The organism is Streptomyces sp. AV19, from assembly GCF_015999245.1.
Taxonomy (GTDB): domain Bacteria; phylum Actinomycetota; class Actinomycetes; order Streptomycetales; family Streptomycetaceae; genus Streptomyces.
In genome coordinates, this window is record NZ_JAEAMR010000010.1 from 24889 (window position 1) to 68082 (window position 43194).

The 43194-nt window shown below is 73.4% G+C and carries 37 protein-coding genes; 28 read left to right on the plus strand and 9 right to left on the minus strand.

The window, feature by feature from the left end:
* The first annotated feature begins 202 nt into the window (after nt 1-202).
* The 4 genes from I5Q34_RS18460 to I5Q34_RS18475 all read left to right on the plus strand — a co-directional run bounded on the left by I5Q34_RS18460 (nt 203) and on the right by I5Q34_RS18475 (nt 3211).
* Nucleotides 203-568 (plus strand): Rv2175c family DNA-binding protein, encoded by a 366-nt coding sequence (locus I5Q34_RS18460; RefSeq protein WP_199893431.1) that lies wholly within the window; start codon nt 203-205, stop codon nt 566-568.
* 78 nt (nt 569-646) lie between these two features.
* Nucleotides 647-1312 carry a thiamine phosphate synthase gene (gene thiE / locus I5Q34_RS18465; protein ID WP_199893432.1) on the plus strand — a complete coding sequence of 222 codons (666 nt, stop codon included), beginning with the start codon at nt 647-649 and terminating at the stop codon, nt 1310-1312.
* Nucleotides 1313-1413: 101 nt separating this feature from the next.
* Complete coding sequence (metF, locus tag I5Q34_RS18470) at nt 1414-2331, plus strand: methylenetetrahydrofolate reductase [NAD(P)H] (protein ID WP_199893433.1); 918 nt, start codon at nt 1414-1416, stop codon at nt 2329-2331.
* 40 nt (nt 2332-2371) lie between these two features.
* On the plus strand, nt 2372-3211 hold the full coding sequence (locus I5Q34_RS18475; protein ID WP_199893434.1) for a hypothetical protein: 840 nt from the start codon (nt 2372-2374) through the stop codon (nt 3209-3211).
* A 42-nt stretch (nt 3212-3253) separates the two neighbouring features.
* Here the strand turns inward: I5Q34_RS18475 and I5Q34_RS18480 are convergent, their stop codons facing one another.
* The 3 genes from I5Q34_RS18480 to I5Q34_RS18490 all read right to left on the minus strand — a co-directional run bounded on the left by I5Q34_RS18480 (nt 3254) and on the right by I5Q34_RS18490 (nt 6295).
* The gene (locus tag I5Q34_RS18480; protein WP_199893435.1) at nt 3254-4744 is read right to left on the minus strand and encodes an NAD(P)/FAD-dependent oxidoreductase; all 1491 of its coding nucleotides are present in this window, start codon (nt 4742-4744) and stop codon (nt 3254-3256) included.
* 11 nt (nt 4745-4755) lie between these two features.
* The gene (locus I5Q34_RS18485) at nt 4756-5346 is read right to left on the minus strand and encodes a DUF4126 domain-containing protein (protein WP_199893436.1); all 591 of its coding nucleotides are present in this window, start codon (nt 5344-5346) and stop codon (nt 4756-4758) included.
* A gap of 334 nt (nt 5347-5680) precedes the next feature.
* The gene (locus tag I5Q34_RS18490) at nt 5681-6295 is read right to left on the minus strand and encodes a TetR/AcrR family transcriptional regulator (RefSeq protein ID WP_199893437.1); all 615 of its coding nucleotides are present in this window, start codon (nt 6293-6295) and stop codon (nt 5681-5683) included.
* Nucleotides 6296-6540: 245 nt separating this feature from the next.
* On the opposite strand from I5Q34_RS18490, the gene I5Q34_RS18495 reads away from it, so the two are divergent.
* Together I5Q34_RS18495 and I5Q34_RS18500 are read left to right on the plus strand one after the other, a co-directional pair.
* Nucleotides 6541-7302 carry a methyltransferase gene (locus tag I5Q34_RS18495; protein ID WP_199893438.1) on the plus strand — a complete coding sequence of 254 codons (762 nt, stop codon included), beginning with the start codon at nt 6541-6543 and terminating at the stop codon, nt 7300-7302.
* Between the two features lie 234 nt (nt 7303-7536).
* Nucleotides 7537-7932: a DUF3040 domain-containing protein gene (locus I5Q34_RS18500; protein ID WP_199893439.1), complete on the plus strand. Its 396-nt coding sequence runs from the start codon at nt 7537-7539 to the stop codon at nt 7930-7932.
* Between the two features lie 154 nt (nt 7933-8086).
* Here the strand turns inward: I5Q34_RS18500 and I5Q34_RS18505 are convergent, their stop codons facing one another.
* From I5Q34_RS18505 to I5Q34_RS18520, 4 genes are all read right to left on the minus strand, one after another.
* The gene (locus I5Q34_RS18505) at nt 8087-10369 is read right to left on the minus strand and encodes a DUF3488 and transglutaminase-like domain-containing protein (protein ID WP_199893440.1); all 2283 of its coding nucleotides are present in this window, start codon (nt 10367-10369) and stop codon (nt 8087-8089) included.
* The gene (locus tag I5Q34_RS18510) at nt 10366-11721 is read right to left on the minus strand and encodes a DUF58 domain-containing protein (protein WP_199893441.1); all 1356 of its coding nucleotides are present in this window, start codon (nt 11719-11721) and stop codon (nt 10366-10368) included. The genes I5Q34_RS18505 and I5Q34_RS18510 overlap by 4 nt, the downstream gene beginning before the upstream one ends.
* Nucleotides 11718-12698, minus strand: coding sequence for a MoxR family ATPase (locus I5Q34_RS18515; protein ID WP_199893442.1), 981 nt, complete (start codon nt 12696-12698; stop codon nt 11718-11720). Before I5Q34_RS18515 ends, I5Q34_RS18510 begins: the two co-directional genes overlap by 4 nt.
* Nucleotides 12699-12816: 118 nt before the next feature.
* Complete coding sequence (locus I5Q34_RS18520) at nt 12817-13371, minus strand: carbonic anhydrase (RefSeq protein WP_199893443.1); 555 nt, start codon at nt 13369-13371, stop codon at nt 12817-12819.
* A 398-nt stretch (nt 13372-13769) separates the two neighbouring features.
* Between I5Q34_RS18520 and rsmH the strand changes: the two genes are divergently transcribed.
* The 16 genes from rsmH to I5Q34_RS18600 all read left to right on the plus strand — a co-directional run bounded on the left by rsmH (nt 13770) and on the right by I5Q34_RS18600 (nt 31908).
* Nucleotides 13770-14738, plus strand: coding sequence for a 16S rRNA (cytosine(1402)-N(4))-methyltransferase RsmH (rsmH, locus tag I5Q34_RS18525; RefSeq protein ID WP_199893444.1), 969 nt, complete (start codon nt 13770-13772; stop codon nt 14736-14738).
* Nucleotides 14735-15442: a septum formation initiator family protein gene (locus I5Q34_RS18530; protein ID WP_374193040.1), complete on the plus strand. Its 708-nt coding sequence runs from the start codon at nt 14735-14737 to the stop codon at nt 15440-15442. The genes rsmH and I5Q34_RS18530 overlap by 4 nt, the downstream gene beginning before the upstream one ends.
* A gap of 4 nt (nt 15443-15446) precedes the next feature.
* Nucleotides 15447-17357 (plus strand): penicillin-binding protein 2, encoded by a 1911-nt coding sequence (locus I5Q34_RS18535; protein WP_199893445.1) that lies wholly within the window; start codon nt 15447-15449, stop codon nt 17355-17357.
* A gap of 36 nt (nt 17358-17393) precedes the next feature.
* On the plus strand, nt 17394-19088 hold the full coding sequence (locus I5Q34_RS18540; RefSeq protein WP_199893446.1) for a UDP-N-acetylmuramoyl-L-alanyl-D-glutamate--2,6-diaminopimelate ligase: 1695 nt from the start codon (nt 17394-17396) through the stop codon (nt 19086-19088).
* An 80-nt stretch (nt 19089-19168) separates the two neighbouring features.
* Entirely contained in the window at nt 19169-20590 is a 1422-nt protein-coding gene (gene murF / locus I5Q34_RS18545) for a UDP-N-acetylmuramoyl-tripeptide--D-alanyl-D-alanine ligase (RefSeq protein ID WP_199893447.1), read from the plus strand.
* A complete protein-coding gene (gene mraY, locus I5Q34_RS18550) occupies nt 20590-21654 on the plus strand; it encodes a phospho-N-acetylmuramoyl-pentapeptide-transferase (RefSeq protein WP_199893448.1) in 1065 nt (354 codons plus the stop codon). The genes murF and mraY overlap by 1 nt, the downstream gene beginning before the upstream one ends.
* Nucleotides 21636-23075 carry a UDP-N-acetylmuramoyl-L-alanine--D-glutamate ligase gene (gene murD, locus I5Q34_RS18555; RefSeq protein WP_199893449.1) on the plus strand — a complete coding sequence of 480 codons (1440 nt, stop codon included), beginning with the start codon at nt 21636-21638 and terminating at the stop codon, nt 23073-23075. The genes mraY and murD overlap by 19 nt, the downstream gene beginning before the upstream one ends.
* 52 nt (nt 23076-23127) lie before the next feature.
* Entirely contained in the window at nt 23128-24525 is a 1398-nt protein-coding gene (gene ftsW, locus I5Q34_RS18560) for a putative lipid II flippase FtsW (protein ID WP_234429137.1), read from the plus strand.
* Nucleotides 24526-24531: 6 nt separating this feature from the next.
* On the plus strand, nt 24532-25626 hold the full coding sequence (gene murG, locus I5Q34_RS18565) for an undecaprenyldiphospho-muramoylpentapeptide beta-N-acetylglucosaminyltransferase (protein WP_199893450.1): 1095 nt from the start codon (nt 24532-24534) through the stop codon (nt 25624-25626).
* A 29-nt stretch (nt 25627-25655) separates the two neighbouring features.
* Complete coding sequence (locus I5Q34_RS18570; protein WP_199893451.1) at nt 25656-26537, plus strand: cell division protein FtsQ/DivIB; 882 nt, start codon at nt 25656-25658, stop codon at nt 26535-26537.
* Nucleotides 26538-26777: 240 nt separating this feature from the next.
* The gene (gene ftsZ / locus I5Q34_RS18575) at nt 26778-28013 is read left to right on the plus strand and encodes a cell division protein FtsZ (protein ID WP_199893452.1); all 1236 of its coding nucleotides are present in this window, start codon (nt 26778-26780) and stop codon (nt 28011-28013) included.
* A gap of 62 nt (nt 28014-28075) precedes the next feature.
* Complete coding sequence (gene pgeF, locus I5Q34_RS18580) at nt 28076-28837, plus strand: peptidoglycan editing factor PgeF (RefSeq protein WP_199893453.1); 762 nt, start codon at nt 28076-28078, stop codon at nt 28835-28837.
* Nucleotides 28834-29553, plus strand: coding sequence for a YggS family pyridoxal phosphate-dependent enzyme (locus tag I5Q34_RS18585; RefSeq protein ID WP_199893454.1), 720 nt, complete (start codon nt 28834-28836; stop codon nt 29551-29553). Before pgeF ends, I5Q34_RS18585 begins: the two co-directional genes overlap by 4 nt.
* Nucleotides 29554-29672: 119 nt before the next feature.
* The gene (locus tag I5Q34_RS18590) at nt 29673-30275 is read left to right on the plus strand and encodes a cell division protein SepF (RefSeq protein WP_199893455.1); all 603 of its coding nucleotides are present in this window, start codon (nt 29673-29675) and stop codon (nt 30273-30275) included.
* 75 nt (nt 30276-30350) lie between these two features.
* Nucleotides 30351-30635, plus strand: coding sequence for a YggT family protein (locus I5Q34_RS18595; RefSeq protein WP_199893456.1), 285 nt, complete (start codon nt 30351-30353; stop codon nt 30633-30635).
* A 61-nt stretch (nt 30636-30696) separates the two neighbouring features.
* Nucleotides 30697-31908, plus strand: a complete 1212-nt coding sequence (locus I5Q34_RS18600) for a DivIVA domain-containing protein (protein ID WP_199893457.1) — start codon at nt 30697-30699, stop codon at nt 31906-31908.
* 773 nt (nt 31909-32681) lie between these two features.
* On the opposite strand, the gene ileS is transcribed toward I5Q34_RS18600, so the two are convergent.
* Complete coding sequence (ileS, locus tag I5Q34_RS18605) at nt 32682-35810, minus strand: isoleucine--tRNA ligase (protein WP_199893458.1); 3129 nt, start codon at nt 35808-35810, stop codon at nt 32682-32684.
* Nucleotides 35811-36323: 513 nt separating this feature from the next.
* On the opposite strand from ileS, the gene I5Q34_RS36090 reads away from it, so the two are divergent.
* The 5 genes from I5Q34_RS36090 to I5Q34_RS18630 all read left to right on the plus strand — a co-directional run bounded on the left by I5Q34_RS36090 (nt 36324) and on the right by I5Q34_RS18630 (nt 41279).
* Nucleotides 36324-37469, plus strand: a complete 1146-nt coding sequence (locus I5Q34_RS36090) for a TraR/DksA family transcriptional regulator (protein WP_374193041.1) — start codon at nt 36324-36326, stop codon at nt 37467-37469.
* 106 nt (nt 37470-37575) lie between these two features.
* Nucleotides 37576-38154: a signal peptidase II gene (lspA, locus tag I5Q34_RS18615; protein ID WP_199893459.1), complete on the plus strand. Its 579-nt coding sequence runs from the start codon at nt 37576-37578 to the stop codon at nt 38152-38154.
* 54 nt (nt 38155-38208) lie between these two features.
* Nucleotides 38209-39150, plus strand: coding sequence for an RluA family pseudouridine synthase (locus tag I5Q34_RS18620; RefSeq protein ID WP_199893460.1), 942 nt, complete (start codon nt 38209-38211; stop codon nt 39148-39150).
* Nucleotides 39147-39626 carry a GNAT family N-acetyltransferase gene (locus tag I5Q34_RS18625; RefSeq protein ID WP_199893461.1) on the plus strand — a complete coding sequence of 160 codons (480 nt, stop codon included), beginning with the start codon at nt 39147-39149 and terminating at the stop codon, nt 39624-39626. The genes I5Q34_RS18620 and I5Q34_RS18625 overlap by 4 nt, the downstream gene beginning before the upstream one ends.
* A 60-nt stretch (nt 39627-39686) precedes the next feature.
* Entirely contained in the window at nt 39687-41279 is a 1593-nt protein-coding gene (locus I5Q34_RS18630; RefSeq protein WP_199893462.1) for a Na+/H+ antiporter, read from the plus strand.
* 26 nt (nt 41280-41305) lie between these two features.
* On the opposite strand, the gene I5Q34_RS18635 is transcribed toward I5Q34_RS18630, so the two are convergent.
* A complete protein-coding gene (locus I5Q34_RS18635) occupies nt 41306-42412 on the minus strand; it encodes a mechanosensitive ion channel family protein (RefSeq protein ID WP_199893463.1) in 1107 nt (368 codons plus the stop codon).
* Between the two features lie 103 nt (nt 42413-42515).
* On the opposite strand from I5Q34_RS18635, the gene I5Q34_RS18640 reads away from it, so the two are divergent.
* The gene (locus I5Q34_RS18640) at nt 42516-43112 is read left to right on the plus strand and encodes a dienelactone hydrolase family protein (protein ID WP_277965342.1); all 597 of its coding nucleotides are present in this window, start codon (nt 42516-42518) and stop codon (nt 43110-43112) included.
* Nucleotides 43113-43194 lie beyond the last annotated feature (82 nt).

Below are 43194 nucleotides of genomic sequence, written 5' to 3' on the forward strand. Positions count from 1 at the left end.
CCGCCCCCCATGGGGCACCCGCTCCTGGAGGGAACCCCGCCCCCCATGGGGCACCCGCTCCTGGAGGGAACCCCGCCCCCCATGGGGCACCGCCCCCGGAGGGCACCCCGCCCCCCATAGGGCACCCGCCCCCGGAGGGACCCGCGGCTCGCCCGGGTCAACCCGGCTACCGGCTGTCAGCGGCGGATGGCAGGCTTGTCCCGTGACCGAGATTGACGCAAAGATCGATGCTCTCGTCCCCGCCTGGCTCACGCTCCCCGACATCGCCGAAAAGCTCGGCGTCGAGGTGACGCGCGTGCGGCAGCTGGTCAAGGAGGGCCAGCTGATCGCCGTGCGCCGTGGTGAGAACCGCGTGCTCCAGGTGCCCGCCGAATTCATCGGCGAGGACAGGATCGTCAAGGGCCTGTCCGGGACCCTGACGCTCCTGAAGGACGACGGCTTCAGCGACGAGGAAATGCTGGAGTGGCTCTTCACTCCGGACCCGACCCTGCCGGGCACCCCCGTGCGGGCCCTGCGCGAGAATCGCGGGACGGAGGTGAAGCGCCGGGCCCAGGCGCTCGCCGTCTGACCCTCCCCCGGTAGGGGGCCCGGTGTACGGGCGGTCACCTCCGCCCGTACACCGCACCACCGACCTGGGGGACACCACATGCCCACCGCACGCGAGCGCCTCGCCGACGCCCGGCTCTATCTGTGCACCGACGCGCGCAGGCGCCAGGGCGACCTGCCCGAGTTCCTGGACGCGGTCCTCGCCGCCGGCGTGGACGTCGTCCAGCTCCGCGACAAGGGCGTGGAGGCCGGCGAGGAGCTCGGGCACCTCGCCGTCATGGCCGAGGCGGCCCGCCGGCACGGCCGGCTCCTCGCGGTCAACGACCGCGCCGACATCGCGCACGCCATCGGCTCGGACGTGCTGCACCTGGGCCAGGGCGACCTGCCCGTGCCCGCGGCCCGGGCGATCCTGGGCGACGACGTGCTCGTCGGCCGTTCCACGCACGCCGAGGCCGAGGTGGACGCCGCCCTCGCCGAGCCCGGCGTGGACTACTTCTGCACGGGCCCCTGCTGGCCCACGCCCACCAAGCCCGGCCGCCCCGCCCCCGGCCTGTCCCTGGTGCGGCACGCGGCCGTACTGCCGCAGACGAAGCCCTGGTTCGCGATCGGCGGCATCGACGAGACCAACCTCGACGAGGTGCTGGACGCCGGCGCCCGCCGGGTGGTCGTCGTCCGGGCGATCACGGAGGCGGCCGACCCGGGCGCGGCGGCGGCCCGGCTCGCGGAGCGGATCCGGGCGCGCACCGCGCCCGTGGATCTCCACTGAGTGGATCTTCTCTGGCAGTCACCGGCCAGCCAGCGTAAGGAAACGGACAGAACCCGGCCGCGCCCGTCATGATCGTCGCGTGCCGGGTTAACTTGGCCGGTATGGCCCTTGGCACTGCCTCCACCAGGACGGATCACGCCCGTACCGTGCGTGACCTGCTCGCCTCCGGCGAGCGTTCGTATTCCTTCGAGTTCGCGGCTCCGAAGACCGAAAAGGGGGAACGGACGCTGTGGAACGCCATCCGGCGCATCGAAGCCGTCGCCCCCACCTTCGTCTCCGTCACCTATGGCGCCGGCGGTTCGTCCCGTGAGGGGACGGTCCGCGCGACCGAGCGCATCGCCACCGACACCACCCTCACCCCCGTCGCCCACCTCACGGCCGTCAACCACTCCCTGGCCGAACTCCGCAACGTCATCGGGCAGTACGCGGACGTCGGCATCCGCAACATGCTCGCCCTGCGCGGCGACCCGCCCGGCGACCCCATGGGCGAGTGGGTGCGCCACCCGGACGGCATGGACCACGCGGTCGAACTGGTCCGGCTCATCAAGGAGTCGGGCGACTTCTGCGTCGGCGTCGCCGCGTTCCCGGAGATGCACCCGCGCTCCACCGACTGGGACACCGACGTGAAGCACTTCGTGGACAAGTGCAAGGCGGGCGCCGACTTCGCGATCACCCAGATGTTCTTCCACGCCGATGACTACCTGCGGCTGCGCGACCGGGTCGCGGCGGCCGGCTGCGACACCCCGATCATCCCCGAGATCATGCCCGTCACCAACGTCCGCCAGATCGAACGCTTCGCACAGCTCAGCAACGCGGACTTCCCCACGGAGCTCGAGGAGCGGATCCGGGCGGTGGCCGACGACCCGGCGGCTGTACGCTCGATCGGGATCGAGTACGCGACGGAGCTGTGTGCGCGGTTGATGGCCGAGGAGATTCCCGGGTTGCACTTCATTACCCTGAACCACTCCACGGCGACCTTGGAAATCTACGAGAACCTGGGGCTGCACCAGCGGCCCTGACGGCCGGCCGGGCACGGCGGCCGGACGAGAGGGGCGACTCATGGGCTGGACGGTCCTCTATCTGGCGTTCGGCGTCGTCGGGCTCTGGCTGCTGGGCGAGGTGCTCTTCCAGTACAAGGCCAGGCTGCGCTGGCGGCTGCTGGCCTTCACCGGCTTCCTCGGCGTGGTGGCGGGCGTCCTCGTCCCGTCCGTCGTGGTCATCGCGGTGGGCGCGATCGCCTTCGCGGTCGGGCAGGTGTACGTGACGGTGTCCTTCCGGCGGGGCTTCTCCGCCGGCTGGGCGCTCCGCCGCCGGGGCCGGGAGAGCCGCGGGGAGACTCCCGTCCGCTCCGGCCGCCGGCGCGGCAAGCCTGCCCGGGCCGCCGAGAAGGCACCGGACGAGGCCCCGGCCGCGAAGGCGGAGCCGCCCGCGCCGCGGCCGCCGTCCGTGCCGGACCCCGACGCGGCGACGGCCATGATGCCGGCCGTCCCCCGGCAGCCCGGCCACGACGAGGTCCTGGCGGCCGAGGAGACCACCGTCTTCGGCGGCACGTACGACGCCTACGGCACCCCGGCGGGCGCCCCGGTGCAGGGCGCGACCGCCGCCTCCCCCTACGGGGGTCAGTTCGACTACGGACAGCAGGACCAGTACGCGGCGTACTCCGACCCGTACATCGGGAACCTCCCGCCCGCCGGCGCGCCCCAGGGGTACGGGCAGCAGCAGTCGTACGGCGCGGACGCGTGGGCGACGGGCGCGGGGCAGTACGACACGGACACCCCGCCCGGCGGCGTCTGGGTGCCGCAGCAGCGCGACACCGACTTCCCGCCGCAGCAGCAGGGCCGGCAGCAGCCCCCGTACCCGCCGCAGCAGGGGTACGAGGAACAGCAGTACCGTTACTGACGGTTGCGGCGTTACGGCGTTGCGGCTACCGGAGGCGCGGGCTCACTGCGAGCCGCGGAAGTCCGCGCCCTCCACGACGAGCCCGGCGACCAGCGCCCCGGACATCCCGGCGTGGGCGAGCCCGCCGCCCGGGTGCGCGAAGCCGCCCACCCGGTAGAAGCCGGACATTCCGGTGGAGTTGGCGGGGCGCAGGTACGCGCCGTCCGCACCCGCCAGGACCGGGGCGGGCACGCCGCCGCCCTCGGCGCCGGTGGACTCCTCGGTGTCCGCGGGCGTGAGCACCTCGCGCCACAGCAGCCGCTCGCGCAGGCCCGGCACGGCCGCCTCGGCGGCGCGCACCATCCGGTCCGCGAACTCCTCCGCCCCGGCACGCCAGTTGACCGCACCCTGCGGGGCGGCCGTCGCGGTCAGGGTGACCGCCTCGTGCTCCTCGTCGGGCCGGACGGCCGGGTCGTCGGGGCGCAGCACGGTCACCGTCGGCACGTACGCCGCGCCGCCCTGCGGCGCGAAGATCCCCGCCAACTCCGCGGCGCGGTCCGGGGCGTGGACCACCGTGCGGTGCGCCGTGCCCTCGGGGCGCGCGCCGCGCAGCGCGAGGAGGACGGTACAGCGGCCGGGCGGGACGGGGGCGGGCTCCGCCGTCGCCGGGGCGAGCGCGGCCAGCCGGCCGGGGGAGACCCCGGCGACCACCATGCCGGCCTCGACGGTCTCCCCGTCGGCCAGCCGCAGCCCGGCGGCCCGGCCGTCCTTCTCCAGGACCTCCGTGACCTCCGCGCCGAAGCGGAACTCCACGCGGCGGGCCGTGCAGCGCCGGTGCAGCGCGTCGGCTAGGGCCCGCATGCCGCCGGCCACGTACCAGCTGCCGAAGGTCTGCTCCATGTACGGCAGGACCGTCGCGCTCGCCGGGGCGGTGCGCGGGTCGAGGCCGTGGGCCAGGACGTGGCTCTCCAGCAGGGCGGCCAGCCGCGGGTCCGTCAGCTCCCGCTCGGCCACCGACGCCAGGGTGGGCGGCGCCGGGCGGCGGAAGAGCCCGCGCCGACGGACGGCCGGGTACGGGTCGTGGCCCAGCGCGTCCCGCGCCGGCCCGGTGGCCAGCGGCTCCTCCAGGAGCGGACGGCGGGTGGCGTCCCAGACCTCGCGGCCCCGGTTGACCATGTCGCTCCAGCGCTCGCCCGCGCCCGGGCCGATCGCGGCGTCGAGGGCCTGGACGACGCCGGCCCGCGAGGCGTTGGGCAGCGCGACGGCGGTGCCGTCGGCGAAGACATGGGCGCTCGCCGGGTCCACCTGGGACATGGCGACGCTCTGCTCCAGGGACTCCTTGCCGGTCTTGACGAACAGGTCGCGGTAGACGGCGGGGAGGTGCAGGAGCTGGGGGCCCGTGTCGAAGACGAAGCCGTCGCGGGCGACGCGGCCGAGTGCCCCGCCGTGGGTCGTCCCGCGTTCGTACACCGTCACCTTGTGGCCCGCGATCGCGAGCCGGGCGGAGGCCGCCATGGCGGCCATGCCGGCGCCGATCACCGCAATTCTTGCCATGTGACAGGACTCTATCGGGCCGCCGCCAGGCGCCGTTCGCGCCTCCGGCGGAGGAACGCGCGCACCTTGCGCCACAGGAGGACCACGGTCGCGACGCCCAGGACGAGCAGTCCGCCCGCGACGCACGCCGCCAGTACCGGGTGGAACAGCGCGAACACGACCAACGCCGCGACGCCCAGGTCCTCCAGGACGCTCAGCACGATGTTGCTGAGCGGCTCCGGCGAGCTGTTGACCGCCATCCGCGTGCTCATCTTTACCAGGTGCATCACCAGCGCCGTCGTTCCGCCGAGGGCCCCGCACGCGACCTCCGACAGGTCGCCGCCGCTCTGGCCGGCCAGCATCGAGCCGATCATCGCGCCGCAGGCCGGGCGGACCAGGGTGTGCACGGCGTCCCAGACGGTGTCCACGTAGGGGATCTTGTCGGCGACGGCCTCGCAGAGGAACAGCACGGCCGCCGCGATCAGCACCTCGGGCCGCTGGAGCGGCCCGGGCACCTCGCCGCCCACCCCCGCGCGGCCGCACAGGCCGAGGAGCAGGACCACGGCATAGGCGTTGATCCCGCTCGCCCAGCCGCTCGTGAACACCATGGGAAGTATGGACACGCGGAAGATCGTAACGAGGGCGCGCAGCCGCCCGGGAGCGCGCACGTACTCAGACGGGATGAGTAGCGCGGCGGATGGGGCGCGGGCCCCGTGGACGGAAGAGTGGGCCGTGGAGGGAGCGGCCCGGAACCGCCGGCACGGGGCGGCGGAGCCCGGCCGCTCCCCGGGGGTCCTAGGGCGTGTCCGATGGGTCAGTGCGGGCCCCGCGGCGTCTGGTGCGGTACATCGCAAGGCGGAGCATCGCCCGCGTACTGGGCGTACTCGGGTGATGCGACAACGCGGCGAGGTGCCGTGTCAGGCGTCGCGGGGCCTGTGCTGACCCATCGGACACGCCCTAGCGGGCGCCGCCGCCCACCCGGCCCTGCAGCATCCGGGACAGCGCCGCGTGCACGTCGTCGACCGACCGCTCCGGCTGGAACGACTGCCAGTCCAGCGCGGCCACCAGCACCATGCCGAAGAGCGCCGACGCCGTCAGCGGAACGTCGACCTCCGCGCCGAGTTCGTCCTCCGCCACGGCCTGCCGCAGCACGGCCTCGATCACCGCGATGGCCTTCCGCCGGACCTGCATCAGGGTCGGCTGCCAGGCCCGGTTGGTGCGCCACAGCTCGGCCGCGAACAGCTGGGTCAGGGCCGGGTTGCGGGCGATGAACTCCAGCCCCGCGCGGACCATCGCGTCCAGCGCGTCCACCCGGCCGCCGCCGCGCGCGGCCGTCTCGTCCGCCGCCCGTTGCAGGGCGGCGGTCAGCAGCTCGATACCGTCCCGCAGCAGCTCCTCGAAGAGCTCCGTCTTGCTCGCGAAGTTGTAGTAGACGGTGCCCTTCGCCACCCCGGCGCGTTCGGCGATCTCGTCCACCGTGGTGGAGGAGAAGCCCTGTTCGGCGATGAGGGTGACCGCGGCCTCGAAGAGCTTCCGCCGGGTGTTCCTGCGGCGCGTACTGCTGCTGTCCATGCGGTGATTCTCCCTGTACGCAGCGTGTCCCCCCGCGCGGGCCCGCTCGGTGCCCGGCGGCCGCCGGCCCGTCGGTCGTTCTGTGGGTGGTGGTGGGCGGGTTGTCTGCCGTTCGGGAGGTGGGGCGCAGCCCCGGGAGAAACGGTGAAAGGGCGGGGCGGGGCAGGATCAACCGCCCCCGCCGGTGCCCACTAGGCTGGGCCGACGTCCGTCGTTCCACCACCGCCGCCGAGGAGCCACCCGCCGTGTCCGAGCCTTCCCTGGGTGGGGAGACCCCATCGCGTCCCCGCGCGTCCCTGCGTACCGCCGTGGTCTGGGAGGCCCTCCGGGACGCCCTCGACCGCCGGGGCGGTGAGCTGGAGGTACTCGACGCCGGCGGCGGCAGCGGCAAGTTCGCCGTCGAGGCCGCCCGCCTCGGACACCGCGTCACCGTCGTCGACCCCAGCCCCAACGCCCTGTTCGCGCTGGAGCGCCGGGCCGCCGAGGCCGGGGTCGCCGGCCGGGTCCGCGGCGTCCAGGGCGACACCCAGGACCTCTTCGAGGTCGTCGGGCGCGAGGGCTACGACGCCGTCCTGTGCCACGGCGTCCTGGAGTACCTGGAGGACCCGGCCGGCGGGCTGCGCAACGTCGCCGCGGCGCTCCGCCCGTCCGGGGTGCTCAGCCTGCTCGCCGCCGGCCTGGGCGGGGCGGTGCTCGCCCGCGCCCTCGCCGGCCACTTCGCCGAGGCCCGGCAGGCCCTGACCGGCCCCGACGGCCACTGGGGCGCCGGCGACCCGGTCCCGCGGCGCTTCACCGCCGAGCAGCTCTCGGAGCTGGTCGCCGGGGCCGGGCTCGACGTCACGGCCGTGCACGGGGTCCGGGTCTTCGCCGACCTGGTGCCCGGGGTCCTCGTCGACGCCGAGCCAGGCGCCCGGGACGCCCTCTTCGAGCTGGAGGCCGCCGCCGCGGCCCTGCCGGCCTTCCACGCCGTGGCCACCCAGCTGCACGTGCTGGCCGCGCGGGGCTGACGGCGGGACGGACACGGCCCGCCCGATCAGGCCGTTCGCCCCGTATGATCGGAGGACCCCGTCCGGCATGACGGATCGGCGGGCAGGGAATGTACGTTGCGACGTCACCGTCGCCGTCCCGGGGCCGGTGGGCGAATTGGCGCAGAGGGGCGGGTTTCACGGGGGCGATTCCCTGCCTATCCTGAAAGGGTCGCACCCGGTCGCACCCCCGCGACCGACGAGTAGGAGGACTCCGTGCCGCTCTCGGAGCACGAGCAGCGCATGCTCGAGCAGATGGAGCGAGCGCTGTACGCCGAAGATCCCAAGTTCGCCACAGCGCTCGAGGGCAGCGGCCTGCGCACGTACACCCGGCGACGGGTCTACCAGGCGATCGCGGGCTTTCTGGTGGGCATCGCGCTCCTCATGGCCGGAATGGTCGCCCAGTGGATCTGGATCAGCGTGGTGGGGTTCCTCGTCATGCTCGGCTGCGCGGTGCTCGTGGTCACGGGCTGGCGCAAGGCGCCGCGGGGCGGTTCTCCGCAGGGTGCGGTGGGCGCCCCCGGGCGGCGCGGCCCCGTGCGGCAGAAGCGGTCGATGATGGACCGCATCGAGCAGCGGTGGCAGCGGCGGCGGGACGAGCAGGGCCGTTAGTTCTTCGAACGCCGGGCGTCCGCACGTGAGCCGTGCGGGTGCCCGGCGTCCGGTGTCCTGGGGGTTGCCCCCTCCGGGGAGCTTGAGGACTCCGCCCCAGGGCGGATGGGGTCCGGGGTCTCCCCGGGAAACGGTGAAAGGGCGGGGAGACCCCCTAGCCGCGACGGCGCCGCAGCCGCGCCGCCACCCGGCCCACCGACCGCGGTGCGACAACCGCCCGCACCCACCCCCACCGCCCCGCCGAGGCCCGCAGCCCCGCCCGGACCAGGGCGACGTCCTCGGCCAGGCCGAGCACCACCGGGGCAGTGGGCGCGTACAGCGCCCGCTCCACCGCTGTGGCCATCCGCCCCGCGGCCGCCGCCGCCGCGGCATCCAGCTCCCCGACCCGGACGATCCGTTCCACGGAACCCCGCGGCGTCTGCGACGCCTCCGGCACGATCCCGTAGTCCCAGGCCGAATCCGTCAGCTCCCGCCACGCGGCCAGCGTGTGCGAGACCGCCTCCTCCGAGGACCCGGGCGCGCCTCCGCCCAGCCGCCGCGTCCGCACGCGCACCCGCCACAGCGGCACCGCGAGAAGCAGCGCCAGCAGCAGGCCGCCCGCCGCCGCGGACCAGGCCACGACGTCGATGCCGGGCGACGACGGGCCGTCGAGGGAGACGCTCCCGGCCTCCGCCCCGCCCGGCGTCGGGCCCGGGGCGCCGCCCCGGGAGGGCGCCGGCCGGGGCCCGGACGTGCGGTCCGGCTCCGGCACGGCCGGGTCGCCCGCCCCGGCCGGGTCGCGCACGACCGTGTAGTCCGGCGCCGTTCCCCGGCTCGGCGTCGGCTCGAACCGCGTCCAGCCCGCCCCCTCGAAGTACAGCTCCGGCCAGGCGTGCGCGTCCTTGCTGCCCACCGACATCGTCCCGTCGCCCTGCGGGCTGCCAGGCGTGAAGCCCACCGCGACCCGGGCCGGGATGCCGAGCGTGCGCGCCATGGCGGCCATCGAGAAGGAGAAGTGGACGCAGAAGCCCCGCTTGTCCTCCAGGAACCCGGCGACGGCGTCGTCGCCGCTGCCCGACCGCACCCCGGTGTCGTACTGGAAGCCGCCGCTCACCGCGAACCAGTCCTGGAGCTTCACCGCCCGTTCGTACGCGGTGGTGGCCCCCGCCGTCACCTCGCGGGCCCGCCGCGCCACCACCTCGGGCAGCGAGGAGGGCACCTCGGTGTACTCGCGGCGCAGCCGCTCGGGCGGCTCGGGCGCGCTCGCCAGCTGCGCGGCCGTCGGCTGCGGCAGCAGGCTGGTGACCTGGTAGCGCAGGCTCCGGGTGTTCTGTCCGTGGTCGCCGACCAGGGTCCGGCCCTCCGGCTCGTAGCGCCACCGGCCGCCGACGCGGACCGCGTCCGCGGGGTAGGGGAGCGGGAGGTAGGTCTGCGCGTAGGTGTCGGAGGCCGCCACGGAGGTGGTCACGCGGACCGTTCGTACCGCGGGGGAGAGCCCGGCCGGGGCGGGCAGCCGCTCCGGGACGTCGGTGATCCGCCGCTCGGAGGGCCGCCAGGTCCGTCCGTCGAAGCGGTCGAGCGCGACGATGCGCAGGTACAGGTCCTGCGGGGCGTCCAGGGAGGTGCGGTAGCGCAACACCTCCCGGTTCTCGGGCTGGTTGAGGCTGTCGCGCAGGGAGACCACCGGGTTGACGGCGGATATCGTCCCGCCGTCGCCGGGCCCGTCCTTGCCCCGGCCGCCCGGGGCCAGCAGCCCGCCGTCGATCGCGGGCAGCGCGAGCGGGACGGCCAGGGCGACGCCCAGTGCGAGGACGCCGATCCGGCGGCCGGTGCGGGCCGGTGCGGAGGCGCCCCCGCCCCCGTGACCGCCGAAGACCCGGCCCCAGCGCGTCAGCCGGTCCCGGCCCTCCGCGAGGAGGAGCAGCAGGTAGCCCGCGGCGGCGGCCAGGAACCACAGCCAGTCCGTGCCGCCGCGGGTCAGCCCCGCGCCGACCGAGTAGAGCGCCAGCAGCGGCAGCCCGGCGGGCGCGGCCTGCCGGAGGGTGGCCGCCAGCGCGTCCACCACCAGGCCGACCAGCAGGACGCCGCCCACCAGCATCAGCTCGATGCCGCCGGTCGCCGGCGCCGGGATCGCGTACCGCCCGATGTCGTCGGCGCCCTGCCGCAGCAGCTCCGCGAACCGCCGGCACGCGTCCGGGCCCGGCAGCAGCCCGGCGAGGGCGCGGTCGCGGGCGAAGGCCACGGTGAGCAGCAGCAGGGCGGCGAGCGCCTGGAGCGCCACCGTCGCGGTGCGCGGCAGCGGCACCCGGCGGGCGAGCGCGCCGACGGCGGCCTGGACGGCGAGCAGCAGCACCGCCGTCATCAGCCAGGACGCGCCGTCGACCAGCGGCACCATGGCGCTCGCGGCCCCGGCCGTCGCCAGGACGCCGCAGACGGCCGGCCGCGTCGCCCCGCTCATGTCCGTCCCCCCGCCGTCATCCCGTCGTCCTCTCTCGTCCCGCCCGTCCCGGCCAGCCGCCACAGGTCGGACAGGTCGTCGCCCGGTCCCACCGGGAGCACCGTCCAGCCCGCCTCGCGCAGCAGGCGCGGCGGGCGCGCGTCGTGGCCGGGCCCGGCCGCGGCGCCCGTCCAGATCTCGGGGTCGAGGACGAACGCGAGGGCCGTGCCGCCGCGTCCGCGCAGGCGGGCGGCCGACTCGGCCTGTTCCTCGTCCAGTTCGCCGAGGAAGGCGACCAGCAGCCCGGTGCGTCCGTCCCGCAGGGCCGCGTGCGCGCCGGACAGGTCCTCCGCCCGCGAGTGGTCGATCAGGGCGAGGGCGTCCAGCAGCGGCGCGGCCGCGTCCAGGGGATCGTGCCCGGTGCCCGCCAGGCCGTCCGGTCCGGGCACATCGGCCCCGGTGTCGGTCAACAGGCGTACGGAGAAGCCGCGTTGGAGCAGGTGCACGGCGGCCGAGGCGGCCCCCGACACCGCCCACTCGAAGGCCGACTCCGGTCCGGCGCCCGCGTAGGCGACGCCCCGGGTGTCGAGCAGCACCGTCGCGTGCGCCCGCTGGGGCTGCTCCTCGCGGCGGACCATCAGCTCGCCGAGGCGCGCGGTCGCCCGCCAGTGCACTCGGCGCAGGTCGTCGCCGTGCCGGTAGCCGCGCGGAATGATGTCGTCCGCGCCGGCCAGCGCGATCGCGCGGTGCCGGCCCTCGCCGTGGCCGGCCGCCTCGCCGCCCAGCGGCACCGGCGGCAGCGGCGCGCAGTGCGGCAGCACCGTCAGCGTCTGCCGGACGCCGAAGTCCCGGTCGATCTCGCACATGCCGAACGGGTCGGTCAGCCGCAGCTGGAGCGGCCCCAGCCGGTACCGCCCGCGCAGGTCGGCCCGGACCCGGTAGGAGACCGCGCGCCGCGCGCCCGGCTCCAGCCGGTCCAGGACGAAGCGGGGGCGCGGGCCCAGGTCGTAGGGGACGCGGTCCTGGAGCAGCAGCGGCCCGGTGGGCAGCCGGGAGACGCTCTCGACGGCCAGGTGCACCTGCGCCTCCTCCCCGGCGGACACCCGCTCCGGGGTCAGCCGGCGGCTGCCGGTGACCCGGTGGCGGGTGCGGTGCAGCACCAGGACGCACGCCAGCGGCAGGACGGCCAGCAGCAGGCCGACGCGGAGCAGGTCCTCCTGGCCGAGGACGTACGAGCAGCCGACGGCGGCGGCCCCGGCGGCCAGGAACGACCGCCCGCGCGTGGTCAGTCCGCCGAACGCCGCCCGCAGTCCTCCCCGGTCCCCCGGCTCCTCCCCGGCCGGGGTCCCGTCGTGCGGCGGCCCGGCCGTCACGGCCGCCGCGCCCGGGGATCGGGCACCGGGACGTGGCGCAGGATGTCGCCGACGACCTGCTCGGCGGTGCGCCGGCCGAGCCTGGCCTGCGCGGTGGGCAGCAGCCGGTGCGCCAGGACCGGTACGGCCAGCGACGTGATGTCGTCGGGGAGCGCGTACTCCCGTCCCGCCAGTGCGGCGGCCGCCTTCGCCGCGCGCAGCAGGTGCAGGGTGGCCCGGGGCGAGGCGCCGAGGCCGAGTTCGGGGTGGCCGCGGGTGGCGGAGACCACGTCCACCGCGTACCGCCGCACGGCCTGGGCCACGTGCACCTCGCGGACGGCCTCGACGAGCTTGACGACGTCGTGCGCGTGGGCGGCCGGCTGGAGGTCGTCGAGCGGCGAGGCGGCGCCGTGCACGTCCAGCATCCGCAGCTCGGCCTCGGGGCTCGGGTAGCCCATCGAGACCCGGGCCATGAACCGGTCGCGCTGCGCCTCGGGCAGCGGGTAGGTGCCCTCCATCTCGACCGGGTTCTGGGTGGCCACCACCATGAAGGGGGAGGGCAGCGGATGGGTCCGTCCGTCGACGGTGACCTGGCGCTCCTCCATCGACTCCAGCAGGGCCGACTGGGTCTTGGGGGAGGCGCGGTTGATCTCGTCGCCGATGACGATCTGCGCGAAGATCGCGCCCGGCTTGAACTCGAACTCCCGCTCCCGCTGGTCGAAGACGCTCACCCCGGTGACGTCCGAGGGCAGCAGGTCGGGGGTGAACTGGATGCGCCGCACCGAGCAGTCCACCGACCGGGCCAGCGCCTTGGCGAGCATGGTCTTGCCCACGCCCGGGACGTCCTCGATCAGCAGGTGGCCCTCGGCGAGCAGCACGGTCAGCGCCAGCCGCACGACCTCCGGCTTGCCCTCGATCACGCCCTCCACCGAGGCGCGGATCCGCTCCGCCGTACTGGTCAGCTCGCCGAGCCCCGTCCGCTCGTCAAAGGTGGTCACCCCGGCCCTCCTCGGCCCGTCCCGTCCGCCTGCTCCCGCGCCCGCGGGCGCGGGAGGGGCGGCGTCGCCTGTGCATTCTGGCTGTCCCGACGGTCCGATGACACCGTCGAACGGTCGATCACCGCTGCGGATCGATCTCCCGCAGTCGTCCCGTGGTCACGTCGAAGACAAAACCGCGCACGTCGTCGGTGTACGGGAGGAACGGCGAGGTGCGGACGCGCTGCATGGACTGGCGCACGTCCTGGTCGAGGTCCTTGAACGCCTCGACGGCCCACGCGGGCCGCTGGCCGACCTCGGCCTCGATGTCGTGCCGGAAGTCCTCGGTGAGGTCGAGCAGGCCGCAGCCGGTGTGGTGGATGAGCACCACCGACCGCGTGCCCAGGGCGCGCTGGCTGATGGTGAGGGACCGGATGATGTCGTCGGTGACCACACCGCCGGCGTTGCGGATGGTGTGGCAGTCGCCGAGCTCGAGGCCCAGCGCGGCGTGCAGGTCCAGACGGGCGTCCATGCAGGCGACGACCGCGACCTTCAGGACGGGGCGGGCGTCCATGCCCGGATCGGTGAACGCGGCGGCGTACTCCGCGTTGGCCTCGACGAGGCGGTCGGTGACCGTGGGCCGGCTGCTGCCGGGCGACGGGTTCCGGCTGGGGGGCTTGGGCGCGGATATCGACATACGCACGACGGTAGTCGGCCGGGAGCCCGTCGGCCCGCCCGCGGGAGGGGCAATCCCGGCCGACCCGGGCTTCTGTGAGGTAAGCCACAGGGGTGACTGTCGTACGTCCGTGCGATCAAAAGGGGGCGGAACCACAGGTTCACGGCGCGCGCCGACCCGGCAACGCGAGGTGAACTCAGTGATTGACCGAGGGGACGAGTGGACTAAAGTGGCGCGAAGTGGGAGGCGAGACGCTCCCCTTGGATCCGTTGAACTCGAAGAACCCGCACGTGCGCGACGTTCCCGTACCTCTCGGCCTCCTCCCGCTCCCGGCCGCCCCGCGTGCCGCATCCCCTTCGAGCGGGCGGGGACCCGGCGGTGCGTGCGCGGCGCGCCGTACCCCAGTCCCAGAAGGGCCCATGGCCGGCAACGCGCGACACGTCCCCGTCATGCTCCAGCGATGCCTGGACATGCTCGCTCCCGCCCTCACCGGGCCCGGCGCCGTCGTCGTCGACTGCACCCTGGGCGCCGGCGGGCACAGCGAGGCGCTGCTGAAGACCTTCCCCGGCGTCCGGCTCGTCGCCCTCGACCGCGACCCCACCGCCCTGAAGCTGGCCGGCGAGCGGCTCGCCCCCTTCGGGGAGCGCGCCACCCTGGTGCAGGCGGTCTACCACGAGCTCCCCGAGGTGCTGGAGCGCCTCGGCATCCCCAAGGTCCAGGGCGTCCTCTTCGACCTCGGCGTCTCCTCCATGCAGCTCGACGAGGCGGACCGCGGCTTCGCCTACGCCCAGGACGCGCCGCTGGACATGCGCATGGACCAGACGACGGGCATCAGCGCCGCCGAGGTCCTCAACACCTACCCGCCGGGCGAACTGGTGCGCATCCTGCGCGCGTACGGCGAGGAGAAGCAGGCCAAGCGGATCGTCTCGGCCGTCGTCCGGGAGCGCGAGAAGGAGCCCTTCACCAACAGCGCCCGGCTCGTCGAGCTCATCCGCGACGCGCTCCCGCAGGCCGCCAAGCGCACCGGCGGCAACCCCGCCAAGCGCACCTTCCAGGCGCTGCGCATCGAGGTCAACGCCGAGCTGGCGAGCGTCGAGCAGGCCATCCCGGCGGCCGTCGCCGCGCTCGCGGTCGGCGGCCGGATCGCGGTGCTGTCCTACCAGTCGCTGGAGGACCGCATCGTCAAGGGCGTCCTCGCCGCCGGGGCCGCCGGCACCGCCCCGCCCGGCCTGCCGGTCGTCCCCGAGCGCTACCAGCCGCGCCTCAAGCTCCTCACCCGCGGCGCCGAGCTGCCCACCGAGGAGGAGATCGCCGAGAACCGGCGGGCCGCCCCGGCCCGGCTGAGGGGCGCCGAGCGCATCCGCGAGGACGTCGGGGACGCCCCGTGACGCCGGCCGCCCGAGGCCGGGGCGCGCTCCTCGGCCGGCTGCGGCCCGTGGGGCCCGCCGGGATGCGGCGGACCCCCTTCGTCCTGCTGGTCGTCTTCCTCCTCGGCTCCGGCCTCATCGCCCTGCTGCTGCTCAACTCCTCGCTCAACCAAGGGTCGTTCGAGCTCACCAGGCTCCAGCGCAAGACCACCGAGCTGACCGACGAGCAGCAGGCGCTCCAGCAGGAGGTGGACCAGCTGGCCGCCCCCGACGCGCTGGAGCGGCGCGCCCGCGAGCTGGGCCTGGTGCCCGGGGGCAGCCCCGCCTTCCTGGGCCTGGACGGCACGGTCCACGGCGTCCCGGCCCCGGCCCCGCCGGCCGGCGGTACACCGGCGGCGGACCCGGCGGCGTACGTGTCGGCGGCCGTGCCGAATCCGGCCGTCGTCCCGGGCCCGGCCGCCGCGGCGGGTACCGCCCCCTCGCGGGGCGCCGCGCCGGACGCGCAGGGTGCGCCCGCCGCGCAGAACCCGGCCCTCCCGCCGCAACCGCAGCGGCCCGGCGCCCCCGCGCAGAACACGGCCGCGCCGAACGGGCCGGACCCGGCGTACCCGCCGAACCCGCAGCCGCAGCAACCGCCCGCGGGCCCCGGCCTCCCGCCTCCCCCGGCGGGAGCGGGCCCCGCGCCGCGGACCCCCTCCACCCTCCCCGGATCCCCAGGCAGGTGACGAAGTGACGGCGCCCAGGCAGCCCCGCCGCCCGGTTCCCGGGCCCGCCCGTCCCGCGGCCCGGCCCACCGGCCGGTCGCGGCCCGGCGCCGCGGCGCAGCCCCTGCGCCTGGGCAGCCCCAAGCCCCGGCTGCGTCTGATCGGGTTCGCGCTCACGCTGGTCCTGCTGGCCTTCACCGTGCGGCTGCTCCAGGTGCAGGCCGTCGACGCGAGCGCGTACGCGGCCCGGGCCAACGTCAACCGGTACATCCCCGTCACCCTGGCCGCCGAGCGCGGCACCATCGCCGACCGCAACGGGGTGGACCTGGCCACCACCGTCGACGCCTACGACATCACCGCCGCGCCCGACCTGCTCACCCCCGAGCGGATCAAGGTCCCGGACGCTCCCCGCAGGGCGGCCGAGCTGCTCGCGCCCGTCCTCGGCGAGAGCGCCGACGCCGTCGAGCAGAAGCTCACCGCCAACCCGAAGTCCAAGTACGTGGTGCTGGCCCGCCAGCAGACCCCGCAGGTGTGGAACCGGATCCGGGAGCTGAAGAAGAAGGAGGCGGCCCGGACGCCCACGGGCCGCGGCGGCGTCAACCTGCTCACCGGCCTCAACCGCGAGGCCCACAGCAAGCGCGTGTACCCCAACGGGGACCTGGCCGCCGGGATGCTGGGCTTCGTCAACGCCGACGGGCAGGGCGGCGGGGGCCTGGAGGCCCAGCTGAACGCCGAGCTCGCGGGCAAGGACGGCAAGCGCGTCTACGCCCAGTCCGGCGGCCGCCAGGTGCCCACCGGCGACCTCAAGGAGCAGGCCGCCGTCCCCGGCTCCGACGTCGAGCTGACCATCGACCGGGACATCCAGTGGGCCGCCCAGAACGCGGTGGCCGAGCAGGTGCGCGCCTCGGCGGCCGACCGCGGCTACGTCGTCGTCCAGGACTCCCGCACCGGCGAGATCCTGGCCATGGCCAACGCCCCCGGCTACAACCCCAACGACCTGGCCCACGCCGACCGCGCGGCCATGGGCAACGCGGCCGTCCAGGACGCCTACGAGCCCGGCAGCGTCAGCAAGGTGATGACCATGGCCGCCGTCCTGGAGGAGGGCGCGGCCACCCCGGGCACCCACGTCGAGGTCCCCAACCGGCTGCCGCGCGCCGACCGTTCGTTCGCCGACGACATCGACCACGGGATCTGGCACCTCACCCTCAACGGGGTGCTCGCCAAGTCCAGCAACATCGGCACCATTCTCGCCAGCGAGCAGCTCGGGAAGACGCGGGAGCAGGCCAACCAGGTCCTGCACTCGTACCTGAGCAAGTTCGGCGTCGGCAGGCCCACCGGGCTGGGCTTCCCCGGGGAGACGCCCGGCATCCTCGCCCCCTGGCAGAAGTGGGAGCAGTCGCAGTCGTACACCATCCCGTTCGGCCAGGGCCTGTCCCTCAACGCCCTGCAGGCGGCCTCGGTCTACTCCACCATCGCGGGCGGCGGCGAACGGGTGCGGCCGACGCTGGTGCGCGGCTCGAAGGGGCCGGACGGGCGGTTCACCCCCGCGCCGACCCCGCCGCGGACCCGGGTGATCAGCGAGAAGACCGCCCGGCAGCTGTCGGCCATGCTGGAGTCGGTGGTCGACGACCGGGACGGCACCGGCACCAAGGCGAAGATCCCCGGCTACCGGGTGGCCGGTAAGACCGGCACGTCCAACCGGGTGGATCCGCAGACCGGCCGCTACCACGGCTACACCGCGTCCTTCGCCGGCTTCGCCCCCGCCGACCAGCCGCGGATCACGGTCTACTGCGCCATCCAGAACCCCACCCGGGGCAGCTACTTCGGCGGCCAGATCTGCGGACCGGTCTTCCAGCAGGTCATGTCCTTCGCGCTGAAGACCCTGCAGGTGCCGCCCTCGGGCAGCCAGCCGCCCCGGCTGCCGGTGGAATATTAGGTGAGCCCCCGTGCGACGCCGCCGGGCCGTGGGAGTGTGACGCACGGCACTTCCCGCCCCGGGAACCGGGGCCCGGCGCGCCCCTCGCTTCGCGACGGGCCGGGTGCGCCCGGTACGCTCACCGCCGTGCCCCACGCTGATCAGTCCCCAGCCACCCCCCCGGAAGCAGCCGCTCCGGGAGCGCCCCGTCCCACCCGGGTCCGGCCAGTGCCCCTCGCGGACCTCGCCGGTCAGCTGGGCATCCGAGCCCCCGAAGGCGCTCAGGGCCCCGAAGGCGCCGCCGTCACCGGCATCACCCACGACTCGCGCGCCGTCCGCCCCGGCGACCTGTACGCCGCCCTGCCCGGTGCCCGCTTCCACGGCGCCGGCTTCGCCGCCCAGGCGGCCGGCCTCGGCGCCGCCGCCGTGCTGACCGACCCGGCGGGCGCCGAGCGTGCCGCCGCCACCGGCCTCCCGGTCCTCGTCGTCGACGACCCGCGGGCCCGGATGGGCGCCCTCGCGGCGACGGTCTACGGCGAGCCCGGCCGGGAGCTGCTGCAGATCGGCATCACCGGCACGTCCGGCAAGACCACCACCGCGTACCTCATCGAGGGCGGGCTGCGCGCCGCCGGGCACCTGACGGGCCTGATCGGCACCGTCGAGTCCCGCATCGGCGACGAGCGCGTCAAGTCCGAGCGCACCACCCCCGAGGCCACCGACCTGCAGGCCCTCTTCGCCGTGATGCGCGAGCGGGACGTCCGCTCGGTCGCCATGGAGGTCTCCAGCCACGCGCTGGTGCTCGGGCGGGTGGACGGCTGCGTCTTCGACGTCGCGGTCTTCAACAACCTCAGCCCGGAGCACATGGAGTTCCACTCCGGCATGGAGGACTACTACCGGGCCAAGGCCGAGCTCTTCACCAAGGAGCGCAGCCGGCTCGGCGTCGTCAACCTGGACGACGCCCACGGGCGCCGCCTGGCCGGGGGCGACTCCGAGGTCCCGGTGGTCACCTTCTCCGCCGAGGGCCGCCCCGAGGCCGACTGGCGCGCCGTGGACGTCGTCACCGGCCCGTTCGACTCCACGTTCACCATCGAGGGCCCCGACGGGGTCCGGGTGTCCGCCCGTTCCCCGCTGGCCGGGCCCTTCAACGTGGCCAACGCGCTCGCCGCCGTCGTCGCCCTGGTCGCCGCCGGGACCGAGCCGCAGGCCGCCGCCGACGGCGTCGCCGCCGTGCCCGGCGTCCCCGGCCGGCTGGAGCGCGTGGACGCCGGGCAGCCCTACCTGGCCGTCGTGGACTACGCCCACAAGACGGACGCCGTCGAATCGGTTCTCCGCGCGCTGCGCGAGGTCACCCCCGGCCGCATCCACGCCGTCCTCGGCTGCGGCGGCGACCGGGACACCACCAAGCGCGCCCCGATGGGCGCCGCGCTGGCCCGCCTCGCCGACACCGCCGTCCTGACCTCCGACAACCCCCGCTCCGAGGATCCGCTCGCGATCCTCGCCACCATGCTCACGGGCGCCGCCGAGGTGCCCGCGGGCGAGCGCGGCGCCGTCCTGCTGATGGAGGACCGCGCCCAGGCCATCGCGGCCGCCGTAGTCCGTGCCGAACCCGGCGACACCGTCCTCGTCCTGGGCAAGGGCCACGAACAGGGCCAGGACGTCGCCGGGGTGGTACGCCCCTTCGACGACCGCCGGGTGCTGCGCGAGGCCATCGAGCGCACCCAGGCGGCCACGCACCGGAACGACCAGGGATGACAGACCGCCATGCGCGCACAGCAGCAACCGGCCCCGGAGGCCCTCCGGAAGCCCGACCGAACGGCCGGAGGTGACCACCGGTGATCCCTCTGTCCCTCGCCGAGATCGCCGCTGTCGTCGGCGGGCAGCAGCACGACATACCGGACCCGGACGTCCGGGTCACCGGACCCGTCGTCATCGACTCCCGTGAGGTGGTTCCCGGCGGCCTGTTCGCGGCCTTCGCCGGGGAGTACGTCGACGGGCACGACTACGCCGAGCGTGCCGTCGCGGCGGGCGCGGTGGCCGTACTGGCCACCCGCCCCGTCGGCGTACCGGCCGTCGTCGTCCCGGACGTCGTCGCCGCGCTCGGCGCGCTGGCCCGCGCCGTCACCGGGCGCCTGGGTGCCACCGTCGTCGGACTGACCGGCTCGGCGGGCAAGACCAGCACCAAGGACCTGATCGGCCAGCTGCTGGAGCGGCTCGGCCCGACCGTCTGCCCGGCCGGCAACCTCAACAACGAGATCGGCCTGCCGGTGACCGCGCTGCGCGCCACCGAGGACACCCGCCACCTCGTCCTGGAGATGGGCGCCCGCGGCATCGGCCACATCCGCTACCTCGCGGAGCTCACCCCGCCGCGCATCGGCCTCGTGCTCAACGTCGGCACCGCGCACATCGGGGAGTTCGGCGGCCGGGAGCAGATCGCCGTCGCCAAGGGCGAGCTGGCCGAGTCCCTGCCGGCGGCCGCCGAGGGCGGCGTCGCCGTGCTCAACGCCGACGACCCGCTGGTGCGCGCCATGGCCGGCCGCACCAAGGCCCGCGTCGTGCTGTTCGGCGAGGCCGCCGACGCCGACGTGCGCGCCGCGGACGTCCGGCTGACCGCGGCCGGGCAGCCCGCCTTCACGCTGCACACACCCACCGGGTGCGCCGACGTGACGATGCGGCTGTACGGTGAGCACCACGTGTCGAACGCGCTCGCCGCGGCCGCCGTCGCCCATGAGCTGGGCATGCCCGTGCAGGAGATCGCCTCGGCGCTCTCCGGGGCCGGCCAGCTCTCCCGCTGGCGGATGGAGGTCACCGAGCGCGCGGACGGCGTGACGATCGTCAACGACGCCTACAACGCGAACCCCGAGTCCATGCGAGCCGCGCTCCGCGCGCTGGCCGCCATGGGCGATGCCGCCAAGGCGCGGGGGGGACGCACGTGGGCGGTGCTCGGCAAGATGGCCGAGCTGGGCGAGGAGTCGCTCGCCGAGCACGACGCGGTCGGACGGCTCGCCGTCCGGCTCAACGTCAGCAAGCTCGTGGCAGTCGGGGGCAGGGAAGCGGCCTGGCTGTGCATGGGTGCCTACAACGAGGGTTCGTGGGGTGAGGAGTCGGTGCACGTGTCCGACGTGCGGGCGGCGGTCGACCTGTTGCGCAGCGAGCTGCGCCCGGGAGACGTCGTACTGGTGAAGGGGTCCAGGTCGGTGGGCCTGGAACGGGTGGCCGAGCAGCTGCTCGCCGCTGAGGGCGAGGTCACCGGCTGATGAACCAGATCCTTGTCGCGGGTGTCATCGGTCTCTTCCTGACCCTCATCGGCACCCCGCTGCTGATCAAGTTCCTGGCCCGCAAGGGCTACGGCCAGTTCATCCGCGACGACGGCCCGCGCGGCCACGCCGGGAAGAAGGGCACGCCCACCATGGGCGGCATCGCCTTCATCCTGGCCACGCTCGTCGCCTACGCGCTGACCAAGGTCGTCACCAGCAGCAACCCGACGACCTCCGGTCTGCTGGTGCTGTTCCTGACGGCCGGCATGGGCCTGGTCGGCTTCCTCGACGACTACATCAAGATCGTCAAGCAGCGGAGCCTCGGTCTGCGCGCCAAGGCGAAGATGGCCGGCCAGCTGATCGTCGGCATCGCCTTCGCGGTGCTCGCGCTGCAGTTCGCGGACGTCCGCGGGCAGACGCCGGCCTCCACCCGGCTCTCGTTCACCCAGGACTTCGGCTGGACGCTCGGCCCGGTGATCTTCGTGGTCTGGGCGCTGTTCATGATCCTCGCGATGTCGAACGGCGTGAACCTCACCGACGGCCTCGACGGCCTGGCCACCGGCGCCTCGGTGATGGTCTTCGGCGCGTACGTGTTCATCGGCACCTGGCAGCACGGCCAGTGGTGCGGCAACCCGCTGACCTCCGGCGCCGCCTGTTACGAGGTGCGCGATCCACTCGACCTGGCCGTCGTCGCCTCGGCGCTGATGGGCTCGTGCTTCGGCTTCCTGTGGTGGAACACCTCGCCCGCCAAGATCTTCATGGGTGACACCGGTTCGCTCGCCCTCGGCGGCGCGCTCGCGGGTCTGGCCATCTGCTCCCGCACCGAGCTGCTGCTCGCCCTGCTCGGCGGTCTGTTCGTGCTGATCACCATGTCCGTGGTGATCCAGGTCGGCTCCTTCCGCATGACCGGGAAGCGCGTCTTCCGCATGGCCCCGCTCCAGCACCACTTCGAACTCAAGGGGTGGAGCGAAGTCCTTGTGGTGGTCCGGTTCTGGATCATCCAGGGCCTGTGCGTGGCCGTCGGCCTCGGAATCTTCTACGCGGGATGGCTGGCCATCAAGTGACCACCTCGGAGTTCAACGGCAAGCACATCACCGTCGCCGGCCTCGGCGTGAGCGGCGTCAGCGCCGCCCGCGCCCTGGCCGGCCTCGGCGCCCGCGTCACCGTCGTGGACGGCGGCGACGGCCCGGCCCTGCGCGAGCGCGCGGCCGGCCTGGGCGACGACGTCACCGTCCGCCTCGGGGACGCGGCGACGCTCCCCGAGGGCACCGACCTCGTCGTCACCTCGCCCGGCTGGCGTCCCGACAGCCCGCTGTTCGCGGCCGCCGCCGCGGCGGGCGTGGACGTCGTCGGCGACGTCGAGATCGCCTGGCGGATCCGCGGCGAGGGCGCCCCGCCCTGGCTCGCCGTCACCGGCACCAACGGCAAGACCACCACGGTCCAGATGCTCGCCTCCATCCTGGAGGCCGCCGGGCTGCGCACCGCCGCCGTCGGCAACATCGGCACGCCGATCATCGACGTGGTGCTCTCCCAGGAGCCCTACGACGTCCTCGCCGTCGAGCTCTCCAGCTACCAGCTGCACTGGGCGCCCTCCGTGCGCGCCCACTCCGCGGCCGTGCTCAACCTGGCCCCGGACCACCTCGACTGGCACGGCTCCATGGCCGCCTACGCGGCCGACAAGGGCCGGGTCTACGAGGGCAACCGGGTCGCCTGCGTCTACAACACCGCGGACGCGCGCACCGAGCAGCTGGTCCGCGACGCCGACGTCGAGGAGGGCTGCCGCGCCATCGGCTTCACCCTCGGGGCCCCCGGCCTCTCCGAGGTCGGCGTGGTCGACGGCATCCTCGTCGACCGGGCGTTCGTCGCCGACCGGCAGCGCAACGCCCAGGAGCTCGCCGAGGTCTCCGACGTCCACCCGCCGGCCCCGCACAACATCGCCAACGCCCTGGCGGCCGCCGCCCTCGCCCGCGCCTTCGGCGTCGATCCGAAGGCGGTCCGCGACGGACTGCGTGCCTTCCGGCCAGACGCCCACCGCATCGCCCACGTCGCCGACGTGGACGGCGTGGCCTACGTGGACGACTCCAAGGCCACCAACACGCACGCCGCCGAGGCGTCGCTGGCCTCCTACGAGTCGATCGTCTGGATCGCCGGCGGCCTCGCCAAGGGAGCCACCTTCGACGAGCTCGTCACCCGGTCCGCGAAGCGGCTGCGCGGCGCCGTCCTCATCGGGGCGGACCGCGCCCTGATCAAGGAGGCGCTGGCGCGACACGCCCCGGATGTCCCGGTGGTGGACCTCGACCGGACCGACACTGGGGCGATGGCCGAGGCCGTCCGCCGGGCGGCCGCCCTCGCAGGCGAGGGCGACACGGTCCTCATGGCCCCGGCCTGTGCGTCGATGGACATGTTCACCAACTACGGCGAGCGGGGCGAGGCGTTCGCCGCCGCGGTCCGGGAGCTGGCTTCCGGCCGCACCACCGAGGAGTAGCCGCCCGGCGCCCGCCGCGGCCGGACGGCGCGGGACCAGCGGAGGGGACCGGATGCACGACCACGTCGCACCACGGCCGGGGCCGCGGGGCCCGTGGACGGCCCTGCGCGGGCCCTCCGCGGGCTCCCGCGCCGTCCGCCGTCCCTCCCGGCCCCCGGCCGCCCGCGGCGGCACCCCGGGCGGCGGGCGCGGCGGCCCGCCGCGCGGCACCGTCCTCGGCGGTCTGCGCACCCTGCACACCCGGGCCCGGCGCGCCTGGGACCGCCCGCTGACCGCCTACTACCTCATCCTCGGCGGCTCGCTGCTGATCCTCGTGCTGGGCCTGGTGATGGTCTACTCGGCCTCCCAGATCAAGGCCCTGCAGAGCGGGCTCGCCCCCACGTACTTCTTCCGCAAGCAGCTGCTGGCCGCCGCCATCGGCGCCGTCCTGCTGCTGGTGGCCGCCCGCACCCCCGTCAAGCTGCTGCGCGCGCTGGCCTACCCGCTGCTCGCCGGAACGGTCTTCCTGCTCGTCCTGGTCCAGGTCCCGGGCATCGGCGAGACCATCAACGGCAACACCAACTGGATCTCCCTCGGCGGCCCCTTCCAGGCTCAGCCCAGCGAGTTCGCCAAGCTCGCCGTGGTGCTCTGGGGCGCCGACCTGCTGGCCCGCAAGCAGTCCAAGAAGCTGCTCACCCAGTGGAAGCACCTGCTGGTGCCCCTGGTCCCGGTCACCTTCGTGCTGCTCGGCCTGATCATGGTCGGCGGCGACATGGGCACCACCGTCGTCCTCACCGCGGTCCTGCTCGGCCTGCTGTGGGTGGCCGGCGCCCCCACCCGGCTGTTCTCCTCGGTGATCGGCGTCACGGCGGCGCTCGCCTTCCTGTTCATCAAGACCAGCGCCAACCGCATGTCCCGGCTGGCCTGCATCGGCGCCACCGATCCGGGCGCCAATGATCAGTGCTGGCAGGCCGTGCACGGAATCTACGCCCTGGCCAACGGCGGCTGGTTCGGTGCCGGACTCGGTGCGAGCGTCGAAAAATGGGGCGAACTGCCCGAGCCCCACACCGACTTCATCTTCGCGATCACCGGCGAGGAACTGGGCCTGGCGGGGACGCTGTCGGTTCTCGCCCTGTTCGCGGCTCTAGGCTATGCGGGTATCCGCGTGGCCGGACGCACGGAGGACCCCTTCGTGAGGTACGCCGCGGGAGCGGTGACCACCTGGATCACGGCCCAGGCCGTGGTCAACATCGGTGCGGTGCTCGGCCTGCTGCCGATCGCCGGAGTACCGCTGCCGCTGTTCTCCTACGGAGGGTCCGCCCTGCTGCCGACCATGTTCGCCATCGGTCTGCTCATCGCCTTCGCACGCGACGAGCCCGGTGCGCGGGCGGCGCTGGCCATGCGGCAGCCTGGGGTGAGATGGAAGACGATGAGACGGCGCGTCAAGAAGCGGCCGTCCGGAGAGCGGTGAATTTCGGTGCATGTCGTACTCGCCGGCGGGGGGACCGCCGGCCACATCGAGCCCGCGCTCGCCCTCGCGGACGCCCTGCGCAGGCAGGACCCGACCGTGGGGATCACGGCGCTCGGCACGGAGCGCGGGCTGGAGACCCGGCTCGTGCCCGAGCGGGGCTATGAGCTCGGCCTCATCCCCGCCGTACCGCTGCCTCGCAAGCCCACCCCGGAACTGATCACCGTCCCCGGTCGGCTGCGCGGCACCATCAAGGCGGCCGAGCAGATCCTGGAGCGCACCAAGGCGGACTGCGTGGTCGGCTTCGGCGGCTACGTGGCGCTGCCCGGCTACCTGGCCGCCAAGCGGCTCGGGGTGCCGATCATCGTCCACGAGGCCAACGCCCGCCCGGGCCTGGCCAACAAGATCGGCTCGCGCTACGCCGCCGGGGTGGCCGTGTCCACCCCCGACAGCAAGCTGCGCAACGCCCGCTACGTGGGCATCCCGCTGCGCCGCACCATCGCCACCCTGGACCGGGTGGCCCTGCGCCACGAGGCGCGGGTGGCCTTCGGCCTCGACCCCAACCTGCCGACGCTGCTGGTCTCCGGCGGCTCGCAGGGCGCCCGCCGGCTCAACGAGGTCGTCCAGGCCGTCGCCCCCTCGCTGCAGCGCTCCGGCGTCCAGATCCTGCACGCGGTCGGCCCGAAGAACGACCTGCCGCACGTGGACAACATGCCCGGAATGCCGCCTTACATCCCGGTATCGTATGTGGACCGCATGGACCTCGCGTACGCCGCGGCGGACATGATGCTCTGCCGCGCGGGCGCGATGACCGTCGCCGAACTGTCCGCCGTCGGGCTCCCGGCCGCCTACGTCCCGCTGCCCATCGGCAACGGCGAACAGCGGCTCAACGCCCAGCCGGTGGTCAAGGCCGGCGGCGGACTGCTGGTCGACGACGCCGAGCTGAGCCCCGAGTGGATCCACCACAACGTGCTCCCGGTGCTCACCGACCCGCACCGGCTGTACGACATGTCCCGCGCCGCCGCCGAGTTCGGCCGCCGGGACGCCGACGAGCTGCTGGTCGGCATGGTGTACGAGGCGATCGCCGCACGCAGGGCGGGCTGACGGCCCGCACAGGCAGGAGGCTGAGCAGCGTGGCCGGACCGACGACCGCCCGGCGCGGCGGCGAACGGAACCGTAAGCCGGCGCCGAAGTCGTCGGCCGGCTCCTCCCGGCCCCCCAGGGGGCCCAAGAGGAAGCCCGCCCGCCCCCGGGGGCGGGCGGGTGCCGGAAGGGGCCGCGCGGGCCGCCTCGGCGCGCTCGCGGGGCTCTCGCGGCGCACCCGGCTGATCCTGGCGGCGGTCGCGGCCGCGCTGCTCGGCACGGGCGTCGTCTGGGTCCTGTACGGCTCCGGCTGGCTGCGCGCCACCCACGTCGAGGTCGGGGGCACCGAGGTCCTGACGGCCGACGAGGTGCGCGAGGCCGCCGCCGTACCGCTCGGCGAGCCGCTGGTGTCCGTGGACACCGACGCCATCGCGGACCGGCTGCGCGAGCGGCTGCCGCGGATCGAGTCGGTCGACGTCGGACGGTCCTGGCCGCACGGGATCCGGCTGGAAGTGACCGAACGTCAGCCGAAAGCGATCCTCGAAAAGGGCGGGAAGTTTATCGAAATCGACGGTATGGGCGTGCGGTTCGCCACAGTCGATCGGGCTCCCGCCAAGGTGCCGCGGCTGGTGATGGAGGCCCCGGAGGACTCGCCGGGCATCCGCCACTTCGGCCGCGCGCGCCTGGAGCGCGAGGGCGTGCGCGCCTCGGCGTCCCTGCCCGCGGACGTGCGCCGTGACACCCTCGTCATCCGCGTACGCTCGTACGACTCCATCACCGTGGAGTTGACGGGGGGTCGGACCGTCGTCTGGGGCAGCGGCGAGCGGGGCGACGCCAAGGCCCGTTCGCTGACGGCGCTGATGAAGGCGGCGGGCGGTGCGAAGCGTTTCGACGTCAGCGCCCCGGGCGCCCCCGCGGCGTCGGGGAGTTGACGCCCGGTGGGGCCGGGCAGCACCCTGGTTGGCTACGCCTATGGGTGATCACATAGGGTGAAAAGAAAAACGGGAGGTTCGGCGTGTTCGTTGAACACGCACCACTTGTCGACTTAGTGTCCTGTTCCGAGAACCCAGGGAACAGTGGCACGGGTAACCCTAAACTTCAACGTTAGGGTTCGGGTTGGCATTGCGAACCGTCCTCCAGGCATACGTAACTCGAGGCGAGAGGCCTTCGACGTGGCAGCACCGCAGAACTACCTCGCAGTCATCAAGGTCGTCGGCATCGGCGGCGGTGGCGTCAACGCCATCAACCGGATGATCGAGGTCGGTCTCAAGGGCGTCGAGTTCATCGCGATCAATACCGATGCACAGGCCCTGCTGATGAGCGACGCCGACGTCAAGCTCGACGTCGGCCGGGAGCTCACCCGGGGCCTCGGCGCCGGCGCGAACCCGGACGTCGGCCGCAAGGCCGCCGAGGACCACCGCGAGGAGATCGAGGAGGTCCTCAAGGGGGCCGACATGGTCTTCGTCACCGCGGGCGAGGGCGGCGGCACCGGCACCGGCGGCGCTCCCGTCGTGGCCAACATCGCGCGCTCGCTGGGCGCCCTGACGATCGGTGTGGTCACCCGCCCGTTCACCTTCGAGGGCCGCCGCCGCGCGAACCAGGCGGAGGACGGCATCGCCAGCCTGCGCGACGAGGTCGACACCCTCATCGTCATCCCCAACGACCGGCTGTTGTCCATCTCGGACCGCCAGGTGAGCGTGCTCGACGCGTTCAAGTCCGCGGACCAGGTGCTGCTGTCGGGTGTTCAGGGCATCACCGACCTCATCACCACCCCGGGCCTGATCAACCTCGACTTCGCCGACGTCAAGTCCGTGATGTCCGAGGCGGGTTCCGCGCTCATGGGCATCGGTTCGGCGCGCGGCGACGACCGTGCCGTGGCCGCCGCCGAGATGGCGATCTCCTCGCCGCTGCTGGAGGCGTCCATCGACGGCGCCCGTGGCGTGCTGCTCTCCATCTCCGGCGGCTCGGACCTCGGTCTGTTCGAGATCAACGAGGCCGCCCAGCTGGTGAGCGAGGCCGCCCACCCCGAGGCCAACATCATCTTCGGTGCCGTCATCGACGACGCCCTGGGTGACGAGGTCCGGGTCACCGTCATCGCGGCCGGCTTCGACGGCGGCCAGCCGCCGGCCAAGAACCGCGACAAGGTGCTCGGTTCGTCCTACGGCCGTGAGGAGAACAGCGCCCCGGCGCCGTCCGCCGCCGGCCGGCAGGCCCCGCCGGCCGAGCCGGCCCGTCCGGCCTTCGGCGGTCTCGGCGGCGTGACCCCGCGCACCGAGGAGCCGGCCCCGGAACCGGTTCCGGTCGCCGAGGTCCCGCCGCCCCCGGCCGCCTCCCCGCAGGTTCCGCCGGCCCGTCCGTACCAGGACTCGACCGCCGAGGAACTGGACGTTCCCGACTTCTTGAAGTGACGCGGTCTGAAGTGACCCCGGTGATAGGAAATTCCGCCCCGCACACCCGGGGCAGGCCCGATGTGGCCCATGTGAGCGGCGCGCACTTCGCCTCCACCGACCGGTGGGGCGGGGTGAGCGCCGCTCCGTATGCGGAGCTCAACCTGGGCGGCGCGGTCGGCGACGACCCCGCCGCGGTCCGGACCAACCGGGAGCGGGCGGCGCGCTGGCTCGGCCTCGACCCGGCCGCGGTCGTCTGGATGAACCAGGTGCACGGCAAGGACGTGGCCGTGGTGGACGGGCCGTGGGCCCCGGGCGGGACGATCCCCTCCGTCGACGCGGTGGTGACGGCCCGCCGGGGCCTGGCACTCGCGGTGCTCACCGCCGACTGCACCCCGGTCCTGCTCGCCGACCCGGTCGCCGGGGTCGCGGGCGCGGCGCACGCCGGGCGGCCCGGTCTGGTCGCCGGAGTGGTGCCGGCGGTCGTCGGGGCGATGACCCGGCTCGGCGCCGACCCGGCCCGGATCGTCGCCCACCTCGGTCCCTCGGTCTGCGGCGGTTGCTACGAGGTGCCGGAGGCGATGCGGGCCGAGGTCGCCGAGGCGGTCCCGGAGTCATGGGCCACCACCCGTGGCGGCACCCCCGCGGTGGACGTGGCCGCCGGCGTCCGGGCCCAGCTCGGCCGAACGGGCGTCAGCGCCGTCACGCAATCGGACATTTGCACGCTGGAATCGGCGGACCACTTCTCGTACCGGCGCGAACGGGTCACGGGACGGCTCGCCAGTTACGTATGGCTCGAAGGCGGTCACGCCGCGGACGCCGGGGAAGGGGAGTCCGGGCGATGACGGACCGCAGAACCCAATTGGCCCAGAATCTCGCCCGGGTGGAGGAACGTATCGCCGCCGCGTGCGCGGCCGTGGGCCGAAAGCGTGAAGAGGTGACCCTCATCGTGGTCACCAAGACGCACCCCGCGAGCGACGTCCGCCTCCTGGCCGAGCTGGGGGTCCGTCACGTCGCGGAGAACCGCGACCAGGACGCTGCGCCGAAAGCCGCGGAATGCTCGGACCTGCCCCTTACCTGGCATTTCGTCGGTCAATTGCAGACCAACAAAGTAAAGTCCGTAGTCAATTATGCCGATGTCGTGCACTCCATTGACCGGGTCAGATTGGTCACGGCGCTTTCCGCGGCGGCGGTCCGTCAGGGCAGGGAACTGGACTGTCTGATCCAGGTCGCGCTGGACGTGGAGACCGGGGATGCCGGTGGCCGGGGAGGGGTCGCGCCCGACGGGGTCGTGGCCCTGGCGGACGCGCTCGCCGAGGCCCAGGGGCTGCGCCCGGCCGGGCTGATGACGGTGGCTCCGCTGGCCGGACCGTATGCGGGGCGGCCCCGGGCGGCGTTCGAGCGGCTGCGGGAAATCGCAACGGACCTGCGCGCGGCCCATCCTGCTGCGAACATGGTGTCCGCAGGAATGAGCGCTGATCTGGAGGACGCCGTGGCGGCGGGTGCGACACATGTACGCGTCGGCACAGCGGTACTCGGAAGCCGACCACGGCTCGGGTAACGTCGCCAAGAGTCGGACCACAGCACAAAATATGGTCATTCCCGTCAAAAGCCGGGCAGACCAAGTGGATCCAGCGCCGTTAGAGGAGCCGATCCACCACAGAGCGGAGGACGCAGAGAATGGCCGGCGCGATGCGCAAGATGGCGGTCTACCTCGGCCTCGTGGAGGACGATGGGTACGACGGCCGGGGATTCGACCCCGATGACGAGTTCGAGCCCGAGCCGGAGCCCGACCGGCGCCGGCAGCAGCACCAGGCCCAACAGACGCAACCGGACGAACCGGTTCGAGTCGCCCAGCCGCCGGCGCAGCGCGAACCCGCTCCGCTGACAGCAGAAACCGGACGACCCGCCCGAATCGCCCCCGTGTCGTCCATCACACCCGAACGCCACTCCCTGGAGAAGAACGCACCGGTGATCATGCCCAAAGTTGTGTCCGAGCGGGAGCCCTACCGCATCACGACATTGCACCCCCGGACCTACAACGAGGCCCGTACCATCGGGGAACACTTCCGCGAGGGCACCCCGGTGATCATGAATCTGACCGAGATGGACGACACCGACGCGAAGCGACTTGTCGACTTCGCCGCCGGTCTGGTCTTCGGTCTGCACGGCAGCATCGAACGGGTGACGCAGAAGGTGTTCCTGCTGTCTCCTGCTAACGTCGATGTCACGGCGGAGGACAAGGCCCGTATCGCAGAGGGCGGGTTCTTCAACCAGAGCTAGAGACGCACAATCAGGCAATGCCGGTGAGTGACGGTCAAATGGGCCGGGCACGGTAAGGGGAGAGGGAAGCGCGGGATGGACATCGCACGGCAGGTGATCTACATCGCGCTGTACGTCTTCCTGATCGTGCTCATCTTCCGGTTGGTGATGGATTACGTCTTCCAGTTCGCCCGCTCGTGGCAACCCGGTAAGGCGATGGTGGTCGTGCTTGAGGCGACCTACACTGTCACCGATCCGCCACTCAAGCTTCTGCGGCGGTTCATCCCGCCGCTGCGTCTCGGGGGCGTGGCGCTCGACCTGTCCTTCTTCGTACTGATGATCATCGTCTACATCCTGATCACCGTCGTGGAGCGGCTGTGAACGCGGCTGTGAACGATACGGTCTTGCCGATTGCCGACGACTACGTTGAGGTGAAGAAGAGATGCCGCTGAGCCCCGAGGACGTGCGGAACAAGCAGTTCACGACCGTCCGTCTCCGAGAAGGCTATGACGAGGACGAAGTCGATGCCTTTCTGGACGAGGTCGAGGCCGAACTGACCCGCCTGCTCCGGGAGAACGAGGACCTGCGCGCCAAGCTGGCGGCGGCGACCCGTGCCGCGGCGCAGAACCAGCAGCAGGGGATGCGCAAGCCGGAGCCGCAGGACCAGCGGACCGGTCCCGGGGCTCCCGTGCCCGCTGCCATATCCGGCCCGCAGCCGGTGCCGCCGAACCAGCAGCAGATGGGCGGCCCGCCGCAGTTGCCGGGTGGTGCCCCGCAGCTGCCGGCCGGGCCGGGCGGACACGGCCACGGTCCCCAGGGCCCGCACGGCGCGGGTCCCATGGGTCAGAACCCCATGGGCCAGAACGGCCCGATGGGCGGCCCGATGGGTCAGAACCCCATGGGCCAGGGCGGCCCCATGGGCGGTCCGATGGGTCAGGGTGGCCCCGGCCCCATGGGTCAGGGTGGTCCCGGTCCGATGGGTCAGGGCGGTCCGATGGGTGGCCCCGGTCCCCAGCTGCCCCAGCCGGGTCAGGGTCCGGGCGGCGACAGTGCGGCCCGTGTGCTCTCGCTCGCGCAGCAGACGGCCGATCAGGCGATCGCGGAGGCCCGCTCCGAGGCCAACAAGATCGTCGGCGAGGCCCGCAGCCGGGCCGAGGGCCTGGAGCGGGATGCCCGCGCCAAGGCCGACGCGCTGGAGCGGGACGCGCAGGAGAAGCACCGTGTCGCGATGGGCTCGCTGGAGTCCGCGCGCGCCACGCTGGAGCGCAAGGTCGAGGACCTGCGCGGCTTCGAGCGCGAGTACCGCACGCGGCTGAAGTCCTACCTGGAGAGCCAGCTGCGTCAGCTGGAGAACCAGGCGGACGACTCGCTGGCCCCGCCGCGCGCCTCCGGCGCCCCGTCGCTGCCGCCGGCCCCCTCGATGAGCGGGTCCATGGCGTCGGCCGGTGCGGGCATGGGTGGTCACAGCATGGGTGGCAACTCGTCCATGGGCAGTGGCGGTCCGGGGCAGTCGGGCAACGCGTCGTACGGCGGGCAGCAGCAGATGTCGCCCGCGATGACGCAGCCGATGGCGCCGGTGCGGCCGCAGGGGCCGCAGCCGATGCAGGCTCCTTCGCCGATGCGGGGTTTTCTGATCGACGAGGACGACAACTGACGGGGCGCGCCCTCTAGGGCGTTGGTCGTCGGGCGATCAATACGGGCCGGGTCCCTGGGGTTTTCCCAGGGGCCCGGCCCGTTTGGTGTGGGTGTGGGTGTGGTGGATGTGCGGGTGCGGGGGTGGTTGCTGTGGGAGGGATGCCCCTGGCCCGCCCTTTCACCGTTTCTTCCGGGCTCCGCCCGGGAGGGGCGGGCGCGGCTTCGCCGCGCGGTGGCGGGGGGCTCCGCCCCCTGCGCCCCTGCACCCCTTGTGCCCCTGCGTCTTTGGTGGGCTGTGCCCCTGCGCCTCCGGCGGCTCTGTGCCTCCGGCGGGGCTGCGCCCCTGTGTCTTTGATGGGGCTGCGGCCCTGGGCCCCTGCGGCTTTGGTGGGGTTGCGCCCCTGGTGGGGCTGCGGTCCTGTGCCTCTGCGGCCTTGGTGGGGTTTGCGCCCCTGTACCCCTGCGGCCTTGGTGGGCTGCACGTCGTGACAACGAGTGGGACGGCCCGGCGCCTGTACCCCTGCGGCCTTGGTGGGCTGCGCCCTTGTGGCCTTCGGTGGGATTGCGTTTCTGTACCCCTGCGGCTTGGCCGGGTGTACCCCTGTATTTCTGCGCTCGGTGGGGTTGTGCCTCTGGCGGGGGCGCCCATGTGTCTCGTGGCGCGGATGCGTTTGGTGGTTTTGCTGCATTGCCTTGGGCCTGCAATGCGGCTTCACCGTGTTCGTCCTCAAACGCCGGACGGGCTGAATTGGCACGCCAATTCAGCCCGTCCGAGGGTGCCGCGCGGGAGCGTTACGCCTTGCGGAGGCGGAACGTCAGGGACAGGGGCTCGTCCTCGAACGGCGCGCCGAACGTGTCGTCCGCCTCGCCCGTCGCGAAGTCCGTCGCCAGGACCTCGTCCGCGATGAGGGAGGAGTGGTCGGCCAGGGCGGTGCGGACCTCCTCGTCGGTGGACTGCCAGCGGAGGGCGATGCGGTCGGCGACGTCGAGGCCGCTGTTCTTCCGGGCCTCCTGGATGAGGCGGATCGCGTCGCGGGCCAGGCCGGCGCGGCGCAGTTCCGGGGTGATCTCCAGGTCGAGGGCGACCGTCGCGCCCGAGTCGGAGGCCACCGACCAGCCCTCACGGGGGGTTTCGGTGATGATGACCTCGTCCGGGGAGAGAGCCACCGTCTCGCCGTCCAGTTCGATTGAGGCGTTGCCCTCGCGGAGGGACAGGGAGAGCGCCGCCGCGTCCGCCGCCGCGATCGCCTTGGCCACCGCCTGGACGCCCTTGCCGAAACGCTTGCCCAGGGCACGGAAGTTGGCCTTGGCCGTGGTGTCGACCAGGGAGCCGCCCACCTCGGAGAGGGAGGCGAGGGAGGAGACGTTGAGCTCCTCGGTGATCTGGGTGCGCAGTTCGTCCGAGAGGGTGTCGAAGCCGGTCGCGGCGACCAGGGCGCGGGAGAGGGGCTGGCGGGTTTTGACGCCGGACTCCGCGCGGGTGGCGCGGCCCAGTTCGACCAGGCGGCGGACCAGGACCATCTGGCGCGACAGTTCCGGGTCGATGAGGGCGGTGTCCGCCGTCGGCCAGGTGGTCAGGTGGACGGACCCGGGGGCCTGGGGGTCCACCGGGACGACCAGGTCCTGCCACACGCGCTCGGTGATGAACGGGACGAGAGGGGCCATCAGGCGGGTGACCGTCTCGACGACCTCGTGGAGGGTGCGGAGAGCGGCCGCGTCGCCCTGCCAGAAGCGGCGGCGCGAGCGGCGGACGTACCAGTTGGACAGGTCGTCCACGAACGCGGACAGCAGCTTGCCGGCGCGCTGGGTGTCGTAGGCCTCCATGGCCTGGGTGACCTGCTCGGTGAGCGTGTTGAGCTCGCCGAGCAGCCAGCGGTCCAGCAGGGGGCGGTCGGCCGGGGACGGGTCGGCGGAGGAAGGGGACCAGCCGGCGGTGCGTGCGTAGAGGGCCTGGAAGGCGACCGTGTTCCAGTAGGTCAGGAGGGTCTTCCTCACCACCTCCTGGATCGTGCCGTGGCCTACGCGGCGCGCGGCCCACGGGGAGCCGCCGGCCGCCATGAACCAGCGGACGGCGTCCGCGCCGTGCTGGTCCATCAGCGGGATCGGCTGGAGGATGTTGCCCAGGTGCTTGGACATCTTCCGGCCGTCCTCGGCGAGGATGTGGCCCAGGCAGACGACGTTCTCGTACGACGACTTGTCGAAGACGAGCGTGCCGACGGCCATCAGGGTGTAGAACCAGCCGCGGGTCTGGTCGATGGCCTCCGAGATGAACTGCGCCGGGTAGCGCTTCTCGAAGAGCTCCTTGTTCTTGTACGGGTAGCCCCACTGGGCGAACGGCATGGAGCCCGAGTCGTACCAGGCGTCGATGACCTCGGGGACGCGCGTCGCGGTCTCCCGGCAGGTCGGGCAGGGGAAGGTGACGTCGTCGATGTACGGGCGGTGCGGGTCGAGACCGCTCTGGTCGGTGCCGGTGAGCTCGGAGAGCTCGGCGAGGGAGCCGACGCAGGTGAGGTGGTCCTGCTCGCAGCGCCAGATGGGCAGCGGGGTGCCCCAGTAGCGGTTGCGGGAGAGTGCCCAGTCGATGTTGTTGTTCAGCCAGTCGCCGAAGCGGCCGTGCTTGACCGACTCCGGGAACCAGTTGGTCTTCTCGTTCTCCGCGAGCAGCTTGTCCTTGATCGCGGTGGTGCGGATGTACCAGGACGGCTGCGCGTAGTAGAGCAGCGCCGTGTGGCAGCGCCAGCAGTGCGGGTAGCTGTGCTCGTACGCGACGTGCTTGAACAGCAGGCCGCGGGCGTCCAGGTCGGCGGTGAGCGCCTCGTCGGCCTTCTTGAAGAACTGGCCGCCGATGAGGGGGAGTTCCTCCTCGAAGGTGCCGTCGGTGCGGACCGGGTTGACGACCGGGAGGCCGTACGCGCGGCAGGTCTTGAGGTCGTCCTCGCCGAAGGCCGGGGCCTGGTGGACGATGCCGGTGCCGTCCTCGGTCGTCACGTACTCGGCGTTGACGACGAAGTTGGCGTTCTCGAGGTCGACGAAGGCGAACGGGCGCTCGTACGTCCAGCGCTCCATCTCGCGGCCGGTGAAGGACCGGCCGGTGGCCGTCCAGCCCTCGCCGAGGGCCTTCTCCAGCAGCGGCTCGGCGACGACCAGCTGCTCGGTGCCGTCGGTGGCGACGACGTAGGTGACGTCCGGGTGCGCGGCGGCGGCCGTGTTGGAGACGAGGGTCCAGGGGGTCGTCGTCCAGACGAGGAGGGACGCCTCGCCCGCGAGCGGGCCGGAGGTCAGCGGGAAGCGGACGAAGACGGACGGGTCGACGACCGTCTCGTAGCCCTGCGCCAGCTCGTGGTCCGACAGGCCCGTGCCGCAGCGGGGGCACCAGGGGGCCACGCGGTGGTCCTGGACCAGCAGGCCCTTGTCGAAGATCTCCTTCAGCGACCACCAGACGCTCTGGACGTAGTCCGGGTCCATGGTGCGGTACGCGTCGTCCAGGTCCACCCAGTAGCCCATGCGGGTGGTCAGCTCGGAGAACGCGTCGGTGTGCCGGGTCACGGACTCGCGGCACTTGGCGTTGAACTCGGCGATGCCGTACGCCTCGATGTCCTGCTTGCCGGAGAAGCCGAGCTCCTTCTCGACGGCGAGCTCGACGGGCAGGCCGTGGCAGTCCCAGCCGGCCTTGCGGCCCACGTGGTAGCCCTGCATCGTGCGGAAGCGCGGGAAGACGTCCTTGAAGACGCGGGCCTCGATGTGGTGCGCGCCGGGCATGCCGTTCGCCGTGGGCGGGCCCTCGTAGAAGACCCACTCGGGGCGGCCCTCGGACTGTTCGAGCGTACGGGCGAAGATCTTCTGCTCGCGCCAGAACTCGAGCACGGCGTGCTCCAGGGCGGGCAGGTCGACCTGAGCGGGTACCTGGCGGTACTGCGTCATCGGCTTCCTCCGGCGGGACGGTTGTGCGCTGTCCGTCGGAGGGACGAGAGACGCGTTGCTCGCTCCCGCGGTACCACCCTCCTTGGCCGTGGGCCGCATGGCCCCAGGCCCCCTCATTGGGGTCGCGATGCCGGTTCTACTGACCCTGTACAGGGCTTTCTTCCGGCGGCTCCGGGCTGATCTTCGCGCCGCGCACGCCCCCGGGCTCGCACCGTCCCCGGATCGCTGATGGCTGCGTACGGCGTTACTCGTCCCTTCCACGCCTTTCGCTGTTCCCCCGAACTCTCGGCTTCGCTGGAGCAGGGGGGACCCCCACAGTGTACGGGGCGTGGCGCGGGTCGGCCGACCGGATATCGGCTACGGGCGGCGCCCGGTTCGGGGCCGTCGGTTACGGGGCCGGGAGCGGGGCACAAGGGTGGGGACCGGCGTGCCCCGTTGCCGCGTGCGTTGGGGCGATTTATCGTTCCCGCACGATTCGCGCGCAAGATCATAAAATGTGAAGGGGTCGCGGCCATGGCGCAGGAATCCTCGACGGGGGTCGCGGGTGCGGGTGCCCTCGCCGGGCGGGCGCGGGTGGCTCGCGGGCGGCCTGTCGGCGCGCGGGTGTTCGCGGCGGCCGCGTCGGCGAAGAAGGCCGTGACCAAGGCCGTGGCCAAGGCGTCGGGCAAGAAGGTCGCCTCCGGGGGCGCGGGCGGCGCGAAGGCGGCGGCGAAGAAGGCCGGGGGTGCGGGCGCCTCGGCCAAGAAGGCCGTGGGGACGAAGGCGGCGTCGGGGAGCGGCGGTGCGGCGAAGAAGGCTGCCGTGAAGAAGACGGCGGCCAAGGCGGTCAAGAAGAGCGTTGCGAAGGCGTCCGAGGCCGGGAAGGCGCCGGCGAAGAAGGCCGGTGCGGGGGCCGCTCCGGCCAAGAAGGCCGCGTCGGGGAGTGGTGCGAAGAAGGCGCCGGCGAAGAAGACCGCCGCCGAGGGGGCCTCGGCCTCGGGGAAGGCCGTAGCGGCACCCGCCAAGAAGGCGGCGAAGAAGGCGGCGAAGAAGGCGGTGGCCAAGAAGGCTGCGGCGAAGAAGGCTCCTGCCAAGAAGGCGGTGGGAGAGAAGGCGGTGGGCAAGAAGGCCGCCGGATCGGCGTCCGCTGTGCGTACGGCCGGGAAGGCCGCCGCGTCCGGCCCGAAGGCCGGTGCGGCGGGAGGTCCCCAGGAGACGGGAGTCGGGACCGTGGCTGCTGAGAAGGCCGAGGACGTGCTCGCCAAGGTGCCCGCCGCGCGGGCGAAGGAGGGGCTGGCGGTGCGGCCCGGGGAGGAGCCGTGGACGGCCGCCGAGGTCGCCGAGGCGCGCGCCGTCCTGGAGAGCGAGGTGCTCCGGCTGACCGGCGAGATCCACAACGCGGAGGAGGCCGTCAGCGGGCTCATGCGGGACTCCGGCGACGGCGCGGGGGACGACCAGGCGGACACGGGGACGAAGAACATCGCGCGCGAGCACGAGCTGGCGCTCGCCGCCAACGCCCGCGAGATGCTGGACCAGACCGAGCGCGCGCTCGGCCGGCTCGGCGCGGGCACGTACGGGCTCTGCGAGAACTGCGGCCGGCCCATCGGCAAGGCCCGCATGCAGGCGTTTCCCCGGGCGACGCTGTGTGTCGAGTGCAAGCAGCGGCAGGAACGTCGCTGACCCCGGCGAGGATGGCGTGCCGTACCCTCGTCCTCAGCCGGGCAGTGCACCCGAGCCCCATCGGACACAGCAGTGCGGGGGCCACGGGCAGGAGCGAAGGACTCACGTGACAGAGGCGGAACAGACCGGAAGGTCCCCCCGTGCGGCGGGGGACGTCGAGGAGACCGGCGGGCCCGCGGCCGGCGGCGGTGCCCCCCTGGGCAGGCGCCGGCTCGGCGTGCTGATCACGGTCGCGGTCTGCGCGTACCTCTTCGACCTGCTGAGCAAGGTGGCCGTGGTGGCCAAGCTGGAGCACCACGACCCGGTCGAGCTGATCGGCAGCTGGCTGCAGTTCAACGTGATCCGCAACCGTGGCGCCGCCTTCGGCATCGGCGAGGGGATGACCATCATCTTCACGGTCATCGCCTCCGCGGTGATCGTGGTGATCGCCCGCATCGCCCGCAAGCTCTACAGCCTGCCCTGGGCCATCGCCCTGGGCCTGCTGCTCGGCGGCGCGCTGGGCAACCTCACCGACCGGCTCTTCCGGGCGCCCGGCGGCTTCGAGGGCGGCGTGGTGGACTTCATCGCCGTCTGGCACTGGCCGGTCTTCAACCTCGCCGACTCGGGGATCGTCTGCGGCGGCATCCTCATCGTGATCCTCTCCTTCCGGGGGCTCGACCCGGACGGTTCGGTCCACCGGGACTGACCGCCGGGCCCGGCTCGGTGCGGGGTGTGGTCACCCGTCCGGCATACTCGACGGGTGAGCACGATTCCCGAGATCCGCGCCCTGCCCGTACCCGACGGTCTGGAGGGCGAGCGCGTCGACGCCGCCATTGCCCGCATGTTCGGGTTCTCCCGGACCAAGGCGGCCGAGCTCGCGGCCGCGGGCAAGGTCCAGCTCGACGGGGCCGAGGCCGGGAAGTCCGACCGGGTGACCGGCGGGGCCTGGCTGGAGGTCGAGTTGCCGGCGCCGCCCGCGCCGGTGCAGGTCGTCGCCGAGCCCGTCGAGGGCATGGAGATCGTCCACGACGACGAGGACATCGTCGTGATCGTCAAGCCGGTCGGGGTGGCCGCGCATCCGAGCCCCGGCTGGACCGGTCCCACCGTGATCGGCGGGCTCGCCGCCGCCGGGTACCGGATCTCCACCTCGGGCGCGGCCGAGCGGCAGGGCATCGTGCACCGGCTGGACGTCGGCACGTCCGGCCTGATGGTCGTCGCCAAGTCCGAGCGGGCCTACTCCCACCTCAAGCACCAGTTCCGCGAGCGGATCACCGACAAGCGCTACCACGCGCTCGTCCAGGGGCACCCGGACCCGATGAGCGGGACGATCGACGCCCCCATCGGGCGTCACCCCAACCACGACTACAAGTGGGCCGTGATCGCGGACGGCAAGCCGTCCGTCACGCACTACGACCTCGTCGAGGCGTTCCGGGCCGCCAGCCTGCTCGACATCAAGCTGGAGACCGGGCGTACGCACCAGATCCGCGTGCACATGTCCGCCCACCGGCATCCGTGCGTCGGCGACCTGACGTACGGCGCCGACCCGACGCTGGCCAAGCGGCTGCGGCTGACCCGCCAGTGGCTGCACGCCGTGCGGCTCGGCTTCGAGCACCCCTCGGACGGGCGCTGGGTGGAGTTCGAGAGCGAGTACCCCGAGGACCTGCGGTACGCGCTGGAGACGGTGCGCGCGGAGAGCGCGTGAGGATCCGCCTCGTCGGGGCCGACCGGCTGGCGGAGTGCTTCGCGGTGCGCCGCGAGGTGTTCGTCGCCGAGCAGGGCGTCCCCGAGGCGGAGGAGCTGGACGCGTACGACGCCGAGGCGGTGCATCTGCTGGCCGACGGGGCGAACGGGCCGCTCGGCACGGTGCGCTTCCTGTACGGCGCGGCGGCGCGGCGCAAGTACGGCCGGGCCGGGGTGGACGACGACGTCACGGCCGTGCTCGGGCGGCTCGCCACGGTGCGGGCCGCGCGGGGCACGGGGGTCGGGGCCGCCCTGGTGCGGGCCGTCGAGGCCGAGGCGCGGGGGCTCGGGCTCCGGCGGGTCTACCTGGAGGCCCAGACGCACGCGCTGGGCTTCTACGAGCGGCTGGGGTACGCGGTGCACGGGCCCGAGTTCGACGAGGGCAGCGGGATCCCGCACCGGGCGATGACCAAGGCCCTGGTGACCGAGGGGCTGTAGCGCCCGTTCCATGGCACGCTGAGGTGAACGACTGTTCCCCACGCGGCGCGGAGGGCACTCGTGGACCAGCTGGCCCTGCTCTTCGTCCTGTTGCTCGGAGCGCTCGTCACGGTGCCGCTCGGGGACCGGCTGGGGCTGCCGCCGCCGGTGCTGATGACGCTGGGCGGGATCGTCCTCGCCCTGCTGCCGTTCGTGCCCAACGTGGACATCCCGCCGGAGTTCATCCTCCCGCTGGTGCTGCCGCCGCTGCTCTACGCCTCCGCCCAGCGCACCTCCTGGCGGCAGTTCGCCGCCAACCGCCGGCCCATCTTCCTGCTGGCGGTGGCGCTCGTCTTCGTCACCACCGCCGCGGTCGCCGCCGTCGCCAACATGATCGTGCCGGGGATCTCGCTCGCCGCGGCCGTGGCGCTGGGCGCGCTCGTCGCCCCTCCCGACCCCGTCGCCGCGACGGCCGTCGCGGGCTCCCTGGGGCTGCCGCGCCGCCTGGTCTCGATCCTGGAGGGCGAGGGGCTCTTCAACGACGTCACCGCCATCGTGCTCTACCACGTGGCGATCGCGGCGGCCGTCAGCGGCAGCTTCTCGCTGCCGAGGGCGGTCGTCGAGCTGGTCTTCTCCGCCGTGGTGGCCCTCGCGGTCGGGCTGCTGCTCGGCTGGGGGACCAAACGGCTGATGGACATCCTCGGCGACGCGACGCTCCAGATCGGGCTCACCCTGCTGGTGCCGTTCGTCTCCTACGCCCTCGCCGAGTCGTTCAAGGGCTCCGGGGTGCTCGCGGTGCTGACCACCGCGCTCTACCTCGCCGAGTTCGCGAGCGACGCCGACGACGTCCTGGGGCGGCTGGCCGGGCACACCTTCTGGGAGATCGTCGACACCCTCGTCACCGGCGTCGCCTTCGGCCTCGTCGGCCTCGAACTGCACAACGCCGTCGCCACCGCCTCGGGCCGCTGGGGCGAGCTGCTCGGCATCGGCGGCGTCGTCGTCGCCGTGGTGATCGGCGTGCGGCTGGTGTGGCTGCTGCCCGCCGCCTGGCTGGCCAAGCGGCTGCACAAGGGCGGCGACGTCGACGAGGAGGTCCTGACGAACTGGCGGGAGACCCTCGTGATGTGGTGGTCCGGGATGCGCGGCGTGGCCTCCGTGGCGCTCGCCCTGGCCATCCCGCTGACCACGGACGACAAGGCGCCCTTCCCGGCCCGGGGCGAGATCCTCTTCATCGCTTTCGCCGTCATCATCGCCACGCTCGTCGTCCAGGGCCTGACGCTGCCCCGGCTGGTCGGGCTGCTCGGGGTGCGCGCCGACTCCGACTGGACCCGGGAGCTGGAGCGGCAGCTGGCCATCCGCGCCGCCAAGGCGGCCAGGCACCGGCTGCTGGAGATCGAGCGGGAGGAGGAACTCTCCGAGGACTTGAGGGAGATGCTGCACCGGCGCGCCTACGACGTCGGCGCCCGCATCAGTCCCGAGATGGTCGACGAGGAACGGCGCGAGGCGCACGCCCAGCGCGTCGAACGGCTGCACGCCGTCCAGCGCATCCAGGCCGATCTGCTCTCGGCGGCGCGGCACGCGGTGCTCGAGGCGCGGAGCGAGCCGTGGATGGATCCGGAGGTGGTCGACCGGGTGCTGCGGCACTTGGACGTGCGGTCGCTGCGGGGGATGTGAGCGGGTCTGGGGGGATAGGGGAGGGTTCAGTCGGGGCCCGGGCCCGGGCCGATGTCCCCCGAGGTCGGCGGGGTCTGCCGGCGGTCCGGAGCGTCCTCCAGGCCGGGCGCGGGCGCGGTGTTGATCCGCGGCAGCGCGTACGGGTGCTCGCGGCGCAGCCACTCCACGAGCTGCTCGCGCACCAGGCAGCGCAGGGTCCAGATGTCGTCGGCGTCCCGGGCCGTCACCAGGGCCCGTACGAGGAGGGTGGACGGCGTGGTGTCCGTGACGACCAGGCTCCAGGCCCGCCCGTCCCACTCCGGGGCGTCCTTCACGATCTGGTGCAGCCGCTCGCGCAGCAGGTCCAGCGGGGTGGAGTGGTCCAGATGGAGGAAGACCGTGCCCGTCATCCGGGGGTTGCCGCGTGACCAGTTCTCGAAGGGCCGGCCGGTGAAGTACGAGACCGGCATCGTGATCCGGCGCTCGTCCCAGGTGGTCACCACGAGGTAGGTGAGCGTGATCTCCTCGACGGTGCCCCACTCGCCGCCCACCACGACCGTGTCGCCGATCCGCACCATGTCGCCGAAGGCGATCTGCAGCCCGGCGAAGACGTTGGACAGGGTGGACTGGGCGGCCACACCGGCCACGACGCCGATCAGTCCGGCCGAGGCCAGGACGGACGTGCCGACGGCGCGCATGCCGGGCAGCGTCAGCAGCATCGCCGCGAGCGCGATGACGCAGATCGCCGCCGTGACGATTCTGCGGATCAGCGTGACCTGCGTCCGCACCCGGCGCATCCGGGCGGGATCGCGGTCGCCGGCGGCGTAGCGCGCGTACCCCGCCTCGACGGCGGCGGTGGCCACACGGGCCGCGAGCCAGGCGCAGGCGCCGATCAGGGCGAGATCGAGGAGCCGGGCGGCCGGTTCCTCGCCGTCGTCGGACAGCTCGGCGGACCCGAGGCCGGCGCGCAGCAGCGCCGCGCACAGCACCAGGCGCAGGGGCGTCCGGCAGCGGCGCAGCAGCCGCCACAGCGGGGCTTCGGGGTGGTGCTCGGCGATGCCGCGGACCGTGCGGTCGGCGGCCCAGCCGACGAGCAGGGTGACGAGTACGGCGCCCGCGACGACCGCGAGGGGGCGCAGCACGTCCTCCGCCATGGGCTTCTGCCCTCCTTCCGGCGTTCTTGCCGGGACGCGCCTCCTTCTGCCGCAGCTGGCACGATGGAGGCCACGTGATCCAGCCTGCAAGGAAGTGACTCCGGTGGCGTCTCCTACCACGATTGTTCTGTTCCATTCGGCCTACGGGCTGCGCCCGGCCGTCCACGCGGCGGCCGAGCGGCTGCGCGGGGCCGGGTACGAGGTGCACGTGCCCGACCTGTTCGAGGGGCGTACGGCGGAGACCGTCGAGGACGGGATGGCGATCAAGGAGGAGATCGGGCGGGAGGAGTTGCTCCGGCGGGCGATCGCGGCCGCGGCGCCGCTGTCGGAGCGGGGGCTGGTGTACGCCGGGTTCTCGCTGGGCGGGTCGATCGCGCAGAACCTGGCGCTGGGGGACGAGCGGGCGCGGGGTCTGCTGCTCTTCCACGGGACGTCCGATCTGGCGGACGATGTTTCGGTGGACGAGCTTCCGGTGCAGCTGCACGTCGCCGATCCGGATCCGTTCGAGCCGCACGACTGGCTGAACGCGTGGTATCTGCGGATGGGGCGGGCGGGGGCGGATGTGGAGGTGCATCGGTATGGGGGTGCGGGGCATTTGTTCACGGATGAGGGGTTGGCGGATTTTGATGGGGAGGCGGCGGAGCGGGCTTGGCGGGTGGCGTTGGGGTTTTTGGAGGAGGTTGCGGCCGTCGCCCGCTAGGCGGGGTTTGCTCCCACGGGTTCTGCTCCCCGCCCCGCCCTTTCACCGTTTCTTCCGGGGCTGCGCCCCTCGGCCCGCTCAC

Coding starts and splice junctions, on each gene's coding strand:
- thiE (WP_199893432.1), top strand. CDS start 647: ATGCCCACCGCACGCGAGCGCCTCGCCGACGCCCGGCTCTATCTGTGC.
- metF (WP_199893433.1), top strand. CDS start 1,414: ATGGCCCTTGGCACTGCCTCCACCAGGACGGATCACGCCCGTACCGTG.
- I5Q34_RS18475 (WP_199893434.1), top strand. CDS start 2,372: ATGGGCTGGACGGTCCTCTATCTGGCGTTCGGCGTCGTCGGGCTCTGG.
- I5Q34_RS18480 (WP_199893435.1), bottom strand. CDS start 4,744: ATGGCAAGAATTGCGGTGATCGGCGCCGGCATGGCCGCCATGGCGGCC.
- I5Q34_RS18490 (WP_199893437.1), bottom strand. CDS start 6,295: ATGGACAGCAGCAGTACGCGCCGCAGGAACACCCGGCGGAAGCTCTTC.
- I5Q34_RS18505 (WP_199893440.1), bottom strand. CDS start 10,369: ATGAGCGGGGCGACGCGGCCGGCCGTCTGCGGCGTCCTGGCGACGGCC.
- I5Q34_RS18520 (WP_199893443.1), bottom strand. CDS start 13,371: ATGTCGATATCCGCGCCCAAGCCCCCCAGCCGGAACCCGTCGCCCGGC.
- rsmH (WP_199893444.1), top strand. CDS start 13,770: ATGGCCGGCAACGCGCGACACGTCCCCGTCATGCTCCAGCGATGCCTG.
- mraY (WP_199893448.1), top strand. CDS start 20,590: ATGAACCAGATCCTTGTCGCGGGTGTCATCGGTCTCTTCCTGACCCTC.
- murD (WP_199893449.1), top strand. CDS start 21,636: ATGGCTGGCCATCAAGTGACCACCTCGGAGTTCAACGGCAAGCACATC.
- ftsW (WP_234429137.1), top strand. CDS start 23,128: ATGCACGACCACGTCGCACCACGGCCGGGGCCGCGGGGCCCGTGGACG.
- I5Q34_RS18585 (WP_199893454.1), top strand. CDS start 28,834: ATGACGGACCGCAGAACCCAATTGGCCCAGAATCTCGCCCGGGTGGAG.
- I5Q34_RS18590 (WP_199893455.1), top strand. CDS start 29,673: ATGGCCGGCGCGATGCGCAAGATGGCGGTCTACCTCGGCCTCGTGGAG.
- I5Q34_RS18595 (WP_199893456.1), top strand. CDS start 30,351: ATGGACATCGCACGGCAGGTGATCTACATCGCGCTGTACGTCTTCCTG.
- I5Q34_RS18600 (WP_199893457.1), top strand. CDS start 30,697: ATGCCGCTGAGCCCCGAGGACGTGCGGAACAAGCAGTTCACGACCGTC.
- ileS (WP_199893458.1), bottom strand. CDS start 35,810: ATGACGCAGTACCGCCAGGTACCCGCTCAGGTCGACCTGCCCGCCCTG.
- I5Q34_RS36090 (WP_374193041.1), top strand. CDS start 36,324: ATGGCGCAGGAATCCTCGACGGGGGTCGCGGGTGCGGGTGCCCTCGCC.
- I5Q34_RS18635 (WP_199893463.1), bottom strand. CDS start 42,412: ATGGCGGAGGACGTGCTGCGCCCCCTCGCGGTCGTCGCGGGCGCCGTA.